Consider the following 57,671-nt stretch of genomic DNA (forward strand, 5'->3'; position numbering starts at 1 on the left):
GCCTACCTTTACTGGATTTCGCTCTCCCGTAGGCCGGATAAGGCGTGAGCCGTCATCCGGCATCTGCTTACGCCATCGTCCCTATCGTCTTTCTGAAACGCAGTAGCGCGATCAGGAAGAATACGGCGCCAATAGCGAGTAGCGTCAGAAACTGCGGCCAGACGATACTGAACCCGGCACCACGATAGAGTATTGCCTGCGCAAGGCTGACGAAATGGGTGGTCGGCATCGTTAGCATGATGTCCTGTACCGCCTGCGGCATGCTTTCTCGCGGCGTGGAGCCGCCGGAAAGCATTTGCAGCGGCAAAAGCACCAGAATCATCAGCAGTCCCAGTTGTGGCATTGAACGCGCCAGCGTGCCCATAAAGATTCCGATGGACGTGGTGGCAAACAGGCTCAGCGCCACGCCCAGCATGAACAGCGGAATAGAGCCTTCAATCGGTACGCCGAGCACACCTTTCACCATCAACATTAGCGACAACCCCGACACCACCAGCACCACCAGTCCCATCGACCAGACTTTCGCCATCATGATCTCAAACGGGGTGATCGGCATCACCAGCAGATGTTCTACCGTGCCGTGTTCACGCTCGCGGATCAGTGCCGATCCGGTCAGCACGATCGCCAGCATGGTGATGTTGTTGATGATCGCCATCACCCCGCCAAACCATGCCGGATCAAGGTTCGGGTTGAAGCGCATACGGGTCTCCAGCGACACCAGCGGCTCACTGTTATCACGATAACGCGCGACAAAACTGTTCACCTCGCCGTTGATGATATTCTGAATGTAGCTGTTGCCGGTGAACGCCTGGCTCATGCGCGTGGCGTCCACGTTCACCTGAATATCCGGCTGGCGTCCGGCCAGGACATCGCGCTGAAAGTGGGGCGGAATATTGATCGCAAAAGTATAACGACCCGCATCCAGCCCGGCGTCCATCTCGTCGGCGGTGATCATCTCCGGCGGCAGAAACCACGGACGGTAGAAGCTGTTGACGATACGATTCGACAGTTGCGACTGATCCATATCGGCAATGGCGATTGGCGCAAGATGCAGCGATCCCGGCAACACGGTGGCAGAGGAGTATACCGAAACGGTAAACGCAAACACGATCAGCGTCAGCATCGCCTTGTCGCCCAAAAGGCTGCGTAGCTCTTTGATGCCTAAATTATAAATATTGCGTAACCGGCGCATCACCCCTCCTGCTTTTTCAGCAACAGCACGCTCAGGCCAATCACCAGCGGTATGGCGATCAGCAGCGGCACAAACTGCGGCCAGAGATCGGTGAGATCCAGCGCTTTCGAGAACGTCCCGCGGGCGATCGTCAGAAAATGGCTGGTTGGATAGATCTCGCCGATCCACCGCCCCGGCCCTTCCAGCGACGCCACCGGATCAATCATCCCGGAAAACTGCGTCGCCGGGATCAGAGTGATAATGGACGTACCGAAAATTGCCGCAATTTGACTCTTCATAAAAGTGGAGATGAGCAAGCCCATCCCGGTCGCGATGATGACATACAGCAGCGCGGCCAGGCTGAGCGTGAGGAAACTACCCTTGTGCGGTACGCCAAAAACAAACACCGACAGGGCGCACAGCAGCAGGAAGTTCAGCATCCCCAGCGCGATATACGGCAACTGTTTACCGAGCAAAAACTCGCTGCGGGTGGTGGGCGTCACGTACAGGTTAATCATCGATCCCAGCTCTTTTTCCCGCACCACGCTCAGGGCGCTCAGCATTGACGGGATCATCATCAGCAGCAGCGGAATGACTGCCGGAACAATCGCCGGCAGACTTTTCACATCCGGGTTGTAGCGATAGCGGGTTTCAATAGTCATGAGCCCGCTCTGCCCCACCGGCGTCGGCTGGCGACTTGCCACCTCCTGTAGCCAGGTCTGGTGCATCGCCTGCACGTAGCCCTTCACCGTCTCGGCGCGACTGGGCATTGCGCCATCCACCCAGACGCCAATCTCTACCGGCGTCCCACGCGCAATGTCACGGCCAAAGTTGGGTGGGATTTCAATGGCCACCGCCACCTCGCCAGAGCGCATTCGCCGGTCGAGATCGTCATAGCTGGCAAGCGGCGTTTGTTCGATGAAGTAGCGTGAGCCCGCCAGATTCAAGGACCATGCCTGACTGCTGACGGTTTGATCGCGATCGAGAACCGCAAAGCGCAGATTCTCAACGTCCATGCTGATGCCGTAGCCCATGATCAGCATCAGAATCACTGTGCCCATCAATGCCAGGGTCGAACGCACCGGATCGCGTCTGAGCTCCAGCGCTTCACGGCGGCTATAGCTGAACAGCCGACGCAGGCTAAAACCCTGACGCGGCGGTTTGACCTCTTCATGCTTCGTTTCTGACGGTACGGGCGCTTGCGGCACCGGCCCGGACGCTTCCTGAAGCCAGGCGATAAACGCCTCCTCAAGGTTGGCAGCCCCACGACGTTCAACCAGCTCCTGCGGCGTCCCGCTGGCAAGCACTTTCCCGGCATGCATTAATGACATACGGTCACAGCGCTCGGCTTCGTTCATAAAGTGAGTGGAGATAAAAATGGTCACTTTGTCCTGACGCGACAGATCGACCATCAGTTGCCAGAACATATCCCTGGCGACCGGATCGACGCCGGAGGTGGGTTCATCGAGGATCAACATTTCCGGACGGTGGATCACCGCCACCGCCAGCGACAGCCGCTGGCGAATACCGAGCGGAAGCGACTCGGGCAAGGCATCCTCAACCTCCGCCAGCATAAAACGCTCGCTCATCTCCTGCACACGCTGGGGGATTTCTGCTTCCGGGATGTGAAAGAGACGGGCGTGGAGTTCCAGGTTTTGTCGTACCGTCAGCTCGCTGTACAGCGAAAACGCCTGCGACATGTAGCCCACCCGGCGGCGGGTGTCGATATCCTTCGGGTCGACCGGTTGACCAAACAGCCATGCCTCACCTTCACTGGCAGGCAGCAGCCCGGTCAACATCTTCATGGTGGTCGATTTACCACAGCCGTTGGAACCGAGGAAACCAAAGATCTCCCCACGCGGGATGCGAAAGTTGACGTGGTCGACGGCGACGAAATTGCCGAAGCGCATAGTCAGGTCTTTCGCCTCAATGGCGATCTCTTCCTGCTCAGCGTGATACGGTGGAATGACCACCGGCTGATACGCCTGACGCTGCGCCTGCGGTAACAGGGCGATAAATGCCTGCTCCAGCGTCTCGCTGCCGGTTTTCGCGCGGAGTTCCTGCGCGCTGCCGGTTGCCAGCACTTCGCCTGCGTTCATTGCCACCAGCCAGTCGAAGCGCTCGGCCTCTTCCATATAGGCCGTCGCCACCAGCACGCTCATGTTGCTCTGGCGCTGGCGAATGCTATCGATCAGATCCCAGAACTGGGCCCGCGACAGGGGATCGACACCGGTTGTGGGTTCATCCAGAATCAATAATTGCGGATCGTGGATCAGCGCACAGCACAGCCCCAGTTTTTGTTTCATGCCGCCTGACAGTTTCCCGGCAGGCCGGTCGCGAAACGGAGCCAGACCGGTGCTGTTCAGTAATTCCGTAATCCGCGCTTCGCGCTCGGCTTTGTCATGACCAAACAGGCGAGCGAAGAAATCGACGTTCTCATACACCGAGAGCGTGTGGTAAAGGTTTTTCCCCAGCCCCTGCGGCATCCAGGCGATCCGTGGGCAGACCTCGCGGCGATGCTTCGGATCGCGCATATCGCCGCCCAACACCATGACGTTACCTTGTTCAATCACCCGTGCGCCGGAAATGAGCGACAGCAGGCTTGATTTACCCACGCCGTCTGGGCCTATCAAACCCACCATGCAGCGTGCGGGGATCTCGAGCGTGATATTGTTCAACGCCACCGTTGCGCCGTAATGCTGATACACGCCGTCAAGGTGCGCCACGGGAGGAACGGGGACCTGCGCCAGATGCGTCATTGCGGCAGCCTCACCGCCAGCGCATCAGGCCACGGACGCTGCTCGTCCAGCCGCACCCACGCCATGCCGGGCAATCCGGTTTTGACATATTCGAGGTGCTGCTGGAGTAATTCCGGCGGGATACGCGCCTTAACGCGGAACATCAGCTTCAGACGTTCATCCTGGGTTTCAACGGTTTTTGGCGTAAACTGCGCGACGCTGGCGACAAAGCTGATAGTGGCAGGAATACGCAGATCCGGCGCGGCATCAAGCACCAGCCGCGCTTCGCCGCCAATCTTCAGCAGACCCGCCTGTTCTGTGGGCAGGAAGAAAGTCATGTAGACATCGCTTAGATCGACCATGTTCAATACCCGCCCGCCGGAAGCCAGCACTTCACCGGGTTCTGCCACCCGGTACTGAATCCGGCCATCACGCGGCGCTTTAAGCTCGCTGTCATCGATGTCCGCGACAATCCGCCGTTCGGTCGCTTGTGCCGCGTCAACGCGAGTTTGTGCCTGGATAATACTGGTGCGCGCGGCTTCAATTGCCGCTTTTGTTGCGGAGACCTGCGCCTTTGCCGACTCCAGCGCCGCGCGTGCGCTTTCCGCGGCGGCGCGATCGTCGTCCAGTTGTTGCGCCGAGACCGCGCCACGCTGGGAGAGCGAGCGGGAACGGACGTGACGTTTGGAGACGGAATCCAGCTCGGCTTCACGTTGTTTCACAACCGACTGGGCGGCACGGGTTTCGCTCTGGCGCTGTTCGAGCAACGCTCGCGCGGCGGCAACAGCACTTTCGGCCTCTTTGATCTGCGCAATGGCTTCCTGTCGTTGCTCCTGCAACACGCGGGTATCCATCTTCGCCAGCACTTCGCCCTGGCGAACAAACTGCCCCTCAGTCACCAGGATGGTATCAATACGCCCGGCGATTTTAGTGGCGATATCCACTTCCGTCGCCTCGATCCTGCCATTGCTGGCAGCAAAACCGTCCGGTACGCCTGCGGGCCGCAGCACCCACCACACACCGGCAGCGACCACCACCAGTACGCCCACGCCCCACCACGTCAGATGACGCTTAATGTTGTCCATAATCGACCCGCCATAATCCCTGTTATCAAACAATGCGTGTCACAAAACCCCACTGAACGGGCGTTCAGCGGTATCTTCCCTCCGGGATAAGAAGGAAAAAATGAGAGTGGCCGGGCGGCTGACAAACGTTATGACTGCGCTCGCCGTGAAGGAAAGTGAATGACAGAGAAGTGCGAAAAACGGGTAGTAATGTTGTCATCATCAGCGTTCCTGGCCGTAAATGAAACACGCATACTCATAGCTAGTATCAATAAAATACTAACATCATTATGGGGGATGTCTATTCGCTTATGGTTTGTAATGATATACAGGGTGAATCATTTACGCTTATGCAAGATCCTGTGCACACGCCCAGGCGCTGGACCACGCCCACTGGAAGTTGTAGCCGCCCAGCCAACCGGTAACGTCCATCACTTCGCCGATAAAGTAAAGACCGGGCACTTTGCGCGCCTCCATCGTACGCGAAGACAGTTCGTTCGTGTCCACGCCGCCAAGCGTAACTTCCGCCGTGCGATAGCCTTCGGTGCCGTTGGGCTGTACGCGCCACTCGGTCAACGTGTCTGTCAGCGTCTGCTGGTCGCGGACGTTGAGCTGTTTGAGCGAGACATCAGGGATCTGCCCGAGCTGTTGCAGGCACTCGACCAGACGCTTCGGCAGCAGCATCGCCAGCGTATTCTTCAGGCTTTGATTCGGATGAGCGCTGCGCTGTTCGTTAAGGACGTCATTCAGACTGACATCCGGCAACAAATTAATGCTGACAAATTCACCCGGCTGCCAGAAGCTGGAAATCTGTAAAACTGCCGGGCCAGAAAGGCCGCGGTGGGTAAAGAGCAGATTTTCGCGAAATACTGTTCCGTCCTGTGCCGTAACCACCGAGGGCACGGAAACGCCAGAGAGTACCTGAAGCTGCTCCAGCAGCGGTTTGTGCAAGGTAAACGGCACCAGTCCGGCGCGCGTCGGTAAAACATTCAGGCCAAACTGTTCGGCAATTTTATAGCCAAATGGCGACGCGCCCAGTCCCGGCATCGACAGTCCGCCGGAGGCGATCACCAGTTTTTTCGCGCCGACGGTCGCCCCGTTCAGCGCCAGAGTAAAACCGTCGTCATCCCGCGCAACGCTCAGAACTTCACTGCGTAAGCGCAGGGTTACATTGCCTTTTTCGCACTCCGCTATCAGCATATCGACGATTTGCTGCGCGGAGTCATCACAAAAAAGCTGCCCGAGCGTTTTTTCATGCCAGGCAATACCGTGCTTACTGACGAGATCGATAAAATCCCACTGGGTATAGCGCGCCAGTGCAGATTTGCAAAAATGCGGGTTTTGACTCAAATAAGCAGCCGGCTCAACATTAAGGTTGGTAAAGTTGCAGCGGCCCCCGCCAGACATGAGGATCTTGCGGCCAGGTTTCTTTCCATTATCAATAAGCAGCACCCGGCTGCCAGCCTGCCCTGCCTGTGCTGCACAGAACATACCTGCCGCGCCAGCGCCTATAATAATGGCATCATACCTTTCCACTTTACGTTCCTCTCTGAATTCAGGGCGTGAATTGTAAAGTTATCTCAGTGGTCGCACCAGCGGCAAAATACTTAGGAAGAAGTATTTATATGAAATATATAAGATAATTCTTTATAGGCACCATTGTATTCAGACGTTAAATCAAAAAAAGTCTATATTTCACTTTGCCCGCGCCGCTAAAGTCACTGATAATGCGCCGCGTTCATGTCCTCAAGATGGCGTAACGTCCTATGCTACATTTGTTTGCTGGCCTGGATTTACATACCGGGCTTTTATTATTGCTTGCTCTGGCTTTTGTGCTGTTCTATGAAGCAATCAACGGCTTCCATGACACAGCCAACGCTGTCGCAACCGTGATCTACACTCGTGCAATGCGCTCGCAGCTTGCGGTGGTCATGGCGGCAGTGTTCAACTTCTTTGGTGTGCTGCTGGGCGGTCTCAGCGTAGCCTATGCCATCGTGCATATGCTACCGACGGATCTCCTGCTCAACATGGGCTCCTCGCATGGACTTGCGATGGTGTTCTCCATGCTGCTCGCGGCTATCATCTGGAACCTGGGTACCTGGTACTTTGGTTTACCCGCCTCCAGTTCTCATACACTGATCGGCGCGATTATCGGCATCGGTTTAACCAATGCGCTGATGACCGGCACGTCAGTGGTGGACGCACTCAACATCCCGAAAGTCATGGGCATTTTTGCCTCGCTGATCGTCTCGCCGATTGTCGGTCTGGTGGTGGCAGGCGGCCTGATTTTCCTTCTGCGTCGCTACTGGAGCGGGACCAAAAAACGCGCCCGTATTCACCTCACGCCTGCGGAACGTGAAAAGAAAGACGGCAAGAAAAAGCCGCCGTTCTGGACCCGTATCGCGCTGATCCTCTCTGCTATCGGCGTGGCCTTCTCGCACGGCGCGAACGATGGCCAGAAAGGCATTGGTCTGGTGATGCTGGTTCTGATTGGCGTGGCGCCGGCGGGCTTTGTGGTAAACATGAATGCCTCCGGTTACGAGATTACCCGTACCCGTGATGCTATCAACAACGTCGAAATCTACTTCCAGCAGCATCCTGACCTGCTCAAGCAAGTGACGGGCGTCGATCAGCTGATTCCCTCTCCGGAACCGGCCGCAACGCAGCCGGCAGAATTCCACTGCCATCCGGCAAATACCCTTAATGCACTGGACCGTGCAAAGGCGATGTTGTCGAACAATGTGGAAAGCTATGACAAGCTGAGCGTTGAGCAGCGCGGCCAACTGCGCCGCATCATGCTGTGCATCTCCGACACGACCGACAAAGTGACGAAGCTGCCTGGCGTGAGTGCTGACGACCAGCGTCTGCTGAAGAAACTGAAAACCGATATGCTGAGCACCATCGAATATGCGCCAATCTGGATCATCATGGCGGTCGCGCTGGCGCTGGGTATTGGTACCATGATCGGCTGGCGCCGTGTGGCCACCACTATCGGTGAGAAGATCGGTAAGAAAGGCATGACCTATGCACAAGGGATGTCGGCGCAGATGACGGCGGCGGTCTCTATCGGTCTCGCCAGCTACACCGGGATGCCGGTCTCCACCACCCACGTACTCTCCTCCTCTGTGGCAGGGACCATGGTGGTTGACGGTGGCGGTCTGCAGCGTAAAACGGTGACCAGCATTCTGATGGCGTGGGTGTTCACCCTCCCGGCCGCGATTCTGCTGTCCGGTACGCTGTACTGGATCTCGCTGAAACTGATTTAAGCGTTATCTCGCCGGATGGCGGCAAAGCCTTATCCGGCCTACAAATGAATGTAGGCCGGATAAGCGAAGCGCATCCGCAGACCTGACGAATCAACATCATCGGGCTAAAGTGTGCAGAAAAACCGTATCGAGCGGGTCAGGAAACTGGCCCGCTTTTTTTTGCTCAGTGCCAAATCATCAGGGCAATAAGACTGACCACCACCAGCCCACATAGGGCGCTGGTCAGAATAAATTGACGACGCACCCGCTCACAGCGGCGGATGAACTCATCATCATGATGATCGCGGTAGCGCTGGGCGTAGATATACCACACCAGGCGTACCTGCTTATTGGGTTGGCCGTGCGAGGTGAAAAAGCCGCCCCCATCTACATACTGATAGAGCAAAGGATCGCAACCACGAAGTACCACGAGCAACGCGCGTAAAGACGAGAAATAGCGCGCCATATTCACAATGCAAACAACACATAATGCCCAGAATAATGCAACGGTGCTTATCATACGACCTCCCCGGCGACCCGCCCACGGAGCTCCGCTCCGGGACTACCGCTCCCCGAAACTTGCCAGACAGTCAATGAAAAAGTACGACTAAAAACCGCTCATTTTGAGCTTATCATCAGAGCGGCTCTCTAAATAGTGTAGGAGATCAGTTAATTTTTTTGCCAGAAGGTTAATCACTATCAATGCAATTCTCTAAATATTTTGTTTAACTATTTGGTAAGCAAGGCGGATTGACGGATTATCCAGGTCGCTATACTGTAAGGATAGTCTCTACAATTCACTTCATCGCGGCTGAGCTAGCCCCGCGTAGACATATCGCACAGTTCGCAGGACGCGAGTGACGCAAGGTAGAAAAATCGCTAGCTGGCTGGTCATCGACAACTTTATGGAAGGAGTAATACTATGGCTTACAAACACATTCTCATCGCGGTTGATCTTTCTCCAGAAAGCAAAGTTCTGGTAGAAAAAGCGGTCTCTATGGCACGTCCGTACAACGCAAAGGTTTCCCTGATCCACGTTGATGTAAACTACTCTGACCTTTATACCGGCCTGATTGACGTCAATCTGGGCGATATGCAAAAACGCATTTCTGAAGAAACTCACCACGCGCTGACCGAACTGTCCACCAACGCAGGCTATCCGATTACCGAAACCCTGAGCGGCAGCGGCGATCTGGGTCAGGTGCTGGTAGACGCCATCAAGAAATACGATATGGACCTGGTCGTTTGCGGTCACCACCAGGACTTCTGGAGCAAACTGATGTCCTCCGCGCGCCAGTTGATCAATACCGTTCACGTCGACATGCTGATTGTTCCACTGCGCGACGAAGAAGAGTAAAACGCGTCTTGCCGGATTATCCGGTCATATCAGAGCGCCCGCCTTTGCGGGCGTTTTTGTTTTTGCTTAATGCCCGAAACATGTCAGTACAACATCCCACCCCACAAATCATAATTAGTGTGATCGACTAATTAGATCGAATTACATCTGTATAATACTCTACACCATCGGCAAATAGCCGCAGTCTATAACAGAGTCAGACTTTTTCAGCGCGTTTTGTATTACGCGTACATACTTTTCGGGATGGCATTGAAAGGCGAAGCAATATGAATACATCTGCACCAACGGGCTTGCTACAGCAACCCCGCCCGTTCTTCATGATCTTTTTTGTCGAGTTATGGGAACGATTTGGCTATTACGGCGTTCAGGGTATCCTGGCGGTTTTCTTTGTTAAACAACTCGGGTTCTCCCAGGAGCAGGCGTTTATCACCTTCGGCGCCTTTGCCGCACTGGTCTACGGCCTGATCTCGATCGGGGGGTACGTTGGCGACCACCTGCTCGGCACCAAACGTACGCTGGTGCTGGGCGCGATTGTGTTGGCGCTGGGTTACTTCATGACGGGAATGTCGCTGCTCAAACCGGACCTTATTTTTATCGCGCTCGGGACGATTGCCGTCGGCAACGGGCTGTTTAAGGCGAACCCGGCGAGCCTGCTCTCCAAATGCTATCCGCCCAAAGACCCGCGTCTGGACGGCGCTTTCACCCTGTTCTACATGTCGATTAACATCGGTTCGCTGCTGTCGCTGTCGCTGGCGCCGGTGATCGCGGATAAATTCGGCTATGCCGTCACCTACAACCTCTGCGGGGCCGGGCTGATTGTCGCGCTGCTGGTCTATTTCGCCTGTCGCGGGATGGTGAAAGATATCGGTTCAGAGCCAGACCATCTGCCGATGAGCTTTCGCAATCTGCTGTATGTCCTGATTGGCACCGTGGCGATGGTCTTCCTCTGCGCCTGGCTGATGCACAACGTGAAAATCGCCAACCTGGTGCTGATTGTTCTGTCGATTGCGGTGACCATTATCTTCTTCCGCCAGGCTTTCAGACTGGATAAAACCGGACGCAACAAGATGTTTGTGGCGTTTATCCTGATGCTGGAAGCGGTGCTGTTTTACATTCTGTATGCGCAGATGCCGACATCACTGAACTTCTTTGCCATCAACAACGTTCACCATGAGATCCTCGGTTTCACTATTAACCCGGTGAGCTTCCAGGCACTGAACCCGTTCTGGGTGGTGGTAGCGAGCCCGGTACTGGCGGCGATCTACACGCGTCTGGGTAGCAAAGGCAAAGACCTGACAATGCCGATGAAGTTTACCCTCGGGATGTTCCTGTGCTCGCTGGGTTTTCTGACTGCCGCCGCCGCTGGCATGTGGTTTGCCGATGCGCAGGGCCTGACGTCACCGTGGTTTATCGTACTGGTTTATCTGTTCCAGAGCCTGGGCGAGTTGCTGATAAGCGCGCTGGGGCTGGCGATGGTCGCGGCGCTGGTTCCGCAGCATTTGATGGGCTTTATTCTTGGGATGTGGTTCCTGACGCAGGCCGCCGCGTTCCTGCTGGGAGGCTACGTCGCAACCTTTACCGCCGTACCGGAGAACATCACCGACCCGCTGCAGACATTGCCAATCTATACCGGCGTGTTCAGTAAAATCGGGCTGGTGACGCTGGCTGTCACCGTCGTGATGGCGCTGATGGTGCCGTGGCTGAACCGGATGATTAATACACCGGATACCACGCAATAATCGTATTTACCGGATGTCGGCTGCGCCTCATCCGGCCTACCCACACCGCGTCGTAGGCCGGATACGCAGCGCCATCAGGCAGTCTGTTAATCCACCAAAGGCGTGCCGGCATAAATATCAAACCGGTGCCCTTTGGTCACTACTGCATTTGGCGTGGCGACCTCCGCCAGCGGCGGCGCGTAGTCCGGGCGTTTCACCACCACACGTTTGGTTGCAAGCTGACGCGCCGGTTCCAGCAAGCCGTCGGCGTCCAGATCAGGGCCCACCAGCGACTGAAAGACGCGCATCTCTTTTTTTACCAGCGCGCTTTTCTGTTTGTGGGGAAACATCGGGTCGAGATAGACCACCTGCGGACGCGGCGTGATATCCGTCAGCGCCGTCAGGCTGGAGGCATGAATCAACTGCAGCCGTTCCTGCAACCACGGGCCGATTTCCGCATCGGCATAGCCGCGCGCCAGGCCATCATCAAGCAACGCCGCCACCACTGGATTACGCTCCAGCATCCGCACATGGCAGCCGACCGAGGCCAGAACGAATGCATCACGCCCCAGACCCGCGGTCGCATCGACGACATCGGGCAGATAGTCGCCTTTAATCCCGACCGCTTTCGCCACCGCTTCACCACGACCGCCGCCGAACTTGCGGCGATGGGCCATCGTTCCACCGACAAAGTCGACGAAAATACCGCCGAGCTTCGGTTCATCGCGCTTACGTAACTCAAGATGATCCGGCGTCAGCACCAGCGCCATCAGATTGTCTTCATCGTGTTCCAGTCCCCAGCGGGAGGCCAGAACAGATAAGGCGCCGTCTCCGGCGCCTGTTTCATCCAGTAAACAAATTTTCACTGAAGAACTAGCCTTTAATTCCGTAATGTTCCAGCATGGCATCCAGCTGCGGCTCACGGCCACGGAAGCGTTTGAACAGTTCCATCGGTTCTTCAGACCCGCCACGCGTCAGGATGTTATCCAGGAACGACTGACCGGTATCGCGGTTGAAAATGCCCTCTTCTTCGAAGCGAGAGAACGCGTCCGCGGCCAGCACGTCAGCCCACAGGTAGCTGTAATAGCCCGCCGCATAACCACCGGCGAAGATATGGCTGAATGCATGCGGGAAACGCCCCCATGATGGCCCTGGCACCACGGCGACCTGTTTTTTGATCTCCGCCAGCGTCTCAAGGATTTTCGCCCCTTGCTGCGGGTCAAATTCCGCATGCAGACGGAAATCAAACAGGCCAAACTCCAGCTGGCGCAGAATAAACAGCGCCGCCTGGTAATTTTTCGCCGCCAGCATTTTATCCAGCAGTTCTTTCGGCAACGGTTCGCCGGTCTCGTAATGACCGGAAATAAATGCCAGCGCGTCCGGTTCCCAGCACCAGTTTTCCATAAACTGGCTCGGCAACTCGACCGCATCCCACGGCACGCCGCTGATCCCGGAAACACCGGCGGTTTCGATACGGGTCAGCATGTGGTGCAGACCGTGACCAAACTCGTGGAACAGGGTGATCACTTCATCATGGGTAAACAGCGCCGGTTTGCCATTCACCGGGCGGTTAAAGTTACAGGTCAGGTAGGCGACCGGTTTTTGCAGTGAGCCGTCCGATTTACGCATCTGACCGACGCAATCATCCATCCACGCCCCGCCACGTTTGTGCTCACGGGCATACAGATCGAGGTAGAAACTGCCGCGCAGTTCGTTGTTTTCGTCATACAGTTCGAAGAAACGCACCTCCGGATGCCAGACATCCACATCCTTACGCTCTTTCGCGGTAATACCATAAATACGTTTCACCACCTCAAACAACCCGTTAACGGCTTTGCTTTCCGGGAAGTACGGACGTAATTGCTCGTCACTGATGCTGTAGAGATGTTGTTTCTGTTTTTCGCTGTAGTAGGCGATATCCCACGGGTTCAGCTCATCAACGCCAAACTCGGCTTTCGCGAAGGCGCGCAGTTGCGCCAGCTCTTTCTCGCCCTGCGGACGCGCGCGTTTTGCCAGATCGGTTAAAAACTCCAGCACCTGCTGCGGATTTTCCGCCATTTTGGTGGCGAGCGATTTATACGCGTAGCTTTCAAAACCCAACAACTGCGCCAGCTCGTGACGCAGGGCGAGAATCTCCGCCATCACCGGACTGTTATCCCATTTGCCGGCATTTGGCCCCTGATCCGACGCACGGGTCACATAGGCGCGATACATCTCTTCACGAAGCAGCCCGTTGTCACAGTAAGTCATCACCGGCAGGTAACTCGGGATATCCAGCGTCAGCAGATAGCCTTCCTGCTCTTTCGCTTCGGCCTGCGCCTTCGCTGCCGCCAGCGCGCTTTCCGGCATCCCGGCCAGCTCTGCTTCGTCAGTAATCAGCTTCGTCCAGCCCATGGTGGCGTCGAGTACGTTGTTGCTGTACAGGTTGCCCAGTTCAGACAGGCGGGTGGCAATCTCTCCGTAGCGCTGCTGTTTTTCTTTCGGCAGACCAATGCCGGAGAGTTCAAAGTCGCGCAGCGCGTTATCCACCGCTTTTTTCTGCGCGGTGTTCAGCGTGGCGTAATGGTCGCCATCACGCAGGTCGCGATACGCCTGATACAAGCCTTCATGCTGCCCGACCCAGGTGCTGTATTCCGACAACAGCGGCAGCGTCTGCTCATAGGCTTCTCGCAGTTCGGGGCTGTTTTTTACCGAATTCAGATGGCTGACCGGAGAAAAAATACGGCCCAGAACGTCATCAACTTCCGCAAGCGGCTGGCATAGATTTTCCCAGGTGTAAGGCGCGCCCTGTGCCACGACGCGTTCCACATTCTCACGGCAGTCGTTCAGCGCTTTGGTTACCGCCGGGACCACATGTTCAGGCTGAATTTTGGAAAAAGGCGGTAGCTCGAAAGGCGTCAGTAAAGGATTGGTCATAAACGCTGTCCTGTTAGAATAAGGTGAATGTCGCGCGCATCCGGCGCTGTGCAATATCCCTGTAGAATGGGGATAAGTGTAGAGGATTTCAATGCCAGGCGTTGTGCTTTCGCGGCAGCGGTGACTTTTCTGTATACTGTGGCGAAAGGCTTTTTATTCGCCCGAAAGCGCAACGCGTTTCGGGCTTACGTTTATCACCTGGAACACGTTTACCCATGCTCAGTTATCGCCACAGCTTCCACGCAGGCAACCACGCCGACGTCCTTAAACATACGGTTCAGAGCCTGATCATCGAGGCGCTCAAAGAAAAAGAAAAACCGTTTCTTTATCTGGACACCCACGCCGGCGCGGGCCGTTATCAGTTAAGCAGCGAGCATGCGGAGCGCACCGGGGAGTACCTGGAGGGTATCGCCCGCATCTGGCAGCAGGACGATCTGCCAGCCGAGCTGGAACCCTATATCAGCGTGGTGTCACATTTCAACCGTAGCGGGCAACTGCGTTACTACCCGGGCTCGCCGCTGATTGCCCGTCAGTTGCTGCGCGAGCAGGACAGCCTGCACCTGACGGAGCTGCACCCGAGCGATTTTCCGCTGCTGCGGGGTGAATTTCAGAAAGATGAGCGTGCCCGCGTGGCGCGTGCGGACGGGTATCAGCAACTGAAAGCAAAGTTGCCGCCGGTCTCCCGTCGCGGTCTGATCCTCATCGACCCACCTTATGAAATTAAATCGGACTATCAGGCCGTTGTCGCCGGGATAGCCGAAGGCTATAAACGTTTTGCCACCGGGACGTATGCCCTGTGGTATCCGGTGGTGTTACGCCAGCAAATCAAGCGCATGGTGCACGATCTGGAAGCGACCGGTATCCGTAAAATCCTGCAAATCGAGCTGGCGGTACGTCCGGACAGCGACCAGCGCGGCATGACCGCCTCCGGCATGATTGTGGTCAACCCCCCATGGAAGCTGGAAGCACAAATGAACACGGTGCTGCCGTGGCTGCACAGTAAACTGGTGCCTGCAGGTATCGGGCATACCTCGGTAAACTGGATCGTGCCAGAGTAATTGCAGCTATCGGTGGAAGCTATTGATTTCAGGTATACAATCGCGGCAATCAGAACGTAAGGATAAGACTCATGAGCAAGCATTATGACTACATCGCCATCGGCGGTGGCAGCGGCGGTATCGCCTCGATTAACCGTGCCGCTATGTACGGCCAGAAGTGTGCGCTGATTGAAGCCAAAGAGCTGGGCGGCACCTGCGTGAATGTCGGCTGTGTACCGAAAAAAGTGATGTGGCACGCCGCGCAAATCCGTGAGGCTATCCATCTGTACGGCCCGGACTACGGGTTCGATACCACCATCAATAAATTTAACTGGGATACGCTGATCGCCAGTCGTACCGCCTATATCGACCGTATTCACACCTCGTACGATAACGTGCTGGGCAAGAATAACGTGGATGTCATCAAAGGTTTTGCCCGCTTCGTCGATGCCAAAACCATTGAAGTCAACGGTGAAACGATTACCGCCGATCACATCCTCATCGCCACGGGCGGTCGTCCGAGCCACCCGGATATTCCAGGCGTGGAATACGGTATCGACTCCGACGGTTTCTTTGAACTGCCGGCCCTGCCGGAGCGCGTCGCGGTTGTCGGTGCCGGTTATATTGCCGTTGAACTGGCGGGCGTGATTAACGGTCTGGGCGCCCAAACCCATCTGTTCGTGCGTAAGCATGCGCCGCTGCGCAGTTTTGATCCGATGATTACCGAAACGCTGGTGGAAGTGATGAATGCCGAAGGCCCGACGCTTCACACCCACGCCATTCCGAAAGCGGTGGTGAAAAACGCCGACGGTAGCCTGACGCTCGAACTGGAAGACGGACGCAGCGAAACAGTTGATTGCCTGATCTGGGCGATTGGCCGTGAACCGGCAACCGATAATTTCAACCTGGCAGCGACCGGCGTAAAAACCAACGACAAAGGGTATATCGTCGTCGATAAATACCAGAACACGAACGTGGACGGAATTTATGCGGTTGGGGATAACACGGGCGCGGTAGAGCTGACGCCGGTTGCCGTGGCGGCGGGTCGTCGTCTCTCTGAACGTCTGTTTAACAACAAGCCGGACGAGCATCTGGACTACAGCGACATCCCGACCGTGGTCTTCAGCCACCCGCCAATTGGCACCGTCGGCCTGACCGAACCGCAGGCGCGCGAGAAGTACGGCGACGCGGAGGTGAAAGTGTACAAATCCTCGTTTACCGCGATGTACACTGCGGTGACCTCACACCGCCAGCCGTGCCGCATGAAGTTAGTCTGCGTCGGCCCGGAAGAGAAGATTGTCGGTATTCACGGCATCGGTTTTGGCATGGATGAGATGTTACAGGGCTTCGCGGTGGCACTGAAGATGGGCGCCACCAAGAAAGACTTCGACAATACCGTCGCCATTCACCCGACCGCGGCAGAAGAATTCGTGACGATGCGTTAAGCATTAAAATGCCGGATAGGGCGTCAGCGCTATCCGGCCATCATAATCACTTATCCTGCATATACGGCGTATACACCCCAGTCTGACTCTCAAGGAAGGCGACAATGTCATCGATATCTTCCTGCGGGATCTCTTTTCCCACCTGATAACGCAGCATCAACTTAACCGCGCCATCCAGCGTTGGAACATCACCACGATGGAAATACGGCGCTGTGAGCGCAACGTTACGCAAACTCGGGACTTTCTGGCGCAATTTATCGCGCATTTCATTGGTCACGTTCATTCGACCAATATCCGCTGCGGTAATCTCACCAAAATTAAAGTCTTTCTTCAGGCCCAGCGGTTCAAACGAACGTCCGCCCAGAATCATCCCGCCATGACAGGTGGCGCATTTATTGTCTTTAAACAATTGATAGCCATGCTTTTGTTTAGCCGTCAGCGCGTTTTCATCACCGCGCAGCCAGTTATCAAACGGAGAATCAGGCGTAATCAATGTTTTCTCGAACTCTGCAATCGCATCGGTAATCGTGTCACCGCTGAAACCCTGCGGATAAACCGCGAGAAATTGCTTTTTCAGGATGGGATCCTTGTCGAGTTTACCGATGATTTCATCCCAGGATTTCGACGCCATTTCTATCGGGTTCAATGGCGGTCCACCCGCCTGTGCCTGCAGCGTTGGCGCACGACCATCCCAGAACTGCTCCACGTTAAAGACCGAGTTGAATACCGTTGGCGCGTTGATCGGACCAACCGCGCCGCCGACGCCAATCGATGTCTTCCGCCCATCCACGCCTCCCGCGTTCAGGGCATGACAATGCGCACAAGAGATAGTGCTGTCTCCTGACAAACGCGGATCGTGATAAAGAGTAAAACCGAGCGCCACTTTCTGCGCATCGGTCGGCAACGTTTTAGGAATCGGCTGCACCGGCTCATTGCGATGTTGGCTCGCCGTGTCATTACTGGCGTAATACTGCTCGCGTTGTTTCGCAATCCAGCTAAGGATCGCTTTCCGTTCCTCATCACTCACCTTCCCCGCCCAGTGCAACGCGGTATAGCGGGTCGGCGGCATGGTTTCATACTGCATCACCCATTCAATTTTATTCAGATCGCTCTGTGAAACGGGCTCATCGGCCAGCAACGCGGCGCGGACGGCTTCAAGGTTGAAGGATTTATAACCCAGTTGAATATCGTAATTCATCAACTGTTTCGCGATGGGCAAGGAGGAGTAAAACGGTAATTCTGCGGAAGGGGTATGACAATAATCGCATCCTTTCTCACGTAAAAATCCCAGAACCTGATTATTTTCTTCCCTCGTTGAGGCCTGAACGGAAGCAGCCTGACTACGCTGTTTTTCGTGATACCAGACGTAACCGGATAATCCTAAATAACAGATAACGATGCCTGCGATGGCAATCGCGGTAAGACGGGTAATGATTTTCATTATTTTACCCTCACAGTAGTGAGTTATTGTGACCCAGAAAATTGAGAAAAGCGGGCGTCCTATATAGACCTTGCCATCATAGAAAATAAGCAGGAGACTAACTTGATAAGTATCAACCAATTACATGGGCGGCATCTATCGATGAGATAGCTTTTCCCTATTAAGTGTAATGTTTATTTCATTCACAAATCGTTGCAATCGAATGTTCCGAAAATAAGCCTTCTCGACTATTCCACTGAAAAATAATTTTTTCGAATTATCAGTGCACTATAGTGCTATTGCATTAAATGCCCGAGGCGTAAACGTGATCTGTCGCACACTTTGCACCGCACACACCGAAGCGAATGTCTACGCTTAAAAGACAGCCGGGCAACACCCGTATCCTTTACGACGCAATCCGGAGGTCTTTCTCATTATGATCAACCAGAAACTGCAACACGCCCCGTCAGAGGACATCACGATCGACATCGATCTGATATATGAAACGGATCCGTGCGAGTTAAAGCTGGATGAGATGATCGAAGCAGAACCGGAACCGGAGATGATTGAGGGGCTTCCCGCCTCTGACGCCCTGACGCCAGCCGATCGCTATCTCGAACTCTTCGAGCACGTACAGTCCTCGAAAATTTTTGCCGACAGCAAAACCTTTCCGGACTGTGCGCCGAAAATGGATCCGCTCGATATCCTGATCCGCTATCGCAAAGTCCGTCGTCATCGGGATTTCGATTTGCGACGCTTTGTCGAAAATCACTTCTGGCTGCCGGAAGTCTTCGACAGCGCGTATGTTTCCGACCCGGAAAATTCGCTGAAAGAGCATATCGACCAACTGTGGCCGGTGTTAACCCGTGAACCGCAGGATCACATTCCATGGTCATCGCTGCTGGCGCTGCCACAGTCCTACATCGTGCCGGGGGGCCGATTTAGCGAAACCTATTACTGGGATTCTTATTTCACCATGCTGGGGCTGGCGGAAAGTGGTCGTGAAGACCTGCTGAAATGTATGGCGGATAACTTCGCGTGGATGATTGAAAACTACGGCCATATTCCGAACGGCAATCGCACCTATTATCTTAGCCGTTCGCAGCCACCGGTGTTCGCGCTGATGGTCGAACTGTTCGAAGAGGATGGCGTTCGCGGCGCGCGGCGCTATCTTGACCATCTGAAGATGGAGTATGCCTTCTGGATGGACGGCGCAGAGTCGCTGGTACTAAACCAGGCGTATCGCCATGCCGTCAGGATGCCGGACGGTTCACTGCTCAACCGCTACTGGGATGACCGCGATACCCCGCGCGATGAGTCATGGCTGGAGGATGTGGAAACCGCCAAACATTCTGGTCGCCCCCCGAACGAGGTGTATCGCGATCTGCGCGCCGGTGCGGCATCGGGCTGGGACTATTCTTCCCGCTGGCTACGTGACCCCACACGACTGGCGAGTATTCGCACCACGCAATTTATCCCTATCGATCTCAACGCCTTCCTGTTCAAACTGGAGAGCGCCATCGCCAATATTTCTGCCCTAAAGGGTGAACGCGACGTCGAAGCGGAATTTCGCCAGAAGGCGAGCGATCGTCGGGCCGCGGTGAACCGCTATTTATGGGATGAAGAAAATGGCTGTTACCGCGATTATGACTGGCGGCGCGAGCAGATGGCGCTGTTTTCAGCGGCCAGCATTGTTCCACTCTACGTTGGAATGGCGACCCATGAACAGGCCGATCGGCTGGGCGATACCGTGCGAACCCGTCTGTTAACGCCTGGCGGTATTATGGCCTCCGAATACGAAACCGGCGAGCAGTGGGATAAACCCAACGGCTGGGCGCCGCTCCAGTGGATGGCGATTCAGGGCTTTAAGATGTACGGCGATGATGCGCTGGGAGACGAAATCGCCCACAGCTGGCTGCAGACGGTGAATCATTTTTATCAGCAGCATCATAAGCTCATTGAGAAATACCATATCGCCAGCGGCACCCCACGCGAGGGCGGCGGCGGTGAGTACCCATTACAGGATGGCTTTGGCTGGACCAACGGCGTGGTACGCAGGCTCATTGGTCTGTATGGCGAGCCGTAACGGTTACTCTATCACGTCAAAAATGGCGCGCTGAATCTTCAGCCATTTCTCGTTATCCGCGCTGGGATCGGCGCGGAAACGCCGCTCTGCCTGCCCGGTATCATGCTGCTGTCGTGCTATCACCGCAGGCACCGTGCAAAAACGCTGCAGATAAGCTTTGTGTTCACTCGTCAGCGGCGCACCGCCGGACATGGCGTGACCCAACGTATTGATAAAGCGTCGACACGGTTTGCTTTCATCCATCTGTGAGGGATAGCGCAACAGTAACTCCAGGACGTCGGTATTGTTGCGGGAAAACGCCGTTTCGGTCCACGAGACCTGCCAGTTCATACCGCCCTGCAAAAAGAGCGAGGTAACCCTGGTGTCATTGCGATCGATGGCCGCACGCATGTTAAACACATCCCAGGTGATCCCCATCTGTGTCACCATTTCTCGTGCCGAGGACACTTCGCGCTTGGGTTCTGCCTGGGTAATCTTGATGTTCGGCGCAGGCGCGGGCGGCTGCGAACTCACTAACCACGCTCCACCGCCCAAAATGGCGATCACCATGATCCCCACCGCCCCCCAAAGCATGCCGGTGATAAGCTGCTCGCGCTCTTCTGCCGTGCGAAGTGAACGCTTACGCGGTGGTTCAAACGATTCGCTAATTTCCTCCGTGTCGCCTCCCGCCTGACGGTCCTTTTCCCGTGCCGCCTCCCAAAACTGCGTCAGTAGCCCCTCTTCTACAATCATCAACGCCGCTGGATTAATGCGGGCGCGCCCTTGTTCATAGGCCCGCTGGACAGGACGGACGATATGCTGAAACTGACAGGAGAGTAACGTCAGTTGAGCCGATGTCAGCGGCTCCCCGGCCAGTACCGTGTTACGCGCCTGGCGACAGTCATCGAGAAACACCCGCAGCGTCAGGCGTGGTTCGACAAACAGATTCAGCACTGACGCATCGTTAAAAATGCCGGAGTAGTGGCGGGTAAAAGTCTTTTTATCGACAATCATCAGCGCCAGCTCACTAAAACGCATGCCGCTCAGCGGGTCCTGGCGCTCTCCCTGCTTGATCCAGCGCCGAAGTTTGTCCGCACCAAAGTTGTCTTTCAGGTAATTATTGAGCTGCGTTTTATCCGGCCACATCTGCGAAATCAGCGCGACCAGGGTCAGCTCAATCGTGCGTAACTGCCGCTCTGCGCGTACTTGCTGACTGTGGTCCGCTTCTTCAATTTCCGTTTTAAAATTAAGTAACGATTGATGATGGCGCAGCAACTCCAGCGATCTGACCACGCGCAGGGCAGCAATCAATTGGTTCTCGCTGACCTCCTGCCCGCTGTCATATTGCGGTACGCACTGCTGGAGATGGCGCAGTTGCAACGTAAACTGGCTCAGTTGCGCGTCGTTGAGATGCAAACGCCGGGCGACCTGGCTCCAGCCGCCCAGATTCAGCCGGGCCTGATCCAGGTGTTCCAGAAACCAGCGCGGATCTTTGCCATCAGAGGCATGTACCCCCAGCAATAGCAGGATCTCCACCGAGGCCTGGCGGATAATGCCCAGACAGTGCTCAAAGGTCGTGCGTGTGGTCAAAACGCTAATCGTCATTCTCTTCCTTCGTCAAAAGCGCCTCCATGCGGAGGTCATTAATTTTGCTTTAGTTCTTTGTTTTAATTATTAGTTTTTATAGATATAACAAGTTCAATAATTAATACAGTGACCGCTACGTGAACATTGAGAAATATCTCAGGAGAGAGCCCGTGCCCATACTGAAAACAGCCCGTCTGACCTGTCGCCCGCTCACCGCTGCCGACTGGCCCTTTTTCCTCGCGCTCCAGCAGGATCCGGACGTGATGCGTCATGTCGCCGATGCCCGACGCGAGAGCGAGATTCGGGAAGCGTTCGATTCTCGCTTAGCGGCGTGGCATCCGGGCGACGCGCACTGGTTGTGTCTGGTTCTGTGCGATAACGAGACCCACACGTCGCTCGGAGTGACGGGCTACATTCACCGTGCAAAAGAGAGTGCTGAGGTCGGGTTTCTGCTGGCACCCGACGCGCAGGGAAAAGGATACGCAACAGAATCGTTACGCGCCGTCTGTGATTACGCCTTTACCCACGGTGGTTTACGCCGCCTGACGGCCTGCGTCACGGAAGGAAACCATTCTTCCCGCCATGTGCTGGAGAAAGTGGGATTTGTACTGGAGGGCACGCTCAGGGAGAGTTACTGGCTGCAACAGCGCTGGCAGAATGACTGGTTACTGGGTTTATTAAAACGGGAATATATTACGACCGCAGGATCACGGTCGTAATATAACAGCAGGGTATTAAGGTTGAACCAGTAGCATCGCCGCCTGGGTGCGATTTTTAACATCCAGTCGGCGGTACAGTGATTCAAGATGCGCTTTCACCGTTCCGGTACTGATATTTAACGCGCGGCCAATTTCCTTATTGGTTTCACCGGACGCCAGCATCGCTAAAATTTCCCGTTGCCTGGCGCTTAACGCATGAATATCACGGGATTCCGTGGGTGGGGTGTTTAACCATTCCCCAGGTAAAAACATCATCCCCATCGCGACGCTATTGATCGCCAGCGCAAATTTCTCCGGTTCTGAATCGCGGGAAATAATCGCGAGCACATTATATTGCGTCAGTTCCTGCAAGCCTTTTTTCCCGCAGTCCGTGGCGATAATTAAGGTTTTGACGAGAGGGAACTGTTGCGCGGCTTTTTGCAGGATCCAACGGCAAAATTCACCGTCAAGATCGCCATCCAGCATAAGCAAGGCTTCGGGATTCTCTTCCAGTTTATACCAGAGTTCATCGGCCTGACTGACACCCTGAATACTCACTCCTGGAATTCGTTGTTGTAAACTTATTTTCATTCCATGAATAAATATTGACTGCCTGTCAAACATGATGATTTGCATTACTCTCTCCACCGTTTTTCGATATAAAAATTAAGGAGGGGAAGGGTATTACCCGACGGGTAAAATAAACATTCGCCATTTGGCGGAGGGTCATTCTACAGAGATTGCCACAGGAGAGAAGTAAAAAAATAAATTTTTACAGCTGAAACATGAGAATTACATCAGGGTATAAAAAACAGGCGGTAAAATAAGAAATTCCTAATATTTCAGACGCAATCACATCAATTGAATATTAAATCACAAAGAAAGTACCGAACACGCATGAGAAAAGAAACCGTCGCCGACGCATAATTATGTTACATAATAAAAATTCGCACTTCATGATCATTCAGCGAGCGCAAAGGCTCGCTGAATTCGGCTTACAGGAACATCCCGCCAGAGACTTCAATACGCTGTGCCGTCATCCAGGCTAATTCATCGCTGAGTAACGCGGCAATCGCATCGCCAATATCATCGGGTAAACCGGCCCGGCCCAGCGCCGTTTGTGAAGCCACATACGCGTTCAACTCTTTATTATCCCGCAGACGTCCGCCGCCAAAATCGGTCTCAATGGCGCCAGGGGCGATGGCGTTAACGGAAATCCCACGCGCGCCCAGTTCTTTCGCCTGGTAACGCGTCAGTACTTCCATCGCCCCTTTCATAGAGGCATAGGCGGCGTATCCGGGCAGAGCAAAACGCGCCAGTCCGGTTGAGACATTAAGAATTCGCCCGCCTTCGTTGATCAGCGGTAACAGGTGCTGCGTCAGGAAAAACGGGCCTTTAAAATGGATGCGCATCAGCTCATCAAACATCTCTTCGGAGGTGTCAGCATACGGCGCGTATAAGCCGATCCCGGCATTGTTCACTAAATAATCAAACGTCTCTCTGTTCCAGTGCGTTTGCAACTGCGTTTTCACCTCAGCGGTGAAGGCAGAGAAACTGGTACTATCACCGACATTCAGTTGAATTGCCGCCGCTTTCCTGCCTTTTTGCTCAATTTCAGCCACGACGTCCAGCGCGGCCTGATGCTGGCGGTGGTAAGTGAAGAGAATATCCGTTCCTTTGTCTGCCAGCTTAAGCGCGGCGTTTTTACCCAGTCCACGGCTCCCGCCGGTCACTAATGCGATGCGTTGCGTCATGACAAACCTCATTTCAGCTGTTGTGTTAATTGAGATAAAGCTTATTAGGTGATAGAAAAACAATAAATATCGCTAAATGCGCATGACTGTTTCATCCGGAACAACAATAGGATCATAGAATGGATAAAATACATGCAATGCAGTTATTCATTCGTGTCGCAGAACTGGAGAGTTTTTCTCGCGCTGCCGACACCCTGGGGCTTCCTAAAGGTAGCGTATCGCGCCAGATTCAGGCCCTGGAGAACCATCTGGGTACTCAGCTTTTGCACCGCACCACACGGCGGGTGCAACTGACGCAGGATGGTATGGTCTATTACGAGCGGGCGAAAGATCTGTTGAGTAATCTGGATGAACTGGACGGCCTGTTTCAGCACGACCCCACCAGCATCAGCGGTAAACTACGGGTCGATATGCCAGTTGGCGTCGCGCGAAATCTGGTGATCCCCCGCCTGCCCGCCTTTTTGCAGCAGTATCCGGGAATTGAACTGGAGCTCAGCAGCAGTGACCGCCTGGTGGATTTAATCCGCGAAGGCTTTGACTGCGTAGTGCGGGTCGGCACGCTGAAGGATTCCGGTCTGATTGCCCGCCCGCTGGGTAAGCTTACCGTGATCAACTGCGCCAGCCAGCAGTACCTGGCGCGTTTTGGCTATCCGGAAAGCCTTGCGGATCTCGCCTCTCACGCCGTGGTGCACTACTCGCTAAATCTGGGAACACGACCGCCGGGTTTTGAAATCGCCACCAGCAACGGGACGCAGTGGATTAAAACCGGCGGCATGCTGACCGTTAACAGCACGGAAACCTATCACGCAGCCTGTCTGGCAGGGCTGGGAATTATTCAGGTCCCACGTGTCGGAGTCCGTGAAGCATTACGCAATGGCACACTCATTGAGGTGCTGCCACAGTACCGCGCCTCGCCGATGCCGGTATCGCTGCTTTACCCGCACCGGCGTAACCTTTCTCGTCGCGTGCACCTGTTTATGGAGTGGCTGACCGGCGTGATGAAGGACTACGTGGACTGAGACGCTATACTGTCCAGAGACTTAACAAAAGAAGGACGCCTGAGCTGATGATGCAGGATAACGACGTAAAACGCCCCACAGAGGAACTTGAACACGACCCGGTGCGCAAAATCGACACCACTGCGGCCGAAAAGCACGAGAAGAAAAGCATCGCCAGCGAGAAGCTGAAAACGGTGACCACCACCGTCGAAAGAATCCAGCGCATCCCGGTGATTGCGCATCTGCTCCGCGCGGCTGAACGTTTTAACGATCGGTTAGGGAACCAGTTCGGCGCGGCCATTACCTACTTCTCGTTTCTGTCGATGATCCCTATTCTGATGGTGTCATTTGCCGCCGCAGGCTTTATTCTCGCTTCGCATCCAACGCTGTTGCAGGACATCTTTAATAAAATCCTGATGAACGTCAGTGACCCAACGCTTGCCGCTACGCTGAAAAGCACGATCAATACGGCAGTACAGCAGCGTACCACCGTCGGTCTGGTCGGGTTAGGGATCGCCCTTTACTCCGGGATTAACTGGATGGGTAACCTGCGTGAGGCGATCCGCGCCCAGTCGCGGGACGTCTGGGAGCGCACGCCGCAGGATCAGGAAAAAATCTGGATCAAATACCTGCGCGATTTCATCTCACTGATCGGCCTGTTGATTGCGCTGATTGTGACATTGTCGATCACCTCCGTGGCCGGATCGGCACAGCAGATGATCATCTCCGCCCTCTACCTCGACAGCATCGAGTGGCTGAAACCCACCTGGCGACTGATTGGCCTGGCGATTTCCATTTTCGCCAACTACCTGTTGTTCTTCTGGATTTTCTGGCGATTACCGCGTCATCGTCCGCGTAAGAAGGCATTGATTCGCGGCACGCTGATTGCGGCGATTGGCTTTGAAGCCATTAAAATTATCATGACTTATACCCTTCCTGCGTTAGTGAAATCCCCTTCCGGCGCGGCGTTTGGTTCTGTGCTGGGGCTGATGGCGTTCTTCTACTTTTTCGCCCGGTTGACGCTGTTCTGTGCAGCCTGGATTGCGACCGCCGAGTACAAAGACGACCCGCGCATGCCGGGCAAAACGCACCGGTAATCCCCGGTATTCTGCCGGATGGCGCTGCGCTTATCCGGCCTACAAACAGCTCTGCGCATACCGGACCAGGCAGGGCTGCCGTCTTTACCTGCTGTTTTAGCACATAAATCCAGTCCTTAACTTTTATTTAACCAAAAACCAGTTTTATTCACTCATTTTAAAATTGTGTGAAGCATTTCATGGACGTGAAATCGCCGACGCAAATATTATTCGCTTTTTGCCGGTTTTTTGTCCACTTTACGAGTTTGTTACAGATTGAAATGTCGCTTTTGCTGTGCGTAATATGGCCGTTCGTTCGCCAAAAATAAGAAAATACTATGCAAGCAACCGCCACCACACTCGATAACGAGCAGGAACATACTCCGGTCAATTCACGCAATAAGGTCGTCGTCGCCTCACTCATTGGCACCGCCATTGAGTTCTTCGACTTCTACATTTACGCGACCGCCGCTGTGATTGTCTTCCCGCACATCTTCTTCCCGCAGGGCGACCCGACCGCAGCAACGCTACAGTCTCTCGCCACGTTCGCCATCGCCTTTGTCGCGCGCCCGATTGGTTCTGCGCTCTTTGGCCACTTTGGTGACCGGGTGGGACGTAAAGTGACGCTGGTGGCGTCTTTGCTGACAATGGGGATCTCAACGGTGATCATCGGCCTGCTGCCAGGCTATGCCACCATTGGCATTTTCGCCCCGCTGCTGCTGGCGCTGGCCCGTTTTGGGCAGGGTCTGGGACTGGGTGGAGAATGGGGCGGCGCGGCCCTGCTGGCGACAGAGAACGCCCCGCCGCGTAAACGCGCGCTGTATGGCTCGTTCCCGCAGTTGGGCGCACCGATTGGCTTCTTCTTTGCTAACGGCACCTTCCTGCTGCTCTCCTGGCTGTTGACCGATGAGCAGTTCATGAGCTGGGGCTGGCGCGTGCCGTTTATCTTCTCGGCAGTGCTGGTGATTATCGGCCTGTACGTCCGCGTTTCCCTGCATGAGACGCCGGTTTTCGCCAAAGTGGCCGCCGCGAAAAAACAGGTAAAAATCCCGCTGGGGACGTTACTGACCAAACACGTCCGCGTGACCATCCTCGGCACGTTCATCATGCTGGCGACCTATACGCTGTTCTATATCATGACCGTGTATTCGATGACGTTCAGTACCGCCGCTGCGCCGGTCGGTCTGGGCCTGCCACGCAACGATGTGTTGTGGATGCTGATGATGGCGGTGATTGGCTTTGGCGTGATGGTACCGGTCGCCGGTCTGCTCGCGGATGCGTTTGGTCGTCGCAAGAGCATGGTGATCATTACCACGCTGATTATCCTGTTCGCGCTGTTCGCCTTTAAACCGCTGCTGGGATCCGGCAATCCGGCGCTGGTCTTCGCCTTTCTGCTGCTGGGGCTGAGCCTGATGGGTCTGACGTTCGGGCCGATGGGTGCTCTGTTGCCTGAACTGTTCCCGACCGAAGTACGCTACACCGGCGCGTCGTTCTCCTATAACGTCTCTTCGATTCTCGGGGCATCCGTCGCACCGTATATCGCCGCGTGGTTGCAGTCCAATTATGGTCTTGCCGCCGTAGGAACCTATCTGGCGTCGATGGCGGCATTAACGCTGATCGCGCTGCTGTTAACTCACGAAACGCGCCATCAGTCGCTGTAATCTTTACATGCCGGGTGGCGGCGACGCCTTACCCGGCCTACAAACACTTCCATTTCCATAGGCCGGGTCCACCAAGCCTGCAAACACTTTCATTTTCGTAGGCCGGGTAAGCGCAAGCGCCACCCGGCACAACACATTACTTCTTCATTTGCGACAGAATCGTCCGGCACTGGTTGGCATCACCTTCTGACGGTGAAATCAGCGCCAGCAACGCGGCGGCGGGCGTCACTAACGTCGCCAGCGCCGCAGCTACCGCGCCCCGGGCGATCAACGGCCCGGCTTTCACCCCCGCCTGCGGGTTCTTAAACGACCCGCGCACATACAGCGGCGAACGCAATGTAATGATGCGGATGCCTTTGCTCTCCGGGTCGATGGTTAAATCCAGCTGTTCTGAGGCAAAGCTCGCCGTCCCGGTGACGTTAATCAGCGCATTTTCGGTGTCGAATGCGAAAATTTGCGGGCGCGCCACCCCGTTCACAATATCAAGATTGGCCGCCGCGCAGTTCACCCGCACTTCGTCATCGCCAAAGATCTGCCCGACAATAAAGTTGCCAACGTTCAGACCAACAATCTCCATCAGGTTGCGGCTGATCAGCCCGTCGTTCATTAGCAGTTTCAGGTTGCCGTTGCTGTTACCCAGCAGCGCCGCCACGGAATTCCCGGTGCCGCGAAACTCGGCGTCACCGTTCATTTCACCCAGCGTTTTTTGCATCAGCTCGACATTGGGCATAAGCGCTTTCAGTTTTAAGCGCCGCGCCTGAATGTCCGCCCGTCCCTGCATTGGCTTTTTATCCCCTTCCAGATGGATATTCGCATTGATGCTGCCGCCCGCCAGACCAAATTTCAGCGGCTGCAGACGCAGATCGGCATTCTTCAGAATGATATGGGTGGAGAGATCGCTGATGGGCAGGCTGCTGCCATGTTCAATACGCCGGCCTTTGAAACGCACGTCGGCGTCCATCACGTCCCATTTGTCCGTTTCAAAGCGATCGTAGGGCAGCACTTTGTCCGCCGGTTGCACACTTTTCTCGCCTTTTTTCTGTTCCGGGCGCGCCGACTGTGCCGCACCTTTACCAGAATCGACACCGATCAGCGGGCCTAAATCCGCCAGCCTGAGCTGACGTGATTCCACATCGCCTTCCAGCTTCGGACGCGGTTTTCCTGTCGTGTAGGTCAGCGAACCATGAATATCGCTGTCGCCAATCCGCCCGTTAAACCCGCGATAGTCAAAAACCGAAGATTTTCCGGTATCGATTTTAGCCACCAGCCGGCCGTCCGTTTCGAACGGCGGGGTATCCGGTAGCAGTACGCCCGTCAGGTCATACAGTTCACCCAGTGAATCCCCGGAGAATTTCAGTTGCAGATCGACGCCGCCCATCTTCATCGGATCATTAACCACGCCAACGAACGCCACCCGCGTATTTCCCGAACGGAAGTCGGCCTGCACCGGAAACGGCGCCGCTTCGCTGCGTAACGCCAGCATACCGCCGATTTTTCCCGTTCCGCTGAGCGGCTCACCGTTATAGCGCCCTTTCGCTTTCAGGCCAAAAACGTAATCTTCAACCTTCGCGTTATCGCCTTTCGCTTTGTTTCCCGTGACTTCACTGAACGGTAGCGGTTTGCCCAGCGGATCGACCAGGATCTCGATATCGGCTTTGCTGACCTTATCGTCAATGGCTATCCGCCCCTGATCAAAGAGAATGTTGTCCAGCCGGAATGACCAGTCGGAAGGTTGGGCATTGGGATCGTTGTTCTCGCGACTGGCCAGATCAAAGGTCCAGTTATTGTTTTTCTCAGACAGGCGAATCAGCCGCGCATCGGGCTTCACCAGCTTGATCCATGGCAGCCAGACGGTCTTGCTTAACAGCGCCAGCGGGGCGAGCGTCGCTTCGACGCGGGGAAGGTGCACCATTGTCACTTCAGGAATGTCGGGAGGATTACCGAGGATAATATCTTCAGCATGCACGTGCGGCCACGGCAGCCAACTGCGCCAGCCCGTCTCCTGCTTCTGACGTTCCCAGACAACGCCTAAATCACCACGTATGGCGAACGGTCGGTTCAGTTCGGTTGAGACTTTCTGGTTGATGGTCGGTTTGAGACGGTTCCAGTCGAATGTCGCTATTAACACGATAACGACCACAATCAACAACAAGAAAGCCCCTGTTATTACTGCAGTTATTTTTCCGGCTTTGGTCATAGTTAGCGTCCTCACGTCTTTCCTTGCCTGTACTAAAGATAGTCCAGCCAGACGGAGTTAGCGGAAATCGCCAGTTTTACAGGGACAGAATCACTTCATCGAGACAGGCGAACGGAACCGGGCGCGACAGGAAATAGCCCTGTGCGGCAAAGGCAGGCGAGCGTTGCACATCACGCCACTCTTCCAGCGTTTCCACGCCTTCAACAATCACGCCACGGCAATAGCGGTTCATCAGTTGCAGCAACAGAATGAAGAGATTGCGCCCCTCTGGCGTCTGGCGAAGCATCACGAACAGCTCGCGCGCGACTTTGATGTAGTCATAGCGGACCTCGTTCAGGGCAGAGAAGTTAGCCATCCCGGTGCCGAAATCATCCAGCCACAGCGGACCAAACTCGCACATGCTGGCAAACGAGGATTCTTTTGGCAGATGGATATGTTCAACCAGCTCGAAACGCAGCCATGGCATCTGCTCAATCATCTGCACCATGTTGGGCTGCTGGCGCATGGCGAGCAGCGTCGGACCATCGACATTCACGGAAGCCAACAATTCATGACGCTGGAAAAAGTCGGTTTTCTGCTCCAGTAGCTGAAGTTGTTCTTTGACGACATCAATGCGATGGCGCACCGCCACTCCGGCAAAATAACGGTCAGGCGCGATACGTTGTGTCGGGTTGTCCGGATGCGTCACCACCGTCAGCAGCTCAACGGCTAACAGGCTTCCGTCGGTCCGGTAAATCGGCTGATAAGTGTAAGCACGCTCGCACTGCAGCCAAAAGCGCCGATCCTGCAAGCTTTCAACGCTCGCCTCGGAATTGCTTCGCTGCTGGATAACCTGGTTTATCATCTCAGATGTCCCGTGATTAAGTGTGTTACTGCCCCGACTCGTCAAAGGTTATCGGCCTTCAGACGAAGAACTTTATGTTCAGTCACGCGCAAAATCGAAAACGGTTTTGTAAAAATCAATGCAGAATACGGACTGGCTCAAGAAAAATTTTGGAACGTTGTTTTAATATGATTGACCACCTAACACCCACAGCGCACACTAACGCTAACTTTTTCAAAGCAGGTTCACGACTATGTCCAAAAAGATTGCCGTGATTGGCGAATGCATGATTGAGCTGTCACAGAAAGGCGCAGACGTTCAGCGCGGATTCGGTGGCGACACATTGAATACTTCCGTTTACATTGCCCGTCAGGTTGATGCTACGGCGCTCTCCGTGCACTACGTCACGGCACTGGGCACGGACAGTTTCAGCCAGCAGATGCTGTCGTCATGGCAAGCCGAAAACGTGGATACCTCGCTGACGCAGCGCATGGAAAACCGCCTGCCTGGCCTCTACTACATCGAGACCGACAGCACTGGCGAAAGAACGTTCTATTACTGGCGCAACGAAGCGGCAGCGAAATTCTGGCTGGAGAGCGAGCAGTCCGCGGCCATCTGCGAAACGCTGGCAACCTTTGACTACCTCTACCTGAGCGGTATCAGTCTCGCGATCCTGAGTCCTTCCAGCCGTGACAAACTGCTGTCGCTGCTGCGCGAATGCCGCGCCAACGGTGGGAAAGTCATTTTTGACAATAACTATCGTCCGCGTCTGTGGGCCAGCAAAGAAGAGACTCAGCAGGTGTATCAGCAGATGCTGGAATGCACCGATATCGCCTTCCTGACGCTGGACGACGAAGATGCGCTCTGGGGCATGAAGCCGGTTGAAGAGGTGATTGCCCGTACGCATGCCGCGGGTGTGCAGGAAGTGGTTGTGAAACGCGGTGCGGATTCTTGCCTGGTGTCTGTTAATGGGGAAAAACTGATCGACGTTCCTGCGGTAAAACTGCCGAAAGAGAAAGTGATCGATACCACTGCCGCCGGCGATTCGTTCAGCGCCGGATATCTGGCCGTTCGCCTAACCGGTGGCGATGCCGTTAACGCAGCCAAACGAGGCCACCTGACTGCCAGCACCGTCATTCAGCATCGCGGGGCCATTATCCCACGCGACGCCATGCCGCAGTAAAACCCGCGCCGGATAGCGGCGTAAACGCTTTATCCGGCCTGGGAAACTCGTTCTCCCTGGCCGGATAAGCGCAGCGCCATCAACTACTGTGCAGCCGGGATATCGGTCACTTCCGGGTGCGCATCATCCGTTTCTTCCGATGTCGCCGCTGCAGTCACCGGCGCCATGATTTGATCCCACGTCGCCTGCAACTCCTTCATATTGAATTCCGGCTCGCCTTTCGGCTGCAGTAGAATCAGCGCCATTTCCTGCGACAATTGCTGGCGCAGATCCTGATTCAGCATCTCAACGGTCAGGCTGTTCAGAAAGTCCTGGCGTAAACGCTGGTATTGCTCCGGCGCGATATCCACCACCTGATTTTGCAGTGAACGCAGGCGCTGGCTGATCAGAATATCGGTATCGGTACGGGCGTAGGTCGCAAACAGTTTCTGCAGTTCCAGATTTTTTTGCGCCACCAGCGCATTGAACTCTTCTTCCGGCAGGCCGTTATCACGTACTTTCGCCAGTTCACGCGCCACGGTGCTCAGATTGCTGTTGAGCTTGTCGTTTGGTGATTCAATATTGATGCCACACTGGGCGCGCAGGAACAGCACACGACAGTCAAAGCCGAGGCCAATGTCTTTCGCGTTATTCTTGCTCAACGCCTGCTGAACATGCCAGAACAATGCCTCACGCGCTAAATCCGCACGCCAGTAGCGCAACAGCGCGGCGGACTCGCGAATCGGCTGCCACGGCGCATCCCACATTATAGAGAGACGATCCTGGCGAACCGCGTCGGTCATAATACTTACCGCTTCCGCGCGCAATGGCGATAGCGTCGGCACTGGCGCAGGCGTTTCGCGTTTCCCTTTCAGTTCACCAAACGTTTTGTTGATTTGCTCGGCCACCGACCGCGCATCGACGTTACCGACAACAATCAGCGTCATCGCATCCGGGGTGTACCATTTCTGGTAGAAGTCGTGAACTTTCGCCGCATCTACCGGCATTTTTACCGGTTCAGCGGGATCGTGGCCCAACAGCGCCGACCCTTTCAGGCGATAGCGCCACCAGCCTTCTTTGGTGTCGACGGGAAGCGTAGTGACCATGTCCTCCGCGCTTAACGCATGATTCACGACGTCGGGCGTGATCGCCAGTTTGCCCATCGTGTTCGCCAGATAGTTCAGCGACTCTTTCAGTAGATCGTTGCGGTTGTTAGGCAGGCTGAGATTGTACTGCGTAGAATCGTAAGAGACGGTCACCGGGGGCATCGGACGCTTAGGGTCAAATCCTTGCTGCCACAGTGAACGCGCCTGCGTGGCATCAAGACCGCCACTCTGGGTTAACGCAATACGGGGAATAAGATGACTGAAACCGCTCTGTTGCGTACTTTCGGCGAGCGAACCGGTATTTACCAGCAGACGGACCTCGATACGGTCACTGGGGCGTTGCGGGGTGGCTAATACTTGCCACTGTAAACCATTCGCCAGCGTCCCCTGTTGCCATGCCGGGTCAGGCTGGAGCGCATCTGCCTGCACATAGCCAGCAGTGGCCAACATCAGCAAACCGCCCGCGACAAGTCGAATTTTTGTGCCCTGCATGTGAACCCCTGATCAACAATCCTGGTAATAAAAAGACAATCCCAATTGGGCTTATCTGAATATGACGTTAAAAACACTTCGTGTTAGACCGCAAGAACATGAAAATGTCACGGAAGAAGTGAAATAAACCCGATACCTCCATGTTGAAGGATTCGGGCACAGGGGTCAATTATGCGCAGGAGCCCGCAGCCCCACAAGGGACCGCGGTCATAAGTATCGAGATTAAGAGGATATTTCGTGCGTTTTTCCTTCAGGTGCACGATTATTCAGCACATCGTCAAGCTTCTTGTGGTCCAGTTCCTTCACCCACTTCGCGACCACGACTGTTGCCACACCGTTACCGACCAGGTTGGTCAGCGCACGGGCTTCAGACATGAAGCGGTCGATCCCCAGGATGAGCGCCAGACCGGCAACCGGCAGATGGCCAACCGCAGAGATGGTCGCCGCCAGCACGATAAAGCCGCTTCCGGTCACGCCCGCCGCCCCTTTCGAAGAGAGCAGCAGAACCACCAGCAACGTGATCTGATGGAAGATATCCATATGACTGTTGGTGGCCTGGGCGATAAACACCGCCGCCATCGTCAGGTATATCGAGGTCCCGTCGAGGTTAAACGAATAGCCGGTCGGAATAACCAGCCCGACAACCGACTTACGACAACCGAGTTTCTCCATCTTGTCGAGCATACGCGGCAACGCGGACTCGGAAGAGGACGTCCCCAGCACGATCAGCAGTTCCTCACGGATATAGCGGATAAATTTAAAGATGCTGAAGCCTGTTGCACGGGCGATCGAACCCAGCACAACAACCACAAACAGGATACAGGTGATGTAGAAGCAAACGATCAGTTGCCCCAACTGCACCAGCGTACCCACGCCGTATTTACCGATGGTAAACGCCATCGCCCCGAACGCCCCGATTGGCGCCAGACGCATGATCATATTGATGATGCCGAAAATGACCTGCGAGAAGCTTTCAATGACGTTGAAAATCAGTTGGCCTTTACTGCCCAGACGATGCAGAGCAAAGCCAAACATCACCGCAAACAGCAGAACTTGCAGGATGTTACCGCTGGCAAAGGCGCCAATGACGCTGCCGGGGATAATATCCATCAGGAAGCCTACGATTCCCTGGTCTTTTGCCTGTTCGGCGTAAATGGCCACCGCTTTCGCATCCAGCGTAGCCGGATCAACGTTCATCCCGGCACCCGGTTGCACCACGTTCACGATAATGAGACCAATGATCAGCGCAATCGTACTGACAATCTCAAAGTAAAGGAGCGCAACCGCACCCGTACGGCCCACGGCCTTCATGCTTTCCATACCTGCAATGCCGGTCACGACAGTACAGAAGATGACAGGAGCGATGACCATCTTGATGAGCTTAACGAACGCATCGCCAAGCGGTTTCATTTGTGCGCCTAATTCAGGGTAGTAATGGCCAAGGAGAATACCAATGGCAATTGCTGTCAGGACCTGAAAGTAGAGGCTTTTAAACAGAGAGATTTTCATAGGGTGTCCTTGAAGTAAAAACCACAGGTCTTGTAAGGTTTTGGTTAACCTGCGGCCTTAAAATAACACCTAGACAACAAGGCAGAAATGCACCAGGATCATAATTGAAACAAAAATGTTAAAAACCTTGAGCTGGCTCGCACAAGCCGGACCTTTTATAACTATTTTAATTACATTCTTTACCCATCAGGCAAAAAAATTGCAGCCCGTCTGGACACGAATAGCCGCAGGCGGTGTTCAAAGGGCAAGAAAAACCTACTTTGCGAGATAACGTTCTTCAAAGGTTTCGGCGGGGACAGCACGGGCATAAAGGAAGCCCTGAGCGATTTCCACGCCCGCCTGCGCCAGCCATTCGCGCTGTGCCTCCGTCTCGACGCCTTCCGCCACCATCTGCAGATTCAGGCTACGCGCCAACAGGATAATGGCCGAGATCATGCTGTTATCTTCCGGCAGACCATCGACAAACATTTTGTCGATTTTCAGTACGTCGACTGGCAGGGATTTCATGTGCTGAAGCTGGCGCAGCCCCGCGTAGCCCATGCCGAAATCGTCCAGCGCGATACGCACGCCGGCGTTACGTAATGGGCGCAGGATGGCTACTGCGGCATGTGGGTCATCGATTCGTCGACTCTCTGTCACTTCCAGAATAAGCGTGCCCGGCTGGATACGGTAACGGTTTAACAGTTCCAGCATGTCTGACACCATATTCGGGTGCATCAACTGGAGCGCCGACAGATTGACCGACAGCGGCAGGGTGATCCCGCGCGCCTGCCAGGCAGCAAGCTGACGGCAGGACTCTTCCAGCACCCAGTGTCCTACGGTCACCATCAGGCCGCAGGATTCAATTCGCTCAATCAACCCCTCCGGCAACTCCCAGCTCCCGTCCGGCTGTTGCAGGCGCAGCAACGCTTCGGCACTGACGACGTTACCGCTGCTCATCTCCACCTGAGGTTGTAACCACAAGGCAAAGCGGTGGTTATCGAGCGCGGTGAGAATATCGCTCTCTTCGGTAAGCCGTTTCTGAGCGGCTTCCATCTGTTCAGGGTCGAAAAACTGAATCTGGTTTTTGCCCTTACGCCGGGCGGTAAAGGCCGCCGAGACCGCGCGCCCGTAGAGCTGCTCAGCGCTGAGATCGCCGTAATACATCGCCACACCGATACAGCAGCTCGGGCGGAGTTGGATCCCCTGTACCGGCAGACGCTCACTAATGATAGTGAGTACTTGCTGACCTAGCGTGATAGCGTGCCAGGGTTCTTTGACGCCGTGGGCGATAATGGCAAAGTCGTAACCGCTGATCTGCGCGAGCACCATGCGCGGCGACAGTACCGATTTCAGCTTTTCCACCAGCGTCAGCAGGAGAATTTCCCGCTGCGCCTCTTTCAGTATCCCAGCGGTATCACGCAACGTCTCGCAGGTGACAATCATCAACGCCGTCGTCTGCTGACGCGCCACAACCTGCTCAAGCAACCCCATCAGGAACGCTTTGTTCGGTAAATCAGAAACCGGGAAACGCATCGCGTTTTCCGTCAACTCTTCGCTTTGACGCTGTAGCAGCTGTTGATTGAGGTTGTAGCTACGGATCAACAAGCCAATCTCATCGTCAGTATGCAGACGCGGCAACGCCAGTTGATGACCAATCAAATCCTGTTGTGGAATGTTATTCAGCTCACGCGCAATTTTGCGCAACGGATGCAAGATCAGCCGGTTTACGCACCAGCTAATTGCCACCGTCAGCATCAGAGACAAAAGTAAGTAAATGGTCACTAACGTAGACAGCGTGCTCATTACAAACTTATACATGCGGTAGGAGTCCGCCTGGAGCACCAGATAGGCCAGCGGTTGCGGATTCGCCGGGCGCTCAAGCGAGTAAACGGGCAGCGAGATCTGTACCGGCAGTTCGAAGAGCCGGGTCACCATCACCGGCACAGGGCGTTCAGGGATAAAGCTCATGCGCAGCGCCTGGAACTGGTTCGGCAGCACCACATCGGCGCGTTGCACCACGCCAGCCGGTTTGATACTGGCGAGAATCGCTTCGGCGCCGGGAATATCGGCTTTTAAAATTGAGGCAGACAGAGGTTCACGAACAGAACGGGCAATACTTTCCAGTTGCGTCGCCGTGTTATAGCGGTTCTGCTGTACCAAATGAAACAGCAAAACGGTGCAGAACAGAAATACAAACACCATGACAACGGCAGCCACCATTGCCATCTGCTTAATTGTTAACGAGCGACTGACGCGCAATATTGTCTCCCCCGGATGTCCCAGATTGCCGCCCGAGTATACCCGATCGCGGCGGCATTGAGAGAGGCTGTGTCTGAAAAGGCCGTTTCTGATTATTGACGACCGGATAGCGCTGCGCTTATCCGGCCCCTGATCATTTTTCTTACCAGTCTGCGTAAGGCACCAGCGGTTGCGGCGGTAAATCCATATCACCCTGCCATCCTGCGGCGGAATAGCGAACGTATAGCAGCAAATGACTTGGCGCGTAGTCTTTTGCCTGTTGAATATCCACCGCGGTCCCGACAAACCAGTTTGAAGTCACCCGACGCTCAATAAGCGCCCGCGCGGTATAACCAAAGCCCTGACTGCTGCCGCCGGCATTGGTTTGCTCACTTGCCTCTTGCTGGTAATCCGTCGGGATAAGGTTCATTAACGGATAACGCGGCATCGTTTTGGTGCGCGAATGCGACCAGGAAACCGAACCGCCCAGTTCCCAGGACCAGTTTTCCGTCCGCTGACGCCACATCACCGGCACCGCGAAGGAGAGATATTCCTGCGGGCTGTAGTAGCCGCCGTGGCCCAGCGAATAACCGCTCAGGTCTTTGTCGTAGTGCCAGATCATATTGTTCAGGCCCACGGTGACGCGGCGATTATTCTCGTTGATGATTTTGTAGTAGTAACCGGTCATCCAGCGGACGCGCCAGTTATCCTCGACGTTTTTACCGGTTAACCGATCGGCGCCGAGTGAAGCCCAGACGCCGTTGGCTTCGCCTTTGTCGTAGCTGAGGCTGATCCCGCCGCCGTCAGCCCGCACGCCACCCCATTTTTTACCGGTGTTGACGTCGTTGCTGTCACCGTTGTGGCTCTGCGCATCTTTTTGTCCGCCAAACGCCAACAGAGAACTGGAAATCGGACGGCGGTGCGCGTTCAGGGTATAACCCAACGGTCCGACATCATTGCTGTAGCTGACGCCGCCGACCACATCGACGACGTTGAAGCCCATCGGCGTGGTGCCAATATCCCAGCTCCAGGTGTCATTCTTCCAGCCAACGGCAACACTTGCGCCGGTATCCGACTGGCTGCGGCTGCCGCTACAGTCTTCCAGCGTACAGGTGCCCCAGTTATTGTCATAGCGGCCATTCGCATCGGTCGAGAAGCTGCCTGCATTCATGTTAACCAGATCGGTACGGAAGAACATACGACCATCCGAATACGGCGCATCCACATGCAGCATGGTGGTATGCGCTTTCAGATCGGAATAACCACCGGTACCGCTCGACCCCCAGTAGTCATGCTCCAGCGTGACGTTCAGATCCTGCTGACGATACAAATCCGCCGCATCGCTGCGCACGCCGCGCTTGAGCCAGTCATCTTTCTCATCATTGCGGGTCAGACGGGTGAAGGTGTCGTTATCCTGCGGTCGCGTTGGCGTAATGCCGGACGCCACCATCGCGTCTTTATAGGTATCCAGCGCCTGCTGCGGCTCGCCGCTCTGCGCCTGGAAATTCGCGGCGTCACGCAGCACCATTGCGCTTTCCATTGACGGCGGCTGCGCTTTGGTCTGCGGAATCAGGGTGTTGAAAGTCTGTTTTGCTGCGGCGGTATCGCCAAGCTGCATTTGCGCCAGCGCGATCCGCCGCTGCATGTTGATCGACGGCGTCTGCGTCGCAGGCAATTTTGCCAGTTGCGCTCGCGCGGCGGTCTTGTCACCCTGGGCGATATACACTTCCGTCAGCCCCAGCATGGCATCAACATTGTCCGGTTCGCGCGCCAGTACGGCGTCGTATGAACCTCGCGCCGCGTTGTATTCCCCGCGTTGCTGCGCCCAGTCGGCCAGCGTTAAATCGAGACGGGTTGAGGCGGGCTGTTGACGTAACAGCGCTTCGGCCTCGGCTTCCCGACCGCTGTCGCGCAGGCGGTTCGCCGTTTCCAGCACCTGATTGCTCTGCAACCGGTCTGCCAGTTCCTGAATGTTGCTGTTCCACTGACTGCGCGGCAGGCTGTTGATATGCGCCAGCGCCGCCCTGTCCTGATTATTGCCAGACAGGTACAACCCGTACGCGTAAACCTGTTCCGGGTCGTTGGGTTTTTGCCGCGCCAGCGCGCTCATCTGTGCGTCCGCCTGACTGCGCTGCCCGGCCTGCCACAGATCGCGTGACAGACGATACGTTATCCAGACGCTGCCTGGATCCAGCGCCAGTCGACGGCGTTGCAGTTCCGCCGCCTGTGCCCAATTGCCCTGGTTTTCCAGCGTTTCGGCCTGCTGCGCCAGACGATCGTTTTCCAGCCCGCGTTCAATATCATCAATGCTGCGACGCTGGCTGGCAGAGAGCGTGGCGATAAACGCGGAGGCTTTTTCCGGCGACTGCGCGCGATAAAGGTTTGCCAGACCGCGAACAGCGTTGGTATTACCGCTGTCCATGCGCAGCGTCTGCTGATAGTAGCGTTCGGCAGCCGGATAATCTTTCCGCGCCATTGCCGCATCGCCCAGCCCCAGCACCGCATAACTGTCGGTATTGTCGATGTTTCTGGCCTGCTGATAGAGGCGTTCCGCCTGGTCAACATTATTGGCCTTCAGCGCGGCATCGCCCTGCTGAATCGCCAGCCAGTAACTGTTCACTTTCAGCAGGCTTTCCCACTTGCTGCGACTCCCGCTTTGCGGATCCATCGCCAGCGCTTTCTTAAACTGGGCAACGGCGCTGGCGCGATCGCCACGCTGAGAATAGGCCTGCCCCAGCGCTCCCACAGCTTCGCTGTCGTTTTGGTTGGCTTTCACCGCCTGCTGTAATTCGGAAACCGCCCGTCCGCCCTGTCCGGCTTCGACTGCCGCCAGCCCCTGCGCACGTGCGCGGAATGCCGGATCGGAGAGCTGTTTTTGCTGCTCGCTAAGCTTACTGCGCGCCGCAGTCACGCTGTCCCCTTCACTGAACACCGTGAGGTATTTTTGCAGCGCCTTCACGCTGGCGTCGCTGACCGGCATATCTTTAATCTGGGTGTACCAGATCGTGGCGGCGGCATTGCGCCCGGTATTGGATTTCGCCATCTGCTCCAGAATCGCAAAGCCTTCGGCCTGGCGATCGTTATCAAACAGCAGTTGTGCCAGCGTATTTTGTAGCGTGTTGTTGCCCGGACTACGGGCGTTTATCGCCTTGAGTTGGTTGATAGCCTGATTACGGCGGGCCGGAATTTTTGCCACCGCGCTCCAGTACTCCACTTCCAGGTCGCCTTCCGGCGGGTTGCCTTTGAACAACTTATCGTAGGCGGCAACCGCTTCCTCAGCATGCCCGGTCGTCGCCTGTAAACGCGCCTGCTGTAACGACTGACGCCCGTCCGGTGTCGCTAACAGCATGGTGGTTTGCGACGATTTATAGGCATTAGAACCCGGCGCTAGCTGAGAAAGTCGATCAAGCTGTTTCTGCGCGCCGTCGTTATCGCCCTGACGCAGCATGTAACGAAAGCGAGCGGCAATCACGTCAGGATTATTCGGGTCAATCAGTTCGAGGCGATAGAGCGACTGACGCACCAGATCTTCACGATGCGTGGCTTCTCCCAGCCGCACCTGTTCCAGCAACTGCTGTTGCGCCGACGGCGCGGCGTCGGCAAAGGGCATCAGGGCAATGCCGAGCGACACCCCGAGTAAACTTAATTTGAACTTGCGCATTCCTGGCCCCAGTCAGGTAGTAACTCACCTTTGGCGGTGAAGCGATAACGATGCTGATCCCACCCTTGTCCGAAGAGGGTTAGCACGTAGCTGTAATAGGCATCGCTGCCAGGGAAATGGTCTGTTACGCGTTGTCGCTGCACCGCTTGTGCATCGCGGTTTTGCAGGAAAGGCAGTAAGGCCGCAGAAAAGCCCACCGGGCCATTGCCCTGCGCTTTGCCGCTGGCGACATCCACTTTCTCCGGCGGGAGGCCATTTTTAGTTGTCAGGGTTGCCATCGGTTTAAATTTTGCCAGCAGCCGCGCTTTCTGCGGGTCGCCGTCATGCATCATGCCCGCCCACAGATAAACGCGAATCGCGTCGTAACTGCTGACCAGCGTTTTCTCTGGCTTCAGTTGCCAGCCTTTGTTTTTCTCATAACGTACCCAGTCCGGCGAGAAACCTTTCGGCGCCGTTTCTAACAGCAGTCGCTGGTTGGTTTCACGCAGGGTGGACCACGGCGCGCCGAAGCGGGTGAAATATTGCGCCAGTTGCGGCGGCAGATAGCTTGGGTTGAAGCGCCAGGCGCTGGCTTCGGCAAACCCAATCTTGCCGGGTAACAGCATCGAACCCAGCCCCGGCACCGTCACCACTTCTTCACTGGCAATGCGTTTCAGCAAAGCTTTGCCGATGTCGGTATAGCGCTCAACTTTCCATAAGCGGCCCGCCTCCAGCAGCGACCACGCGATCCAGATATCGCCATCAGAGGCAGAGTTGGTATCCAGCACCGTCCAGGTAGAGGGATCTTTCTGTCCCCACAGCCAGGCGGGCAGATGCTCTTTCAGCGAACCTTGTGCCAGATTATTCTCTGTCCATGCCAGCAGCGTATCAAAGGCCTGGCGATCGTTAGCGGCAAGGGCAAAGAACATCGCATAGCTTTGCCCTTCCGAGGTGGTGATTTTACGTGCGTCGCTGGGATCAATTACCCGCCCTTCCTGACTGATGTAATCCTTTTTAAATTGATCCCATGCAGGCCAGCTACAGGCCGCCTGTACACTCAGTGCGGCCAGCATTAACACCATGACTATCCCACTGCGCAACGCGTTCATTTTTTATCACTCATGATCCGGATCGAGACGACGGCGACTGATGATGCGCAGCAGACGCCACAGCACCCAGGCCAGTAACACCACGCTGATGGCCGCCAGTACCGCTAACAGCACCGGATGGTTAGCCAGCGCGTACCACAGACGTTCAAACCACGGCAGGTGACCCACGTAGTAGATATCGCCGACGCGTAAACTGCTCACACCCGATTCACGAATCACCGAGACGGAACCAAACATCGCCGCCCGTTTACCGCTGTCATTGATGGCCTGGTTCAGCAGCTCATAGCCACGCGGACTGTCCGCCAGCAGCGCCACCACGCTACGCTGATCGTTAAACGGTGACTGGAAGCCGACGACCGCAGCCATGGGTCCACTTGACGTTACCGTCGCCTGCGCATCCGCTTTGCGATCGGCTTCATCCGGCATGATGCTCGGGAAGGTCGTCTGGCGCATCGGGGTTTTCACCCAGCTTTGCGCCGCCTGGACCAGCAGGTCGATACGCTTATCATCTTTCAGTTTGTCCGGGATCGAGCCGATAATCAGGATGTCCGCATCTTTGCCCTGAATCTGGCTGCTGTCATCGGTGATGGTCAGGTTAATCGCCGGGAAGCCGGTTTGTGCGCCGATCGTTCCTGTCGCGTCGAGCAGCGTTTCCATCTGCGCTTCGTTCGGCGTTTTCGGCATTACGGTGATGGTTTCCGACAGGTCCGCCATGCGGCTGAACGGGAAGCCCGCATTCGCAAACGCACGCAGATCCGGCATCGCAATAAAGTGGTAGTACTTCGAGAAATCGATGGTGGAGTCGTCGCCAATCACCACATGGTTCGGCACCGGCTGGAAAGTAATACAGTTTTCAACCGAGCCGCCCGGCATCGGGTTCATGTACTCGAAGTCAAACCGCAACTGGTTCATCGCACCCAGCTTCAGCGCCGGAATGGCGACATCCGTTTTACCGTCCAGCAGCCCTTGCAGCACCGGCAGACGCAGCAGCAGACGATTGCTCTTCTCATTGCTGGTCAGACTAAAGGCTTGCAGGAACTGGTTGTTCAGGCTGATATCCATGCGCGAGCTGTCTTTGGTCGGCGGCGTGGTGTAACGGTAATTGAGATTCATATCAATACCGGTACTGCGCAGCAGATAGAGATCCGGCGGCAGGTTCAGCGAGACGTTGATCGCGGCAGGTTCCATCCCGGTGGACTGCAACTGCTCTTCATAGGTTTTCAGTTCGCCGAAGGTGACCGGGCGATCCGTACGCACCCAGTTCGGCGCATCGTAGGGTTTACGCGCCAGCAGCGGCTTCACGTCGTTCACTTCCACGCTGCTCCCGCGGAACAGGATATTGCCCTGGGCAATTCCTTTCGCCGCCTGTAGCAGATCGTTGTCGTCACGACCAAACACCACCAACAGTTTCACGTAAGGGTTATCCGGATGGCTGATCATTTCGATCACTGGCCCTTTCACCGGCGGATGTTCACGCAGGAAGTCCGGGCGCTTATCGTTGGTGGCAAAGACGATCGCATTTCGATCCGGCAGGGTGTTATACAACACCGGGAAGTGCTGACCACGCCAGCCCGAACGGGCGCCAAACCAGGAAGAAACTATCGATGCCGCCTGTTGCAGGGTACGATCCGGCGATCCGGCGAAGACCATAGGTAACGTCACCGCACGATTGTCACGCGGATCGAAGAACGGAACCGGGAAGTGCGAGAGATCGTTTTTCACTTCCAGCGTCTGGTAGGTCAGGTCCAGCATGCTGCTGCGCCCCACGTCCAGCCACAGCGTACTGCTGGCCGGGTTTTCACAAACCTGCTGATAGTGGCCGACAAACTCCAGCCGCACACGGTTAAAGTCGGTGATGAACAGCGGGTTGATCGGCATTTGCGCCAGCGTCTTTTTGCCCAACTGTTCTTGGGTCACCGGCAGCACGCCCATCAGCTCATCGTTCAGATAGACCTTGAGCTGCGACTGTATCGGCAGCAGGGACGGCGACGGGGTGTACTCCAGATTCAACACGGCTCTGGAGACCACTTCATCGCTACGCATGCCAAATTCAATACTGCCGTTAGGGTTCACACCACGCAGCACCATGCTGCCCGGCGGCGGCGCGATCTGCGCAAACGTCAGCTTCACGTCCCGGGAAGGGCCATTCTGCGCCACAATCGGCGCATCCGCTCCCTGAACGCCCGGCATCACCTGACCCACCGGCTGATTTTCATCTGCCTGTGCAGGGGTGGCCGCCGGGGCCACGGTTGGCTCAGTATTAATCAGTGGTTGCGTTGCCGGCGTCGCATTTGTCATGAAAGAAGGGATTGCGCTCATCCCCATTGCCACTGCACAAATCCAGGAAAGTTTTCTTTTCATCGCGTTATCATCATTGTTGAGCCATAACCTGATCCGGCTGTTGCACCGCCACCTCGTCCTGCTCCGGACGGCGTGGAATGAACGACACAATCCAGGAAACCAGAGAAGTCAGAGACCGGAAAACTATTTTGACGGAAGACGGGGAGAACTCCGCAAGATGGCGATAGCCACGGAAACCCAGCTTCAGAATATCCAACAGGCTTTCCAGGGGCTTATCTTCCGGATAGCTGTCCTGCCAGAGCGCCCATGTATCGGCACGGGCAAACGTACACTGCACAAAATCGATATGCTGTTTGGTGGTCAGTGGCATCAGTTGCAGCCCCACCTGTTCACCCCAAACGCGGGCCACTTGTGTCGGGAAGACATATTCCTGCTGGCCGCGTTTGAGCAGTAAATTCACTTTCTGCCCTTCCAGCACCTGGGCCTGACCATTGATCTTGATCCCCAGTCCGCCGTCGGAGAAATCATGGACGGTGCACGAGAACAGGTGTCCGTCCTCACGGGCAATCGCCGCCGGCATAGAAATTTCAACGCGGTGTGAGCGGCGAACCTGTTTACTTTCCACCGACACCGCCACCGCGCCGCCGAGGATGATCAGGTTGTAGAACACCCACACCAGGCTGACGATCACGGTCAGCATTTCATTTTCCGGCCCGTAGAAGTAGCGCCAGACGCCGACCGCCACGCCGAACAAATTAATCAACACCAGATAGATGTACGGACGGGAAATTACCCAGTCGACGTACTCTTCCTCCACCAACCCGCCTTTCGCAGTAACGTTAAACTTCCCTTTGTGCGGGTTGATCAGCGCCACCAGCGTCGGCGGCGCGATATACCAGGCCAGCACCGTTTCGTAGATTTCACTCCAGAAGGAGTGGCGGTACTTACCCTGAATCTTCGAGTTGGTCAGGCTGGCGTGAACCATATGCGGCAGTACGAACAGCGCGATCATTAGCGCTGGCGCATAGATGATATAAGCATGCAGCAGCAGGAATGCCAGCGGTGCGGTCAGGAAAATCAGTCGCGGAACGCCCGACAGGAAGTGGAACATGGCGTTGACGTAACATAATCGCTGGGCGAACTTAAGCCCCTTGCCGGTCAACGGGTTATCGAGCCGGAAAATCTGTACCATCCCGCGCGCCCAACGAATACGCTGACCGATATGAGCAGACAAACTTTCGGTTGCCAGTCCAGCCGCCTGCGGAATGCGCATATACGCAGAGGTATAACCGCGACGGTGCAAACGCAGCGAGGTATGCGCATCCTCAGTCACCGTCTCAACGGCAATACCACCAATTTCATCCAGCGGTTTACGGCGAATCACCGCACAGGAACCGCAGAAGAAGGTGGCATCCCACATGTCATTACCGTCCTGCACCAGACCGTAAAACAGCGTGCCTTCGTTTGGCGTCTTACGAAAACGTCCGAGGTTGCGTTCAAACGGGTCCGGCGAGAAGAAGTGGTGCGGCGTCTGCATCATCGCCAGTTTTTTGTCTTTCAGGAACCAGCCCATCGTCATTTGCAGGAATGAACGCGTCGGCACGTGGTCGCAGTCAAAGATCGAGACGAACTCGCCTTTGGCGTATTTCAGCGCGTTGTTAATGTTCCCGGCTTTGGCGTGCTCATGGGTGGTGCGGGCGATATATTTCACCCCCACGGTCTGGGCGAACTGGCGGAACTCTTCACGCCCGCCATCGTCAAGGATCCAGATATTGAGCTTATCTTTCGGCCAGTCGATACCCAGCGACGCGTAAATGGTGTTTTTCACCACGTGCAGATCTTCGTTGTAAGTCGGCACAAAGATATCGACCGACGGCCACTGCGACATATCTTTCGGCAGCGGTACCGGCTGACGGTTCAGCGGCCAGACAACCTGGAAGTAGCCCAACACCAGTACAATCCACGCATAGGTTTCGGCAAACAGCAGGATCAGCCCGCAGACCAGACTGACCGGATCGTCCCAGTTCAGCGTGGAGGTATAGCGCCACCAGATATAGCGACACGATACCGTTAACGACAACACAATCAGCATCAGCGCGGAGAAGCGACCCGGCATGCGGCGCACGATCAGCGCAACGCCCCACAGCAGCATCAGGAAGATAAACTGCGCCAGCGGGTTAAACGGCTGGGTCACGCATATCAGCGCCAGAATCAACGAAAAGGTGACAATAATCCCGATGATAAAGCGACGCGCGCCGGGACTCAGATGACCAAGCTCTTTTTGTTTATCCAGGTGCGTGGTGTTTTGCGTCACGCGTCCCGGTAGCGCATCCATCCACTGGTGATAACGCCCTCTGACGCCTTGCAGACGGGAGAAGGTCTGCCAGCGTGGCTGCGTCGTCTCCTGATATGGTGAGGTCGCCATCAGCCATAAGGTCTGAATAGCGTAACGCGCCGGATCCAAAGGGCGCGGGCGCGCGGCGTTGATATGGGGATAGAGCGCTTTACGCTCTGCACGGATACGCTGCCAGCGCGGGTGCTCCAGCGGGATAAAGACCCACGCGAGAATAACCCACAGACAGCCCAGCGCCGCGCTGAAAGGCGACGCGCCATGACGACGATAACCCTGATAGCGTTCGCCTAAGCGAGCGCTGACCGGCGGGATAAGCAACCACCGGGACAGGACACTCATGATGCGCTCCCGACTGGGGATTTAAGGCCTGAGTAATGTAATAAACACCAGTTTGCCAGCGTCAGTACTTCTTCCGCGGCCAGCGAATCGCTACGGTATTCACCCAGCGGCTGTTTGGCAGCCATACACTCCGCCATCGCTTCATCGCGATGAATCACCATCGGCAGCAAACGACGTTGGCTTTGAAGCCAGACCTGATAGAGATCGTCCTGCAACTGACTGCCAACACGTAAATCGTTAATTAAAATATGCGCGCCCGCCGGCAACGACTGCTGATGCAAACGGACATGGCAGTTGGTGTCGGCTTTGACAATCGCCAGCGTGTGGTCGCACTCATTGACCAGTTGCCGGGTCAAGGGCGCAGATCCGGGAGGCAGATCCAGTAAAATCCATGAGTATCGTCCACTCTCTTTCAGCGCACGAATACCCGCCACGATGCCGCCCAGTCGTTCCAGCCAGCGATCGGGGTATTCACGCTCCTGCGCCGTCAGTTGACCAAACGGCAGCAAATCAAGCTGCGAGGTATAGCGCATGCCGCCCTCCTGCCATTCACGACCATCCAGCATCGCTCTGGCCCAACCATCACGATGAGCGAAATCGACATTGAATGACAGGCGCAACAAATTATCGGGGCTGGTATCCACAACCAGTACGTTTTCCCCTAATAATTGCAATGACCAGGCCAGTGCAGCGGCGATCGACGTCGTGCCCACTCCGCCCCGTATGCCCTGAAGTCCCAGAATGGCCATCCACGGCTTCCTTATTGTTGTTGCGCAAATTCAGCCAACAGCGGCCAGCGTTTAATCGCGGCGGCAAGCTGTTCACGCTGGGAAATATCGGTGTAATCAAATTCTGGCAATGAAAAAGCCTGACTTAATGCCAGGAAGTCATTTTGAAAGGTATAGCCCAATGTTGAATCAGTTTGCGTGCCGGGTTCGTTGTCAGACATTTCGTTTTATCCCTTTGAATAGACTCGCTATGCTTCAAACATTTTTTTCTTTTCACATCCCGCTTCGTTCTCACCGAATTTCGGCAAGGCCAAATGTTGCTCATTTTCTGAGTTGTAGTATCGTAAAAATACGCATCATGGAATCGTAAAGACCGATGTTACAAGGTTTCTCGCTCGCCAAATCGATTCACATGCTAAATCTGATACGTTTTAATTTCAATGTTAGGTTTATTTCTGGCCTTTCGCTAGTAAACTGATAAACAGATAAAATAGCGAACCGAGGAACGCTGTGGACCCTGTATTTTCAATTGGCATCTCATCATTATGGGATGAACTACGCCATATGCCTGCCGGTGGAGTCTGGTGGGTTAATACCGATCGAGTTGAAGACGCTATCAGCCTGGCGAATCAAACGATTGCCTTTCAGACCGGGACTGCAAAAGTTGCGGGCATTTCTATGGGCAGCGATCCTGGGAAAATATTCAAATTAGATGAATCTCACGGCCCGGAAAAAATTCAGTTATTTTCCATGCCAAATTCGGAGAAGGGTCTATACTTTATGACCCGCGACTTGCTCTGCTCTCTGGATCCCACGCATTACTTATTCATTCTTATTTGCGCAAATAACGGCTGGCAAAATATACCGGCTGAACGTTTGCGTCAGTGGCTGGATAAAATGAATAAATGGACGCGTCTTCATCACTGTTCTGTAGTCGTGCTTAACCCCGGCAATAATAACGATAAACAATTTTCTCTTCTTATGGGGGAATACCGTTCGCTTTATGGGCTCGCCAGCATGCGCTATCAGGGCGATCAGCATTTGTTTGATATTGCTTTCTGGTGCAACGAAAAAGGAGTCAGTGCTCGCCAGCAGCTTACCGTCCGCCATCATGATGGGCACTGGGAGCTGGCGCAGAAGGAAGAAGCTGAAATCCAGCCCCGTAGCGATGAAAAGCAGATCCTGAGCAATGTAGCCGTGTTAGAAGGTGCGCCGCCACACTCCGAACACTGGAAATTATTCGATAATAATGAAGCTTTATTCAATGAGGCGCGTACGGCTCAGGCCGCAACCTTAATCTTTTCCCTTCAGCAAAACAGCCAGATCGAACCGATGGCGCGAAGCATTCATACCCTGCGTCGCCAGCGCGGAAGCGCGCTGAAAATCCTCGTGCGAGAAAATATCGCCAGCCTGCGCGCCACCGACGAACGCCTGCTGCTAGGCTGCGGCGCCAATATGGTGATTCCGTGGAATGCCCCGCTCTCACGCTGTCTGACGCTGATCGAAAGCGTCCAGGGCCAACAGTTTAGCCGCTACGTGCCGGAAGATATCACAACGCTGCTGTCGATGACGCAACCGATGAAACTGCGCGGTTTCCAGAAATGGGACGTGTTCTGTGAAGCGGTCAATAACATGATGAGCAACACCCTGCTGCCTGCCGACGGGAAAGGGGTGATGGTGGCGCTGCGGCCCGTTCCGGGTATCCGCGTTGAGCAAGCCTTAACGATGTGCCGCCCGCACCGTACCGGCGATATCGTCACCATTGGCGGCAACCGCCTGGTGCTGTTCTTGTCGTTTTGCCGCGTGAACGATCTCGATACCGCGCTCAATCATATCTTCCCACTCCCGACCGGCGATCTCTTTTCTAACCGTATGGTCTGGTTTGAAGATAATCTCATCAGCGCTGAACTGGTACAGATGCGCTTACTGGCGCCAGAACAGTGGGGACAACCGCTGCCGCTGACTCAGAACGTGAAACCGGTCATTAATGCTGAGCATGACGGCAAGACGTGGCGCCGCATTCCGCACCCGCTACGCTTACTGGACAATGAAACGGAGCGTTCATCATGATGACTATCAGCGATATCCTGCAGATCATTATTGTTTGCGCGCTGATTTTCTTCCCGCTGGGCTATCTGGCGCGCCATTCACTCCGCCGGATCAGCAATACGACCCGGCTGTTATTTGCAAAACCTCGTTATGTTAAACCGGCCGGAACATTGCGCCGCACGGTGATTTCCAGGGCAACGAAAAAATGACTCAACATACGCAAAACGCATCACTGCCTTCACCACTCTGGCAATACTGGCGAGGCCTTTCAGGCTGGAACTTCTATTTTCTGGTCAAGTTTGGCCTGCTCTGGGCGGGCTATCTGAATTTTCACCCGCTGCTGAACCTGGTGTTTATGGCCTTCCTGCTGATGCCGATTCCGCGTTACAGCCTGCATCGTATTCGTCACTGGGTTGCCATTCCGATCGGTTTTGGTCTGTTCTGGCACGATACCTGGCTGCCAGGCCCGGAAAGCATTATGAGCCAGGGCTCGCAGGTGGCCGGCTTTAGCACGGACTATTTACTGGATCTGGCTACCCGCTTTATCAACTGGCAGATGATTGGCGCGGTATTTGTCCTGCTGGTCGCATGGCTGTTTTTATCACAATGGATTCGGGTTACCGTTTTCGTGGTGGCCATTATGGTGTGGCTAAACGTCCTGACGCTGGCGGGCCCCAGTTTCTCGCTGTGGCCCGCTGGTCAGCCGACTACCACGGTGACCACCACGGGCGGCACGGCGGCAGAAACGGTCGCGACCGCCGGAGGGGCGCCGGTCGTCGGTGATATCCCGGCGCAGACCTCACCACCGACGTCAGCGAATCTCAACGCATGGTTGAATACGTTCTACAATGCGGAAGCCAAGCGCAAAACGCCATTCCCGTCAGCGCTTCCTGCCGATGCGCAGCCGTTTGAACTCTTGGTCATCAATATCTGCTCGCTCTCCTGGTCCGATATTGAAGCCGCAGGGCTGATGTCGCACCCGCTGTGGTCGCACTTTGATATCCAGTTTAAGCACTTCAATTCTGCCACATCGTATAGCGGGCCGGCCGCTATTCGTCTGCTACGTGCCAGTTGCGGACAACCCTCGCACACGAACCTGTATCAACCGGCAGGCAACGAATGCTATCTGTTTGATAACCTGTCAAAACTGGGTTTCACGCAGCACCTGATGATGGGGCATAACGGTGAATTTGGCGGTTTCCTGAAAGAAGTTCGTGAAAACGGTGGAATGCAGGCTGAGTTAATGGATCAGAAGGGCTTACCTGCGCCGCTGTTGGGCTTTGATGGTTCCCCGGTGTATGACGACACCGCCGTGCTACAGCGCTGGATGGAAACCACGGAAAAAGATAAGGATTCCCGTAGCGCCACCTTCTATAACACCCTGCCGCTCCATGATGGTAACCACTATCCTGGCGTCAGCAAAACGGCGGATTACAAAGCACGCGCACAGAAATTCTTTGATGAGCTGGATGCGTTCTTCACCGAGCTGGAAAAATCGGGTCGTAAGGTGATGGTAGTGGTTGTACCGGAACACGGCGGCGCGCTGAAAGGCGACAGAATGCAGGTCTCTGGTCTGCGTGATATCCCGAGTCCATCGATCACCAACGTCCCGGCTGGTGTGAAATTCTTCGGCATGAAAGCGCCGCATCAGGGCGCGCCGATCGTCATTAATCAGCCAAGCAGCTACCTGGCGATTTCTGACCTGGTGGTACGCGTGCTTGACGGTAAGATCTTCTCCGAAGACAACGTGGACTGGGCAAAACTCACCAGCAACCTGCCACAAACGGCGGCGGTTTCGGAAAACGCCAACGCGGTGGTTATCCAGTACCAGGACAAACCGTACGTCCGCCTGAACGGCGGCGACTGGGTACCATATCCGCAATAACGAAGGTTGTTGAGGTTCAAGGTAAGCCCCCGTTTAGTTGCCAGGTTTATACCAGACAACGTGCGGGGGTTTTCTCTTTCCAGCAACTCACGCCGCCAGGGCCCAAGCCCCCGCAACGTTGCGCCTCACCGGGAAACCCCGGCTTGCCGCCGATTCTACGATAACCCGCCCGGCCCGACATCCAACACGCTTTCGCTTTGCGCGACGCCTCGCAATCAGCCAACTGGCAGAGACCCACACTCTTCTGTAGAATTGCGTCCCCTCGCGGTCATCAAGCCGTGACGGCATTATTTGGCAGGGGACTCCATGCAGCACGACACATCACCACTTTCCAATCACCGCGTATCCGGCAAACCGGCGTCGCAGAGTTTACCGTTTACCCGCTACGATTTTGGCTGGGTTCTGCTATGTATTGGCATGGCGATTGGCGCAGGCACGGTATTAATGCCGGTACAGATTGGGTTAAAAGGCATCTGGGTCTTTATTACCGCCTCTCTGATTGCCTATCCCGCCACCTGGATCGTGCAGGATATCTACCTGAAAACGCTCTCCGAGAGCGAAACCTGCAACGACTATACCGATGTTATCAGCCATTACCTGGGGAAAAATTGGGGCGTCTTCCTCGGGGTGATCTACTTTCTGATGATTATCCACGGCATATTTATCTACTCGCTTTCCGTGGTGTTCGACAGCGCATCGTATATCCGTACCTTCGGTCTGACGGACGCCGACCTTTCGCAGTCGTTGATCTACAAAGTGGCGATTTTTGCGCTCCTGGTGGCGATCGCCTCCGGCGGCGAGAAGTTGCTTTTTAAAATCTCCGGCCCGATGGTGGTGGTGAAAGTCGGTATCATCGTGGTGTTTGGACTGGCGATGATCCCCCACTGGAACCTGAGCAATATCACCGCCTTCCCGGAGGCTTCGGTGTTCTTCCGCGACGTGTTGCTGACCATTCCGTTCTGCTTCTTTTCGGCAGTCTTCATTCAGGTGCTCAACCCGATGAATGTTGCCTATCGCAAACGTGAAGCGGACAGACTCCTCGCAACCCGCATGGCGATTCGCACGCACCGTATCAGCTACATCACGCTCATTGCGGTGATCCTGTTTTTCTCCTTCTCGTTCACCTTTTCCATTACCCACGAGGAGGCGGTCTCCGCCTTTGAGCAAAACATTTCAGCGCTGGCGTTAGCCGCACAGGTCATTCCTGGCCCGATTATCCACGTCACCTCGACGGTGCTGAATATCTTTGCCGTGCTGACCGCGTTTTTTGGGATCTACCTGGGATTTCATGAAGCGATGAAGGGCATTATTTTGAATGTGCTGGGTCGCGTCGTTAACGTCGGGAACATTCCTTCGCGTGTGATCACGCTGGGGATCTGCGCGTTTATCGTCACCACGCTGGTTGTCTGGGTTTCGTTTCGGGTTTCAGTGCTGGTGTTTTTCCAGTTGGGCAGTCCGCTATACGGGATCGTCTCCTGTCTTATCCCGTTCTTCCTGATCTATAAGGTCACCCAGTTGGAAAAACTGCGCGGCCTGAAAAGCTGGCTGATTTTGCTGTACGGCATTTTGCTCTGTTTGTCGCCGCTATTGAAGCTGATCGAGTAAAGGCCTTACCTGGCCTACGGTGATTTGTAGGCCGGATAAGGCGAAGCCGTCATCCGGCACTTTTGTCAGATCGCTGGCTTCTGCGGGTTCTCATCCTGGTCAACCGCAAAACAGGCGACCAGTTGACCACTGTAGTCTTTCAACTGCGGCTGCAACTGGGTGCAGGGGCCGAAGCGACGACGGCAACGGGCATTGAACGCGCAACCCGGCGGCGGATTCAGCGGGCTGGGCAACTCGCCGGTCAGCTTGATGCGCTCGCGGCGCTCGTCCGGATTCAGACGCGGCGTGGCGGAGAGCAGTGCCTGGGTATACGGGTGACGCGGGTTATAGAAGATCTGATCCTTCGTCCCCTTCTCCACGCAACGGCCTAAGTACATCACCATCACTTCATCTGCAATGTGTTCGACGACTGACAGATCGTGGGAGATGAATACGTAGGACAGTCCCAGTTCCTGCTGCAAATCCATCATCAGATTCAGCACCTGCGCACGGACAGAAACATCGAGCGCAGAGACCGGTTCATCGGCAATCACCACATCCGGATCGAGCATCAGCCCACGGGCAATGGCAATACGCTGGCGCTGGCCGCCGGAGAACATGTGCGGATAGCGATCGTAGTGCTCGGTTTTCAGCCCCACTTTTGCCATCATCGCCAGCGCTTTTTCACGGCGCTGTTCTTTGCTCAGCGAAGTGTTGATCAGCAGCGGCTCTTCCAGAATCTGTCCCACTTTCTTGCGTGGATTCAGCGAACCATAGGGGTTCTGGAACACAATCTGGATTTTCTGCCGACGCAGTTTCTGCGCGTGCGGATCGTGCTTGAGCAGATCCTGCCCCTGGTAATACAACTCACCGCCGGTCGGCGTTTCAATCATCGTCAGCAGACGCCCGAGTGTGGATTTCCCACACCCGGATTCGCCCACCACCGCCAGTGTTTTGCCGCGTTCAAGCGTAAAAGATACGCCGTCGAGCGCTTTCACCAGACGCTCCGGAGAGAATATTCCCTTCTTCACCGGGTAGTGTTTTTTCAGGTCGATCGCCTGCAACAGCGGTTGTTGCGAGGTGGCCTCATGCGTACTCATAGTGTGGGCCTCCCGGCATCATCGAGTGGGTAGTGGCATTTCGACTGACGACCGCCATCCAGCAGGGCCAGTTCAGGTTCTTCACTGCGGCATTTGTCCGTCGCATAGGGGCAACGCGGGTTCAGCAGACAGCCCATCGGGCGGTCATATTTTCCCGGCACCACGCCCGGCAGCGAGGCCAGTCGCGCTTTATCCTGGGCAAACTCCGGCAGGGCGCGCAGCAACGCCTGGGTATACGGGTGACGCGGGGCGCGGAAGATATCGTGCGCCGCCCCCGTTTCCACCACCTGACCGGCGTACATGACAATGATTTTGTGCGCGGCTTCCGCCACCAGCGCCAGGTCATGAGTGATGAGCACCAACGCCATGTTTTCTTTCTGCTGCAGTTCCAGCAGCAGCTCGATGATTTGCGCCTGGATAGTCACGTCCAGCGCCGTCGTCGGCTCATCGGCAATCAACAGCTTTGGTCGACAGGCAATGGCCATCGCAATCATCACGCGCTGGCTCATCCCACCGGAAAGCTGGTGCGGATAGACATCCAGACGCGAGGCCGGATCGGGGATCCCCACCTGGTTCAGCAGATCAATCGCCCGCTGACGTCGGGTTTGCTTGTTACCGCCCTGATGCACCTTAATCGCTTCCATAATCTGGAAACCGACGGTGTAGCACGGGTTCAGGCTGGTCATCGGGTCCTGGAAAATCATCGCCACTTCGGCACCAACCAGGTTACGGCGCTCTTTCTCAGAGATACGCTTCAAATCCTGGCCGTTGAACAGCAGATTTTCCGCCATCACCCGGCCTGGATAATCAATCAGCCCCATAATCGCCAGTGAACTGACCGATTTTCCTGAACCTGATTCACCGACAATACCGACCACTTCGCCCTGATTCACACTGTAGCTGATGCGGTCTACGGCGCGGAATTCGGAGCCAATATCGCCGAAATGCACCGATAATTTATCTACATTTAATAACGCCATCTCGAACCTCTTACTGCTTCAGTTTGGGATCGAGCGCGTCACGCAGACCGTCACCCATCAGGTTAAATGCCAGCACCGTCAGCAGGATCGCCAGACCCGGGAAGGTCACGACCCACCAGGCGCTTTGTGCGAACTGCAACACATCAGCGAGCATGGTGCCCCACTCTGGTGTTGGCGGTTGCGCACCCATGCCCAGGAAGCCAAGCGCGGCCATATCGAGAATGGCGTTAGAGAAGCCAAGAGACGCCTGAACGATCAGCGGCGCAAGGCAGTTCGGGAAGATGTTAATGAACATCTGGCGCATCGCACCGGCCCCCGCCACGCGGGAAGCGGTTACGTAGTCGCGGTTAACTTCCACCAGCACGGCGGCGCGCGTCAGTCGCACATAGTGTGGCAGCGCCACGAACGTCAGCGCCAGCGCGGCGTTACCAATTGAGGGACCGAAGACCGCCACCAGCACCAGTGCGAGCAGCAGGCTCGGCAGCGCCAGCATGATGTCGACGATACGCATAATGATGTTATCAACGATGCCGCCGAAGTACCCGGCAACAAGGCCCAGCACGACGCCCATCACCAGCGACAGCACCACGACCAGGCAGCCCACCAGCAGCGACAGACGCGCGCCATACATCAGGCGCGACAGAATATCGCGGCCCACGTCGTCAGTTCCCAACAGATGCGCCATACTGCCGCCTTCCTGCCAGGCCGGCGGTGCCAGCAGCACATCGCGGAACTGGTCCGCCGGGTTATACGGTGCCAGGAAGTTGGCGAATACCGCAATCAGGATCATGATAGCGACGTACACCAACCCCACCACCGCGCCCTTGTTGCGTTTAAAATAGTGCCAGAACTCCTGCATCGGCGTCATCGGCACCGGCGCAGCAATAACTTTATTTTCAGTAACCTGTGACATGATGGCCCCTTACTTCTTATGTCGAATACGCGGGTTCACCACGCCGTACAGCAGGTCGACCAGCAGGTTGACGAGAATAATCATCGTCGCTACCAGTAACACCCCACCCTGCACAACCGGATAATCGCGACGTTGCAGCGCATCAATCAGCCAGCGCCCAAGGCCAGGCCACGAGAAAATGGTTTCGGTCAGAATGGCGCCCGCCAGCAGCGTTCCCACCTGTAGACCAATCACGGTCACTACCGGCAGCATGGCGTTACGCAACGCGTGAATGATGATGACGCGCATACGCGTCAACCCTTTGGCACGCGCGGTACGGATGTAATCTTCGCCCAGCACTTCCAGCATCGACGAACGGGTCATACGCACAATCACTGCCAGAGGGATGGTACCAAGCACCATCGCGGGCAGGATCATATGCGCCACGGCATCAATAAAGTTGCCCTCTTCACCCCAGATAGCGGTGTCGATCAGCATAAAACCGGTCAGCGGATTGGAATCATCAAGGAATACCATATCGCTCACGCGCCCGGAAACAGGCGTCAGGTTGAGCTGCACGGAGACCAGCATGATCAGCATCATGCCCCACCAGAAGATAGGCATGGAATAACCGGTCAGCGCCAGGCCAACGGCAGTATGATCGAAAATGGAACCGCGCTTAACGGCTGCCAGCACACCCACGGGAATCCCCACGGCGGTGGCGAAAATCATGGCGCAGACACCCAGTTCCAGCGTCGCTTTAAAGCGAGGCACGAACTCGTCCCACACCGGTAAACGGCTTTTCAGCGAGATGCCTAAATCACCATGCATCACCCCCCAGATATAATGGAGGTACTGTTGCCACATCGGCTTATCGAGACCGAGTTCAGCCAACAGTTGAGCATGACGCTCAGGGGAGATACCACGCTCACCCGCCATGATCATCACCGGATCGCCGGGGATCATATGGACAAAAGCAAAGGTGAGAAGGGTGATACCGATAAACGTGGGGATAACAAGTCCCAAACGTCGGAGAATGAACTGCAACATAACCCGGATTCTCTCTAATGACCCACGGCCTGGAACCGTGAATCTGTATTGCTCACAAATCTTATCCCCTCCTCAATGAGAAGGGGATAAAGCATTACTGCCGGGTGGCGCTACGCGAACCGACTTAACGGTGCGTAGCGCTCACCTGGCGTTGCTTTTAATTATTCGACTGAGACGTTTTCGAAGTGGTGTTTACCTAACG

42 protein-coding genes (1 of these 42 running past the window's edge) are annotated in these 57,671 nt (G+C 55.4%); 15 read left to right on the top strand and 27 right to left on the bottom strand.

The features are described from left to right. Positions 1-67: 67 nt before the first annotated feature. From QNN88_RS15715 to QNN88_RS15730, 4 genes are all read right to left on the bottom strand, one after another. Positions 68-1,192, bottom strand: a complete 1,125-nt coding sequence (locus QNN88_RS15715) for an ABC transporter permease (protein ID WP_414241035.1) — start codon at positions 1,190-1,192, stop codon at positions 68-70. Continuing rightward, positions 1,192-3,930 carry a ribosome-associated ATPase/putative transporter RbbA gene (gene rbbA / locus QNN88_RS15720; protein ID WP_414241036.1) on the bottom strand — a complete coding sequence of 913 codons (2,739 nt, stop codon included), beginning with the start codon at positions 3,928-3,930 and terminating at the stop codon, positions 1,192-1,194. Before rbbA ends, QNN88_RS15715 begins: the two co-directional genes overlap by 1 nt. Continuing rightward, positions 3,927-4,994 (bottom strand): HlyD family secretion protein, encoded by a 1,068-nt coding sequence (locus QNN88_RS15725; protein ID WP_414241037.1) that lies wholly within the window; start codon positions 4,992-4,994, stop codon positions 3,927-3,929. The genes rbbA and QNN88_RS15725 overlap by 4 nt, the downstream gene beginning before the upstream one ends. Positions 4,995-5,321: 327 nt before the next feature. Continuing rightward, entirely contained in the window at positions 5,322-6,509 is a 1,188-nt protein-coding gene (locus tag QNN88_RS15730) for an NAD(P)/FAD-dependent oxidoreductase (protein WP_414241038.1), read from the bottom strand. A gap of 230 nt (positions 6,510-6,739) precedes the next feature. Here QNN88_RS15730 and pitA point away from each other — a divergent pair, with 230 nt between their 5' ends. Further along, entirely contained in the window at positions 6,740-8,239 is a 1,500-nt protein-coding gene (pitA, locus tag QNN88_RS15735; protein WP_414241039.1) for an inorganic phosphate transporter PitA, read from the top strand. Positions 8,240-8,402: 163 nt separating this feature from the next. On the opposite strand, the gene uspB is transcribed toward pitA, so the two are convergent. Then, positions 8,403-8,738 (bottom strand): universal stress protein UspB, encoded by a 336-nt coding sequence (uspB, locus tag QNN88_RS15740; protein ID WP_042323109.1) that lies wholly within the window; start codon positions 8,736-8,738, stop codon positions 8,403-8,405. Between the two features lie 402 nt (positions 8,739-9,140). On the opposite strand from uspB, the gene uspA reads away from it, so the two are divergent. Together uspA and dtpB are read left to right on the top strand one after the other, a co-directional pair. After that, the gene (gene uspA, locus QNN88_RS15745) at positions 9,141-9,575 is read left to right on the top strand and encodes a universal stress protein UspA (RefSeq protein ID WP_000323571.1); all 435 of its coding nucleotides are present in this window, start codon (positions 9,141-9,143) and stop codon (positions 9,573-9,575) included. A gap of 266 nt (positions 9,576-9,841) precedes the next feature. After that, positions 9,842-11,314: a dipeptide/tripeptide permease DtpB gene (dtpB, locus tag QNN88_RS15750; RefSeq protein ID WP_414241040.1), complete on the top strand. Its 1,473-nt coding sequence runs from the start codon at positions 9,842-9,844 to the stop codon at positions 11,312-11,314. An 86-nt stretch (positions 11,315-11,400) separates the two neighbouring features. Here the strand turns inward: dtpB and rsmJ are convergent, their stop codons facing one another. Further along, entirely contained in the window at positions 11,401-12,159 is a 759-nt protein-coding gene (gene rsmJ / locus QNN88_RS15755) for a 16S rRNA (guanine(1516)-N(2))-methyltransferase RsmJ (RefSeq protein WP_414241041.1), read from the bottom strand. Between the two features lie 7 nt (positions 12,160-12,166). Continuing rightward, positions 12,167-14,209: an oligopeptidase A gene (gene prlC, locus QNN88_RS15760; protein ID WP_414241042.1), complete on the bottom strand. Its 2,043-nt coding sequence runs from the start codon at positions 14,207-14,209 to the stop codon at positions 12,167-12,169. Positions 14,210-14,424: 215 nt separating this feature from the next. Here prlC and QNN88_RS15765 point away from each other — a divergent pair, with 215 nt between their 5' ends. Both QNN88_RS15765 and gorA read left to right on the top strand, forming a co-directional pair. After that, complete coding sequence (locus QNN88_RS15765; protein WP_414241043.1) at positions 14,425-15,267, top strand: 23S rRNA (adenine(2030)-N(6))-methyltransferase RlmJ; 843 nt, start codon at positions 14,425-14,427, stop codon at positions 15,265-15,267. 71 nt (positions 15,268-15,338) lie between these two features. After that, the gene (gene gorA, locus QNN88_RS15770; RefSeq protein WP_414241044.1) at positions 15,339-16,691 is read left to right on the top strand and encodes a glutathione-disulfide reductase; all 1,353 of its coding nucleotides are present in this window, start codon (positions 15,339-15,341) and stop codon (positions 16,689-16,691) included. A gap of 46 nt (positions 16,692-16,737) precedes the next feature. Here gorA and QNN88_RS15775 read toward each other — a convergent pair whose 3' ends face one another. Further along, positions 16,738-18,132 carry a cytochrome-c peroxidase gene (locus tag QNN88_RS15775; RefSeq protein ID WP_414241045.1) on the bottom strand — a complete coding sequence of 465 codons (1,395 nt, stop codon included), beginning with the start codon at positions 18,130-18,132 and terminating at the stop codon, positions 16,738-16,740. A 415-nt stretch (positions 18,133-18,547) separates the two neighbouring features. Here QNN88_RS15775 and QNN88_RS15780 point away from each other — a divergent pair, with 415 nt between their 5' ends. After that, positions 18,548-20,197, top strand: coding sequence for an alpha,alpha-trehalase (locus QNN88_RS15780; RefSeq protein WP_414241046.1), 1,650 nt, complete (start codon positions 18,548-18,550; stop codon positions 20,195-20,197). Between the two features lie 3 nt (positions 20,198-20,200). Here QNN88_RS15780 and QNN88_RS15785 read toward each other — a convergent pair whose 3' ends face one another. Next, positions 20,201-21,781: an STY4199 family HEPN domain-containing protein gene (locus QNN88_RS15785; RefSeq protein ID WP_414241047.1), complete on the bottom strand. Its 1,581-nt coding sequence runs from the start codon at positions 21,779-21,781 to the stop codon at positions 20,201-20,203. 152 nt (positions 21,782-21,933) lie between these two features. Between QNN88_RS15785 and QNN88_RS15790 the strand changes: the two genes are divergently transcribed. Continuing rightward, positions 21,934-22,482: a GNAT family N-acetyltransferase gene (locus QNN88_RS15790; protein ID WP_414241048.1), complete on the top strand. Its 549-nt coding sequence runs from the start codon at positions 21,934-21,936 to the stop codon at positions 22,480-22,482. A 15-nt stretch (positions 22,483-22,497) separates the two neighbouring features. On the opposite strand, the gene QNN88_RS15795 is transcribed toward QNN88_RS15790, so the two are convergent. Next, on the bottom strand, positions 22,498-23,097 hold the full coding sequence (locus QNN88_RS15795; protein WP_414241049.1) for a response regulator transcription factor: 600 nt from the start codon (positions 23,095-23,097) through the stop codon (positions 22,498-22,500). 359 nt (positions 23,098-23,456) lie between these two features. Next, a complete protein-coding gene (locus QNN88_RS15800; protein WP_414241050.1) occupies positions 23,457-24,215 on the bottom strand; it encodes an SDR family NAD(P)-dependent oxidoreductase in 759 nt (252 codons plus the stop codon). Between the two features lie 119 nt (positions 24,216-24,334). Between QNN88_RS15800 and QNN88_RS15805 the strand changes: the two genes are divergently transcribed. The 3 genes from QNN88_RS15805 to QNN88_RS15815 all read left to right on the top strand — a co-directional run bounded on the left by QNN88_RS15805 (position 24,335) and on the right by QNN88_RS15815 (position 27,950). Further along, positions 24,335-25,234: a LysR family transcriptional regulator gene (locus QNN88_RS15805; protein ID WP_414241051.1), complete on the top strand. Its 900-nt coding sequence runs from the start codon at positions 24,335-24,337 to the stop codon at positions 25,232-25,234. A 47-nt stretch (positions 25,235-25,281) separates the two neighbouring features. Then, positions 25,282-26,310, top strand: coding sequence for an inner membrane protein YhjD (yhjD, locus tag QNN88_RS15810; RefSeq protein ID WP_414241052.1), 1,029 nt, complete (start codon positions 25,282-25,284; stop codon positions 26,308-26,310). A 317-nt stretch (positions 26,311-26,627) separates the two neighbouring features. Then, positions 26,628-27,950: an MFS transporter gene (locus QNN88_RS15815; RefSeq protein WP_414241053.1), complete on the top strand. Its 1,323-nt coding sequence runs from the start codon at positions 26,628-26,630 to the stop codon at positions 27,948-27,950. 136 nt (positions 27,951-28,086) lie between these two features. On the opposite strand, the gene QNN88_RS15820 is transcribed toward QNN88_RS15815, so the two are convergent. Further along, positions 28,087-30,147 (bottom strand): AsmA family protein, encoded by a 2,061-nt coding sequence (locus QNN88_RS15820; RefSeq protein ID WP_414241054.1) that lies wholly within the window; start codon positions 30,145-30,147, stop codon positions 28,087-28,089. Positions 30,148-30,223: 76 nt separating this feature from the next. Beyond that, positions 30,224-30,991 (bottom strand): cyclic-guanylate-specific phosphodiesterase, encoded by a 768-nt coding sequence (gene pdeH / locus QNN88_RS15825; protein ID WP_414241055.1) that lies wholly within the window; start codon positions 30,989-30,991, stop codon positions 30,224-30,226. Positions 30,992-31,223: 232 nt separating this feature from the next. On the opposite strand from pdeH, the gene QNN88_RS15830 reads away from it, so the two are divergent. Next, the gene (locus QNN88_RS15830) at positions 31,224-32,153 is read left to right on the top strand and encodes a sugar kinase (RefSeq protein ID WP_414241056.1); all 930 of its coding nucleotides are present in this window, start codon (positions 31,224-31,226) and stop codon (positions 32,151-32,153) included. A gap of 83 nt (positions 32,154-32,236) precedes the next feature. On the opposite strand, the gene QNN88_RS15835 is transcribed toward QNN88_RS15830, so the two are convergent. The 9 genes from QNN88_RS15835 to bcsR all read right to left on the bottom strand — a co-directional run bounded on the left by QNN88_RS15835 (position 32,237) and on the right by bcsR (position 48,150). Next, entirely contained in the window at positions 32,237-33,730 is a 1,494-nt protein-coding gene (locus QNN88_RS15835; protein ID WP_414241057.1) for a M16 family metallopeptidase, read from the bottom strand. Between the two features lie 222 nt (positions 33,731-33,952). Then, the gene (dctA, locus tag QNN88_RS15840) at positions 33,953-35,239 is read right to left on the bottom strand and encodes a C4-dicarboxylate transporter DctC (protein ID WP_042323143.1); all 1,287 of its coding nucleotides are present in this window, start codon (positions 35,237-35,239) and stop codon (positions 33,953-33,955) included. Positions 35,240-35,494: 255 nt separating this feature from the next. Further along, on the bottom strand, positions 35,495-37,480 hold the full coding sequence (gene hmsP / locus QNN88_RS15845) for a biofilm formation regulator HmsP (protein ID WP_414241058.1): 1,986 nt from the start codon (positions 37,478-37,480) through the stop codon (positions 35,495-35,497). 142 nt (positions 37,481-37,622) lie between these two features. Further along, positions 37,623-41,120 (bottom strand): cellulose synthase complex outer membrane protein BcsC, encoded by a 3,498-nt coding sequence (gene bcsC / locus QNN88_RS15850; RefSeq protein WP_414241059.1) that lies wholly within the window; start codon positions 41,118-41,120, stop codon positions 37,623-37,625. After that, positions 41,102-42,208 (bottom strand): cellulose synthase complex periplasmic endoglucanase BcsZ, encoded by a 1,107-nt coding sequence (gene bcsZ / locus QNN88_RS15855; protein ID WP_414241060.1) that lies wholly within the window; start codon positions 42,206-42,208, stop codon positions 41,102-41,104. The genes bcsC and bcsZ overlap by 19 nt, the downstream gene beginning before the upstream one ends. Before the next feature lie 6 nt (positions 42,209-42,214). After that, on the bottom strand, positions 42,215-44,569 hold the full coding sequence (gene bcsB / locus QNN88_RS15860) for a cellulose biosynthesis cyclic di-GMP-binding regulatory protein BcsB (RefSeq protein ID WP_414241061.1): 2,355 nt from the start codon (positions 44,567-44,569) through the stop codon (positions 42,215-42,217). A 10-nt stretch (positions 44,570-44,579) separates the two neighbouring features. Beyond that, the gene (gene bcsA, locus QNN88_RS15865; protein ID WP_414241062.1) at positions 44,580-47,201 is read right to left on the bottom strand and encodes a UDP-forming cellulose synthase catalytic subunit; all 2,622 of its coding nucleotides are present in this window, start codon (positions 47,199-47,201) and stop codon (positions 44,580-44,582) included. Further along, on the bottom strand, positions 47,198-47,950 hold the full coding sequence (gene bcsQ, locus QNN88_RS15870; RefSeq protein WP_414241063.1) for a cellulose biosynthesis protein BcsQ: 753 nt from the start codon (positions 47,948-47,950) through the stop codon (positions 47,198-47,200). The genes bcsA and bcsQ overlap by 4 nt, the downstream gene beginning before the upstream one ends. A gap of 11 nt (positions 47,951-47,961) precedes the next feature. After that, entirely contained in the window at positions 47,962-48,150 is a 189-nt protein-coding gene (gene bcsR, locus QNN88_RS15875) for a cellulose biosynthesis protein BcsR (RefSeq protein WP_042323607.1), read from the bottom strand. Between the two features lie 289 nt (positions 48,151-48,439). On the opposite strand from bcsR, the gene bcsE reads away from it, so the two are divergent. From bcsE to QNN88_RS15895, 4 genes are all read left to right on the top strand, one after another. Further along, the gene (bcsE, locus tag QNN88_RS15880) at positions 48,440-49,999 is read left to right on the top strand and encodes a cellulose biosynthesis c-di-GMP-binding protein BcsE (protein ID WP_414241064.1); all 1,560 of its coding nucleotides are present in this window, start codon (positions 48,440-48,442) and stop codon (positions 49,997-49,999) included. Then, positions 49,996-50,187: a cellulose biosynthesis protein BcsF gene (gene bcsF, locus QNN88_RS15885; RefSeq protein ID WP_414241065.1), complete on the top strand. Its 192-nt coding sequence runs from the start codon at positions 49,996-49,998 to the stop codon at positions 50,185-50,187. The genes bcsE and bcsF overlap by 4 nt, the downstream gene beginning before the upstream one ends. Next, positions 50,184-51,863, top strand: coding sequence for a cellulose biosynthesis protein BcsG (gene bcsG / locus QNN88_RS15890; protein WP_414241066.1), 1,680 nt, complete (start codon positions 50,184-50,186; stop codon positions 51,861-51,863). The genes bcsF and bcsG overlap by 4 nt, the downstream gene beginning before the upstream one ends. Before the next feature lie 306 nt (positions 51,864-52,169). Beyond that, positions 52,170-53,468 carry a transporter gene (locus QNN88_RS15895; protein ID WP_414241067.1) on the top strand — a complete coding sequence of 433 codons (1,299 nt, stop codon included), beginning with the start codon at positions 52,170-52,172 and terminating at the stop codon, positions 53,466-53,468. Between the two features lie 65 nt (positions 53,469-53,533). On the opposite strand, the gene dppF is transcribed toward QNN88_RS15895, so the two are convergent. From dppF to dppA, 5 genes are all read right to left on the bottom strand, one after another. Continuing rightward, positions 53,534-54,547, bottom strand: a complete 1,014-nt coding sequence (dppF, locus tag QNN88_RS15900) for a dipeptide ABC transporter ATP-binding subunit DppF (protein ID WP_414241068.1) — start codon at positions 54,545-54,547, stop codon at positions 53,534-53,536. Further along, positions 54,544-55,527 carry a dipeptide ABC transporter ATP-binding protein gene (dppD, locus tag QNN88_RS15905; protein WP_414241069.1) on the bottom strand — a complete coding sequence of 328 codons (984 nt, stop codon included), beginning with the start codon at positions 55,525-55,527 and terminating at the stop codon, positions 54,544-54,546. Before dppD ends, dppF begins: the two co-directional genes overlap by 4 nt. A 10-nt stretch (positions 55,528-55,537) precedes the next feature. Further along, positions 55,538-56,440: a dipeptide ABC transporter permease DppC gene (gene dppC / locus QNN88_RS15910; RefSeq protein WP_414241070.1), complete on the bottom strand. Its 903-nt coding sequence runs from the start codon at positions 56,438-56,440 to the stop codon at positions 55,538-55,540. Positions 56,441-56,449: 9 nt separating this feature from the next. Next, positions 56,450-57,469 (bottom strand): dipeptide ABC transporter permease DppB, encoded by a 1,020-nt coding sequence (gene dppB, locus QNN88_RS15915; RefSeq protein WP_042323173.1) that lies wholly within the window; start codon positions 57,467-57,469, stop codon positions 56,450-56,452. A 161-nt stretch (positions 57,470-57,630) separates the two neighbouring features. Next, a protein-coding gene (dppA, locus tag QNN88_RS15920) for a dipeptide ABC transporter periplasmic-binding protein DppA (protein WP_414241071.1) crosses the window boundary here: on the bottom strand, positions 57,631-57,671 show its final stretch. Its footprint extends 1,567 nt past the window's final position; the window shows 41 of its 1,608 coding nt (coding positions 1,568-1,608); the start codon falls outside the window, past its right edge; the stop codon is at positions 57,631-57,633.

It is taken from the genome of Citrobacter sp. ANG330, from assembly GCF_047467925.1.
Taxonomy (GTDB): Bacteria; Pseudomonadota; Gammaproteobacteria; order Enterobacterales; family Enterobacteriaceae; genus Citrobacter_A; species Citrobacter_A amalonaticus_G.

What these genes read in the sequence shown, in the direction of transcription:
- QNN88_RS15715 (WP_414241035.1), bottom strand. Translation starts at nt 1,192, where the DNA reads ATGCGCCGGTTACGCAATATTTATAATTTAGGCATCAAAGAGCTACGC.
- rbbA (WP_414241036.1), bottom strand. Translation starts at nt 3,930, where the DNA reads ATGACGCATCTGGCGCAGGTCCCCGTTCCTCCCGTGGCGCACCTTGAC.
- QNN88_RS15725 (WP_414241037.1), bottom strand. Translation starts at nt 4,994, where the DNA reads ATGGACAACATTAAGCGTCATCTGACGTGGTGGGGCGTGGGCGTACTG.
- pitA (WP_414241039.1), top strand. Translation starts at nt 6,740, where the DNA reads ATGCTACATTTGTTTGCTGGCCTGGATTTACATACCGGGCTTTTATTA.
- uspB (WP_042323109.1), bottom strand. Translation starts at nt 8,738, where the DNA reads ATGATAAGCACCGTTGCATTATTCTGGGCATTATGTGTTGTTTGCATT.
- uspA (WP_000323571.1), top strand. Translation starts at nt 9,141, where the DNA reads ATGGCTTACAAACACATTCTCATCGCGGTTGATCTTTCTCCAGAAAGC.
- dtpB (WP_414241040.1), top strand. Translation starts at nt 9,842, where the DNA reads ATGAATACATCTGCACCAACGGGCTTGCTACAGCAACCCCGCCCGTTC.
- prlC (WP_414241042.1), bottom strand. Translation starts at nt 14,209, where the DNA reads ATGACCAATCCTTTACTGACGCCTTTCGAGCTACCGCCTTTTTCCAAA.
- QNN88_RS15765 (WP_414241043.1), top strand. Translation starts at nt 14,425, where the DNA reads ATGCTCAGTTATCGCCACAGCTTCCACGCAGGCAACCACGCCGACGTC.
- gorA (WP_414241044.1), top strand. Translation starts at nt 15,339, where the DNA reads ATGAGCAAGCATTATGACTACATCGCCATCGGCGGTGGCAGCGGCGGT.
- QNN88_RS15775 (WP_414241045.1), bottom strand. Translation starts at nt 18,132, where the DNA reads ATGAAAATCATTACCCGTCTTACCGCGATTGCCATCGCAGGCATCGTT.
- QNN88_RS15780 (WP_414241046.1), top strand. Translation starts at nt 18,548, where the DNA reads ATGATCAACCAGAAACTGCAACACGCCCCGTCAGAGGACATCACGATC.
- QNN88_RS15785 (WP_414241047.1), bottom strand. Translation starts at nt 21,781, where the DNA reads ATGACGATTAGCGTTTTGACCACACGCACGACCTTTGAGCACTGTCTG.
- QNN88_RS15795 (WP_414241049.1), bottom strand. Translation starts at nt 23,097, where the DNA reads ATGCAAATCATCATGTTTGACAGGCAGTCAATATTTATTCATGGAATG.
- QNN88_RS15800 (WP_414241050.1), bottom strand. Translation starts at nt 24,215, where the DNA reads ATGACGCAACGCATCGCATTAGTGACCGGCGGGAGCCGTGGACTGGGT.
- QNN88_RS15805 (WP_414241051.1), top strand. Translation starts at nt 24,335, where the DNA reads ATGGATAAAATACATGCAATGCAGTTATTCATTCGTGTCGCAGAACTG.
- yhjD (WP_414241052.1), top strand. Translation starts at nt 25,282, where the DNA reads ATGATGCAGGATAACGACGTAAAACGCCCCACAGAGGAACTTGAACAC.
- QNN88_RS15815 (WP_414241053.1), top strand. Translation starts at nt 26,628, where the DNA reads ATGCAAGCAACCGCCACCACACTCGATAACGAGCAGGAACATACTCCG.
- QNN88_RS15820 (WP_414241054.1), bottom strand. Translation starts at nt 30,147, where the DNA reads ATGACCAAAGCCGGAAAAATAACTGCAGTAATAACAGGGGCTTTCTTG.
- pdeH (WP_414241055.1), bottom strand. Translation starts at nt 30,991, where the DNA reads ATGATAAACCAGGTTATCCAGCAGCGAAGCAATTCCGAGGCGAGCGTT.
- QNN88_RS15830 (WP_414241056.1), top strand. Translation starts at nt 31,224, where the DNA reads ATGTCCAAAAAGATTGCCGTGATTGGCGAATGCATGATTGAGCTGTCA.
- QNN88_RS15835 (WP_414241057.1), bottom strand. Translation starts at nt 33,730, where the DNA reads ATGCAGGGCACAAAAATTCGACTTGTCGCGGGCGGTTTGCTGATGTTG.
- dctA (WP_042323143.1), bottom strand. Translation starts at nt 35,239, where the DNA reads ATGAAAATCTCTCTGTTTAAAAGCCTCTACTTTCAGGTCCTGACAGCA.
- bcsC (WP_414241059.1), bottom strand. Translation starts at nt 41,120, where the DNA reads ATGCGCAAGTTCAAATTAAGTTTACTCGGGGTGTCGCTCGGCATTGCC.
- bcsZ (WP_414241060.1), bottom strand. Translation starts at nt 42,208, where the DNA reads ATGAACGCGTTGCGCAGTGGGATAGTCATGGTGTTAATGCTGGCCGCA.
- bcsB (WP_414241061.1), bottom strand. Translation starts at nt 44,569, where the DNA reads ATGAAAAGAAAACTTTCCTGGATTTGTGCAGTGGCAATGGGGATGAGC.
- bcsA (WP_414241062.1), bottom strand. Translation starts at nt 47,201, where the DNA reads ATGAGTGTCCTGTCCCGGTGGTTGCTTATCCCGCCGGTCAGCGCTCGC.
- bcsQ (WP_414241063.1), bottom strand. Translation starts at nt 47,950, where the DNA reads ATGGCCATTCTGGGACTTCAGGGCATACGGGGCGGAGTGGGCACGACG.
- bcsR (WP_042323607.1), bottom strand. Translation starts at nt 48,150, where the DNA reads ATGTCTGACAACGAACCCGGCACGCAAACTGATTCAACATTGGGCTAT.
- bcsF (WP_414241065.1), top strand. Translation starts at nt 49,996, where the DNA reads ATGATGACTATCAGCGATATCCTGCAGATCATTATTGTTTGCGCGCTG.
- bcsG (WP_414241066.1), top strand. Translation starts at nt 50,184, where the DNA reads ATGACTCAACATACGCAAAACGCATCACTGCCTTCACCACTCTGGCAA.
- QNN88_RS15895 (WP_414241067.1), top strand. Translation starts at nt 52,170, where the DNA reads ATGCAGCACGACACATCACCACTTTCCAATCACCGCGTATCCGGCAAA.
- dppF (WP_414241068.1), bottom strand. Translation starts at nt 54,547, where the DNA reads ATGAGTACGCATGAGGCCACCTCGCAACAACCGCTGTTGCAGGCGATC.
- dppD (WP_414241069.1), bottom strand. Translation starts at nt 55,527, where the DNA reads ATGGCGTTATTAAATGTAGATAAATTATCGGTGCATTTCGGCGATATT.
- dppC (WP_414241070.1), bottom strand. Translation starts at nt 56,440, where the DNA reads ATGTCACAGGTTACTGAAAATAAAGTTATTGCTGCGCCGGTGCCGATG.
- dppB (WP_042323173.1), bottom strand. Translation starts at nt 57,469, where the DNA reads ATGTTGCAGTTCATTCTCCGACGTTTGGGACTTGTTATCCCCACGTTT.